Annotated in this window: 38 protein-coding genes and 2 pseudogenes (1 of these 40 running past the window's edge); 13 read left to right on the top strand and 27 right to left on the bottom strand. The window is 36.6% G+C overall.

Annotation, left to right across the window (positions count from 1 at the left end; all coding sequences use genetic code 11):
• The 9 genes from QNJ50_RS13890 to phnD all read right to left on the bottom strand — a co-directional run.
• A protein-coding gene (locus QNJ50_RS13890) for an ATP-binding cassette domain-containing protein (protein WP_300636105.1) crosses the window boundary here: on the bottom strand, window positions 1-101 show its 5' end (the start). The gene continues 730 nt to the left of window position 1, outside the view; only the first 101 of its 831 coding nucleotides appear in the window; the start codon lies at window positions 99-101; its stop codon lies beyond the left edge, outside the window.
• Window positions 102-253: 152 nt separating this feature from the next.
• Complete coding sequence (locus QNJ50_RS13885; RefSeq protein ID WP_300636103.1) at window positions 254-1177, bottom strand: alpha-D-ribose 1-methylphosphonate 5-phosphate C-P-lyase PhnJ; 924 nt, start codon at window positions 1175-1177, stop codon at window positions 254-256.
• Between the two features lie 96 nt (window positions 1178-1273).
• Window positions 1274-2365 (bottom strand): carbon-phosphorus lyase complex subunit PhnI, encoded by a 1092-nt coding sequence (locus QNJ50_RS13880; RefSeq protein ID WP_300636101.1) that lies wholly within the window; start codon window positions 2363-2365, stop codon window positions 1274-1276.
• A gap of 365 nt (window positions 2366-2730) precedes the next feature.
• Complete coding sequence (gene phnH / locus QNJ50_RS13875; RefSeq protein WP_300636099.1) at window positions 2731-3303, bottom strand: phosphonate C-P lyase system protein PhnH; 573 nt, start codon at window positions 3301-3303, stop codon at window positions 2731-2733.
• Window positions 3296-3751 (bottom strand): phosphonate C-P lyase system protein PhnG, encoded by a 456-nt coding sequence (gene phnG, locus QNJ50_RS13870; RefSeq protein ID WP_300636097.1) that lies wholly within the window; start codon window positions 3749-3751, stop codon window positions 3296-3298. The genes phnH and phnG overlap by 8 nt, the downstream gene beginning before the upstream one ends.
• Window positions 3748-4542, bottom strand: coding sequence for a phosphonate ABC transporter, permease protein PhnE (gene phnE / locus QNJ50_RS13865; protein ID WP_300636095.1), 795 nt, complete (start codon window positions 4540-4542; stop codon window positions 3748-3750). Before phnE (QNJ50_RS13865) ends, phnG begins: the two co-directional genes overlap by 4 nt.
• Window positions 4543-4596: 54 nt before the next feature.
• A complete protein-coding gene (gene phnE, locus QNJ50_RS13860) occupies window positions 4597-5394 on the bottom strand; it encodes a phosphonate ABC transporter, permease protein PhnE (protein ID WP_300636093.1) in 798 nt (265 codons plus the stop codon).
• On the bottom strand, window positions 5363-6139 hold the full coding sequence (phnC, locus tag QNJ50_RS13855) for a phosphonate ABC transporter ATP-binding protein (RefSeq protein WP_300636091.1): 777 nt from the start codon (window positions 6137-6139) through the stop codon (window positions 5363-5365). Before phnC ends, phnE (QNJ50_RS13860) begins: the two co-directional genes overlap by 32 nt.
• A 317-nt stretch (window positions 6140-6456) precedes the next feature.
• A complete protein-coding gene (gene phnD / locus QNJ50_RS13850; RefSeq protein ID WP_300636089.1) occupies window positions 6457-7377 on the bottom strand; it encodes a phosphonate ABC transporter substrate-binding protein in 921 nt (306 codons plus the stop codon).
• A gap of 1767 nt (window positions 7378-9144) precedes the next feature.
• Between phnD and QNJ50_RS13845 the strand changes: the two genes are divergently transcribed.
• Window positions 9145-9384: a hypothetical protein gene (locus QNJ50_RS13845; protein ID WP_300636087.1), complete on the top strand. Its 240-nt coding sequence runs from the start codon at window positions 9145-9147 to the stop codon at window positions 9382-9384.
• A gap of 324 nt (window positions 9385-9708) precedes the next feature.
• On the opposite strand, the gene QNJ50_RS13840 is transcribed toward QNJ50_RS13845, so the two are convergent.
• The gene (locus tag QNJ50_RS13840) at window positions 9709-10167 is read right to left on the bottom strand and encodes a cupin domain-containing protein (RefSeq protein WP_300636085.1); all 459 of its coding nucleotides are present in this window, start codon (window positions 10165-10167) and stop codon (window positions 9709-9711) included.
• A 405-nt stretch (window positions 10168-10572) separates the two neighbouring features.
• Complete coding sequence (trxA, locus tag QNJ50_RS13835; protein ID WP_300636083.1) at window positions 10573-10896, bottom strand: thioredoxin; 324 nt, start codon at window positions 10894-10896, stop codon at window positions 10573-10575.
• 81 nt (window positions 10897-10977) lie between these two features.
• Between trxA and QNJ50_RS13830 the strand changes: the two genes are divergently transcribed.
• Window positions 10978-11364, top strand: a complete 387-nt coding sequence (locus QNJ50_RS13830) for a helix-turn-helix transcriptional regulator (RefSeq protein ID WP_300636082.1) — start codon at window positions 10978-10980, stop codon at window positions 11362-11364.
• Between the two features lie 250 nt (window positions 11365-11614).
• Here QNJ50_RS13830 and QNJ50_RS13825 read toward each other — a convergent pair whose 3' ends face one another.
• On the bottom strand, window positions 11615-12073 hold the full coding sequence (locus tag QNJ50_RS13825; RefSeq protein ID WP_300636080.1) for a hypothetical protein: 459 nt from the start codon (window positions 12071-12073) through the stop codon (window positions 11615-11617).
• Window positions 12074-12316: 243 nt separating this feature from the next.
• On the opposite strand from QNJ50_RS13825, the gene cruF reads away from it, so the two are divergent.
• Together cruF and cruG are read left to right on the top strand one after the other, a co-directional pair.
• A complete protein-coding gene (gene cruF, locus QNJ50_RS13820; RefSeq protein WP_300636079.1) occupies window positions 12317-13225 on the top strand; it encodes a gamma-carotene 1'-hydroxylase CruF in 909 nt (302 codons plus the stop codon).
• Window positions 13226-13264: 39 nt separating this feature from the next.
• A complete protein-coding gene (gene cruG / locus QNJ50_RS13815) occupies window positions 13265-14470 on the top strand; it encodes a 2'-O-glycosyltransferase CruG (protein ID WP_366914266.1) in 1206 nt (401 codons plus the stop codon).
• A gap of 268 nt (window positions 14471-14738) precedes the next feature.
• Here cruG and rnhA read toward each other — a convergent pair whose 3' ends face one another.
• Complete coding sequence (gene rnhA, locus QNJ50_RS13810) at window positions 14739-15647, bottom strand: ribonuclease HI (RefSeq protein WP_300636078.1); 909 nt, start codon at window positions 15645-15647, stop codon at window positions 14739-14741.
• Between the two features lie 481 nt (window positions 15648-16128).
• Here rnhA and QNJ50_RS13805 point away from each other — a divergent pair, with 481 nt between their 5' ends.
• Window positions 16129-17646 carry a site-2 protease family protein gene (locus tag QNJ50_RS13805; RefSeq protein WP_300636077.1) on the top strand — a complete coding sequence of 506 codons (1518 nt, stop codon included), beginning with the start codon at window positions 16129-16131 and terminating at the stop codon, window positions 17644-17646.
• A gap of 516 nt (window positions 17647-18162) precedes the next feature.
• Here QNJ50_RS13805 and QNJ50_RS13800 read toward each other — a convergent pair.
• A complete protein-coding gene (locus QNJ50_RS13800; protein ID WP_300636076.1) occupies window positions 18163-19335 on the bottom strand; it encodes an MFS transporter in 1173 nt (390 codons plus the stop codon).
• Window positions 19336-20751: 1416 nt separating this feature from the next.
• Here QNJ50_RS13800 and QNJ50_RS13795 point away from each other — a divergent pair.
• From QNJ50_RS13795 to QNJ50_RS13785, 3 genes and pseudogenes are all read left to right on the top strand, one after another.
• Window positions 20752-20889, top strand: a pseudogene (locus QNJ50_RS13795) (pentapeptide repeat-containing protein); the annotation flags it as partial.
• Between the two features lie 182 nt (window positions 20890-21071).
• Window positions 21072-23165: an AAA-like domain-containing protein gene (locus tag QNJ50_RS13790; protein WP_300636075.1), complete on the top strand. Its 2094-nt coding sequence runs from the start codon at window positions 21072-21074 to the stop codon at window positions 23163-23165.
• Window positions 23158-26412: an AAA-like domain-containing protein gene (locus QNJ50_RS13785; RefSeq protein WP_300636074.1), complete on the top strand. Its 3255-nt coding sequence runs from the start codon at window positions 23158-23160 to the stop codon at window positions 26410-26412. Before QNJ50_RS13790 ends, QNJ50_RS13785 begins: the two co-directional genes overlap by 8 nt.
• 68 nt (window positions 26413-26480) lie before the next feature.
• Here QNJ50_RS13785 and QNJ50_RS13780 read toward each other — a convergent pair whose 3' ends face one another.
• The 5 genes from QNJ50_RS13780 to QNJ50_RS13760 all read right to left on the bottom strand — a co-directional run bounded on the left by QNJ50_RS13780 (window position 26481) and on the right by QNJ50_RS13760 (window position 31851).
• Window positions 26481-27701, bottom strand: coding sequence for an amidohydrolase family protein (locus tag QNJ50_RS13780; RefSeq protein ID WP_300636073.1), 1221 nt, complete (start codon window positions 27699-27701; stop codon window positions 26481-26483).
• Window positions 27702-27930: 229 nt separating this feature from the next.
• Window positions 27931-29289 carry a glutamine synthetase family protein gene (locus tag QNJ50_RS13775; RefSeq protein ID WP_300636072.1) on the bottom strand — a complete coding sequence of 453 codons (1359 nt, stop codon included), beginning with the start codon at window positions 29287-29289 and terminating at the stop codon, window positions 27931-27933.
• A 337-nt stretch (window positions 29290-29626) separates the two neighbouring features.
• On the bottom strand, window positions 29627-30799 hold the full coding sequence (gene moeB, locus QNJ50_RS13770; protein WP_300636071.1) for a molybdopterin-synthase adenylyltransferase MoeB: 1173 nt from the start codon (window positions 30797-30799) through the stop codon (window positions 29627-29629).
• A 221-nt stretch (window positions 30800-31020) separates the two neighbouring features.
• Window positions 31021-31503, bottom strand: a complete 483-nt coding sequence (locus QNJ50_RS13765) for a M67 family metallopeptidase (protein WP_300636070.1) — start codon at window positions 31501-31503, stop codon at window positions 31021-31023.
• A 114-nt stretch (window positions 31504-31617) separates the two neighbouring features.
• Window positions 31618-31851 (bottom strand): ferredoxin family protein, encoded by a 234-nt coding sequence (locus tag QNJ50_RS13760; RefSeq protein ID WP_058183668.1) that lies wholly within the window; start codon window positions 31849-31851, stop codon window positions 31618-31620.
• 478 nt (window positions 31852-32329) lie between these two features.
• Between QNJ50_RS13760 and QNJ50_RS13755 the strand changes: the two genes are divergently transcribed.
• Window positions 32330-33181 carry a pentapeptide repeat-containing protein gene (locus QNJ50_RS13755; RefSeq protein WP_300636069.1) on the top strand — a complete coding sequence of 284 codons (852 nt, stop codon included), beginning with the start codon at window positions 32330-32332 and terminating at the stop codon, window positions 33179-33181.
• 150 nt (window positions 33182-33331) lie between these two features.
• Here QNJ50_RS13755 and QNJ50_RS13750 read toward each other — a convergent pair whose 3' ends face one another.
• The 3 genes from QNJ50_RS13750 to QNJ50_RS13740 all read right to left on the bottom strand — a co-directional run bounded on the left by QNJ50_RS13750 (window position 33332) and on the right by QNJ50_RS13740 (window position 39723).
• Window positions 33332-37315, bottom strand: a complete 3984-nt coding sequence (locus tag QNJ50_RS13750) for an NB-ARC domain-containing protein (protein WP_300636068.1) — start codon at window positions 37313-37315, stop codon at window positions 33332-33334.
• Between the two features lie 883 nt (window positions 37316-38198).
• Window positions 38199-38834, bottom strand: coding sequence for a cobalt-precorrin-8X methylmutase (locus tag QNJ50_RS13745; RefSeq protein ID WP_300636067.1), 636 nt, complete (start codon window positions 38832-38834; stop codon window positions 38199-38201).
• 76 nt (window positions 38835-38910) lie between these two features.
• Window positions 38911-39723: a DUF1868 domain-containing protein gene (locus tag QNJ50_RS13740; protein WP_300636066.1), complete on the bottom strand. Its 813-nt coding sequence runs from the start codon at window positions 39721-39723 to the stop codon at window positions 38911-38913.
• Between the two features lie 915 nt (window positions 39724-40638).
• Here QNJ50_RS13740 and QNJ50_RS13735 point away from each other — a divergent pair.
• The 3 genes from QNJ50_RS13735 (at window position 40639) to QNJ50_RS13725 (ending at window position 45554) form a co-directional block, all read left to right on the top strand.
• Window positions 40639-41430, top strand: coding sequence for an ion transporter (locus tag QNJ50_RS13735; RefSeq protein WP_300636113.1), 792 nt, complete (start codon window positions 40639-40641; stop codon window positions 41428-41430).
• Between the two features lie 1137 nt (window positions 41431-42567).
• On the top strand, window positions 42568-43644 hold the full coding sequence (locus QNJ50_RS13730; RefSeq protein WP_300636065.1) for a tetratricopeptide repeat protein: 1077 nt from the start codon (window positions 42568-42570) through the stop codon (window positions 43642-43644).
• 287 nt (window positions 43645-43931) lie between these two features.
• Window positions 43932-45554 (top strand): DUF1565 domain-containing protein, encoded by a 1623-nt coding sequence (locus QNJ50_RS13725; protein WP_300636064.1) that lies wholly within the window; start codon window positions 43932-43934, stop codon window positions 45552-45554.
• Window positions 45555-45741: 187 nt separating this feature from the next.
• Here QNJ50_RS13725 and QNJ50_RS13720 read toward each other — a convergent pair whose 3' ends face one another.
• The 5 genes and pseudogenes from QNJ50_RS13720 to QNJ50_RS13700 all read right to left on the bottom strand — a co-directional run bounded on the left by QNJ50_RS13720 (window position 45742) and on the right by QNJ50_RS13700 (window position 55081).
• On the bottom strand, window positions 45742-48750 hold the full coding sequence (locus QNJ50_RS13720; RefSeq protein WP_300636063.1) for an ABC transporter substrate-binding protein: 3009 nt from the start codon (window positions 48748-48750) through the stop codon (window positions 45742-45744).
• Window positions 48751-48774: 24 nt separating this feature from the next.
• Window positions 48775-51732, bottom strand: a complete 2958-nt coding sequence (locus QNJ50_RS13715; RefSeq protein WP_300636062.1) for an ABC transporter substrate-binding protein — start codon at window positions 51730-51732, stop codon at window positions 48775-48777.
• 166 nt (window positions 51733-51898) lie between these two features.
• Window positions 51899-53182 (bottom strand): ATP-binding protein, encoded by a 1284-nt coding sequence (locus QNJ50_RS13710; protein WP_300636061.1) that lies wholly within the window; start codon window positions 53180-53182, stop codon window positions 51899-51901.
• 704 nt (window positions 53183-53886) lie between these two features.
• Window positions 53887-54054 (bottom strand): annotated as a pseudogene (locus QNJ50_RS13705) (VapC toxin family PIN domain ribonuclease); the annotation flags it as partial.
• A 160-nt stretch (window positions 54055-54214) separates the two neighbouring features.
• A complete protein-coding gene (locus QNJ50_RS13700; protein ID WP_300636060.1) occupies window positions 54215-55081 on the bottom strand; it encodes a phosphate ABC transporter substrate-binding protein in 867 nt (288 codons plus the stop codon).
• A 509-nt stretch (window positions 55082-55590) separates the two neighbouring features.
• On the opposite strand from QNJ50_RS13700, the gene QNJ50_RS13695 reads away from it, so the two are divergent.
• On the top strand, window positions 55591-57462 hold the full coding sequence (locus tag QNJ50_RS13695) for an ATP-binding protein (RefSeq protein ID WP_300636059.1): 1872 nt from the start codon (window positions 55591-55593) through the stop codon (window positions 57460-57462).
• The last annotated feature ends 209 nt before the right edge of the window (window positions 57463-57671 follow it).

Genomic DNA, 57671 nt, shown 5'->3' with positions numbered 1-57671 from the left:
CAGATATTAGTGTTTGCGGCTTCCCCCGTCATCTTCAAGCAATCCAAACATCCTTTACCGTAAATCTTAGTGATTTTGTTGACTTCTAAAACCTTAGCCATCTTTAGTCTTTGCGAATTTAGTTTTGAGGGACTAGTTCTTGATTTTTTATAATTTTGATTTTATGTATAAGAAACAAGTACTTCTATTCCCTATTTCCTTTAGACATCTCCGAAAAAGAATATAAAAGCCTTGTGTAGTCAGGGGTGATATCTCATTTCTGGAGATGTCTTTTGTCTTTTTCCCTGCTTCCTGCTCCCTGTTTCCTTTTCTCTAACAGAGACTTTAGCAATTGCATATTGCAATAATCACTATCGGAACACTGATAAACTTTTCGCCCAAAATCATCGATGAACTCATCTAAAAAGCTATTATTAGAACCACAACGATTACAAGTACGACGTTGTCCGGTTTGGTCTATAAAATCTTCAACGCGGAAGGGGACGTCACTAAATGAAAGAGGTTTAGTTTTAGTGTAAGGTGGCACAGCATAAATTTTCTTCTCTCTTCCCGCTCCAAATAAATAAAGTCCCTCTGACTGATGTAGTTTAGCAACATCAAACCTAGGGATAGGTGAAGGATCTATCACGTAAGCTCCATTAATCTGACAAGGATAGCGGTGGGAAATTGTAATTTCAGAAAATTGCACCATATCCTCATAAAGTTTGACCCAGAGTCTTGCATAATCTCCTTCACCGTGCATTTGTTTGCGTTTGGCTTCACTAGCTTCTACCATCACTAAAGGATCTGGATAGGGTACCTGTAAAACAAGAATTTGACCTAGTTTTAGAGGGAATTCTGGTATGCGATGACGAGTTTGAATTACTGTTGCAGTCAGGGTATGTTTTGTTAGAGATACCCCCGGACAAGTTTTGCTGATAAATTTACGGATATTAACCGCATTTACTGACTCATCACTCCCCTGATCAATAACTTTAAAAGTATCATCGGTACCTAATATTGAAAGGGTAATTTGTAATCCTCCCGTACCAAAACCTCTAGCAATCGGCATTTCTCTGGAAGAATAAGGTACCTGATAACCGGGAATAGCAATTGCTTTGAGTAGCGATCGCCGAATTTCCTTTTTTGCATCTTCATCCAAAAAACCAAAGTGGTATTTATGAGTTTGTTGTTTCATTGGGGACTTGGGGAAAGTGTGGGAAGTGTTGGAAGTGTGGGAAGTGTTGGAGGATGGGGAAGAGCAAATTACAAATTACTCATTACTTCTTACTCCTTACTTTCCTTCCCTTCCTTGAGTTTTTCGCAAGCGATCAAGGTCTGACTGAAATGTGACGTAGTGAGGCATTTTATAGTGAGAAGTAAAACCCATTGATTCAACACCGTCAATATGTAATAAGACATATTCAGGATCCTCTGAAGGGTTATCAGCTCCATTTTTTTGCCCTTTTTGTAGTGCTCTGTCGAGAATCGCCATGGAAATTGCTTTTACTTCGTTGTGTCCAAAGCAAGCACCATAACCCAAACCAAATTTCGATTTACCGTTTTCTTCGCTCTTGTCGTACATTGCAACTATCTCGCATTCGGTAATTAAAACTTCCCCAGCTTCAATTAATTCTTTGGTAATTGGGTGGGGTAACATCACCGGTAAATAACCAACTCGTAGTTCTGCTACTGTCGGATGAATATCCCCATAACCGCGCATATTAGAATATGCGATCGCTAATAAAGATCCAGTTTCAGCTCTTGTCATTTTTGCTAATGCAGCAGAACGAGAAATAGGAAATACTAAGGGTTGACGAGTAATATCGAAGGCTGACGCAGTATTTTGAGAAATTGGAGGAAGTAAACCTTCTTTACGTAAATACTCCAGGACTTTAGGAAAAGTTGTCGGAAGATTTTCCTTTGGTATGTCCTGGAGCCAGTTTTGAGTTATCTGGCGAAATTCTTCTGGAGACTCATCCAATAGTTCAAATCGAAATAGACGCTGGAGATAATCGGGAGTCGGACCAAGCATTTGTCCCCCAGGAATATCTTTGAAAGCGGCAGAAATACGGCGAATCAAACGCATATTTTTACCTTGATGAGGCGGAGTAAATCCCAAACGAGGACATGTAGAATTATATGCTCGTAAATAAAATGCTGCCTCTAATGTATCTCCAGCGCTTTGTTTAATAGCTAAAGATGCTAATTGTGGGTGGTAAAGTCCTCCTTCTGAAAGAACCCTACTATGGAGAGCATGAAGTTGATGGCGAATAGTATCTAACTTTAAAGGTTGTTGATTACTTTCCTGGGCACGTAAAAATTCTAATAATTCTGCAGCTGCGGTAATCGCTCCTTCTCCACCTTTAATCGCAACGTATCCCATATTTATTTGAGTAATGAGTAATAAGTAATGAGTAATGAGTAATGAGTAATGAGTAATTAGTAGATTGTTTTTACTTCTGTTTATTTATTCAGGATATTAATTATTCAATAATTATCTCATTGTTTTTGTCAAATTTTGTACCAATATTTGTTATCCTAACTAGGATTTAATTTAATCATTTCTTCGCCAATAATCTTTATAGGCAACAAATTTTTTTACCGATTTAAGTAATAATTAACAAGTGATGATTACATACAGAAAAGAAGAATTGAATAGGAAAATAAGATGAATAATTTATTTTAAATTATGATTAACGAGTAAATAAATCACACACTCATTACTCATTACTCATTACTTATTACTTATTACTTATTACTTATTACTATTTGAGTCGTTCGCGGTATGGCTATAACTTTTGTCCGAGCTAAAAGTAAAAAATCCACACCTAAAGGGAAATCAATTACCCATTCCCGTCGAGCCACCCACCAAGCAGAATCGAAACCAGAAATTTTGACCGAACGATACCCAGGAATACCGGGTCCTGTTAGCTTTAAATTTGTATTTCCCTCTCCCAAACTGCTTCCTTGAAGGAGGATGGTTGCTCCTTTTTCTGGACTCGGTAAAGTCCCTAAATTAGGTGTGAAATCAGTGGGAGGTGGATTGGTTGCATCAACCACCACAAAATTTGCTTCTGAAACCTCAACTTCTTTGGCTCTGAGTAAACGTCGTTCCCTATCTTGAAGTAGTTTGCCATTATCATTGAAAAGTACACTGGCATCTAATAAAACAGCTAAAACTCCCAACAATGCCGGACTATCATCTAAAAAATTACTCAAATCGGCAATAGTTCCAGGAAGTGCAAAGCAATCTAACAATTGGCGAAAAATTTTTTGTTGGATGTCACCGCGCCAAATCGGCTCTAATTCGATTTCAATCATCGACTTCTGGTGTAAGTAGGGATAAATTAATCCGAGTTTTTGCTAATATTGCTCCACGTAATGCTTCTTCCTTTTGTTTTTTGATAATCCCTTGTTGGACGGCTTGTAAAACTTGTTCCCATCCCAACAACTGATTTGCCAAAATTGCATCACAGATTGCTAATGCTACAGCTAAATCAGGAGTATCATTCATTACTGATGCTGCTCCCTGCCAACTTTCACCATTTGCGCTTAACTTCACCCAAGCTGTAGATAAAGGTATTTCGCCCAAATAATATGATTCTTCAAAAACACCATCCTGCATTTGAAGTAAAGAAAGTCCATTTTCAGGCAAAGCTTCATGTTTAATTTCCCAACCTTTCATGAGGCAATTCGCTAGTTCAATTACCATGGTCTCTGGATGGGCTGTTAATGCCCTTACCCATTGACTGCGGGGAATATCTTTCATATAAGTCTCCCGCGTAGCCAAACTGAGATGTAATCAATGGTAACAATAGTTAGCAATACGATTAAAATCAAAGCTGCCGAAGAGTCATATTGGAATAAACGTAGATTTTTTTGCAATTCTAAACCAATACCACCTGCTCCTACTAAACCTAAAACTGTAGCCATCCTAATATTACGATCAAAAAGATACAAGGTATAACCAGTTACCTCCGACAACATTGAAGGAAAAGCTGCAAACACGATGAGTTGGACGAAGTTTGCCCCGGTTGCAACTAGTCCTTGATAGATACCAGGATTAACTCGTTCCATGCTATCGGCGAAGAATTTTCCTAAAAAACCTGTAGTGTGAATTCCCAAGGCTAATACCCCAGGTAGGGGTCCGACCCGCAAGACACTAACCAAAAGCAATGCTAAGATTAAATCTGGCATAGCTCTTAAAAAATTTAATATTTCCCGCGCAAAGCGGTAAGCAATTGGATTAGGTGAAAGGTTTTTTGCTGCTAGTGGTGCAAGTAAAATACTCGCACTAAAAGCGATAAAAGTTCCCCAAAATGCGATCGCTAAAGTTTGTCCCATTAACATTAAGTATTGGGGAAAATTAGTAAAGTTTGGAGAAATATAACGACTGAGATATTCAAAAGTATTGGTTATACCTAAAGCAAGACTGCTAAAAGAGAGTTCTAAAGCGTTAATCATTAAAATTAGAACAATCAAGCAAATACCTGTATATAATGGTACCAAATTGCGGGGCTTTGGCGGCAGTGGAGGTAGAAAATTATTGTGGGAACGCATGTTTAAATTACTTTCTCAGATTAATTTTTTAAATTAAATTTCCAAATTACTTTTTCAGATAACTTTGCTGCGAATGGTGTTAGATAGGCGATCAAAAAAAGTAACAACTAAGTAGATTGAGAAGAGAATTAGTACCAAACGACTATAGTAAAACAAGCGAATACTTGAAACTAACTCGTATCCAATACCACCCGCTCCAACTAAACCTAGAATTGTGGCAGCACGAACATTGCGATCAATAACATAAAGTACAGCACCACAAAAATCTGGTAAAGCTTGGGGTAAAATCGCAAACATTAATATTTGTAACTTGCTTGCTCCGGTAGCCTTAACGCCAGATATTACTTTTTGATTAACTACCTCCATACTTTCAGCAAAAAATTTAGCGAGAAATCCAGTGGTGACAAAAGTAAGCGCCATTACTCCGGGTAAAGGACCCAAACCAACTGCAGATACAAATACTAACGCCCATACAAGTTCTGGTAGAGCGCGCATAAAACTAAGGATGTTGCGAGTAATATGATACACCAAAGGGTGAGGTGTAGTATTAATAGCAGCCAAAATACCCAAAGGGAAACTTAAGACTAGAGCCAAAGCAGTAGCAACAATAGCTATTTCAATTGTTTCCCAAAGCTTACTGGCCAACTTCGGCAAATATTCCCATTGGGGTTGAGTAAACCAATGACTGAGAAAGTCTAATAAATTATCCCCAGAATTGTAAATGTGCTGGGGGTTCATTTCCACAATTGGGGCTGTTAAGACTAACAGTACAGTAATAATAGTAATACCAATGATAATACCTATATGCGGTAGACCATTTTTAGTTGACCATTCCCAGTTGAATATGCTCATCAATATTTCCATCCTCCCGCAGGTAAATTTTCCGTATAGCATCGCTCCCTAATTCCTTTGGGGAACCATCAAAAACTACTTTTCCTGAGTTGAGACCAATAATTCGGTCGGCGAAATTCATGGCTAAATCGACTTGATGCAAGCTAGCAACAACAGCGATCCCATCTTCACGACAAATTTTTTGTAACAGTGTTAATATTTCTTCGCTGGTTACAGGGTCGAGGCTTGCTACTGGTTCGTCTGCGAGAATTATTTTTGGTTGCTGTGCAAGAGCTCGAGCAATACCTACCCGTTGTTGCTGTCCTCCTGAGAGACAATCGGCGCGCTCCCATGCTTTTGTAGTTAAATTTACTCTGGCTAAAGCCCAACGGGCAATAGTCTTATCTTGCTTTTTAAATAAGTACAGCAAACTCATCCACCAAGGGTTATGATGCAATCTCCCAATTAAAACATTGGTCATCACATTTAAGCGTCCAACCAAGTTAAATTGTTGGAATACCATTGCAGCTTTAGCACGCAAACGAGACATATTTTGAGGTGTTAATTTTTGACCTAAAACAATTACTTCTCCTGATGTGGTACTTTCCAAGCCATTAATTATTTGCAATAAAGTTGATTTCCCTGCACCACTCGGTCCTAAAATCACGGTAAAACTACCAGCAGAAATACTTAATTTTGTTGGTTTAAGTGCTTGTAAGCCGTTATTGTAAGTTTTAGTGACTTGCTTAAGTTCAATTACATACATTTTGGTTTGTGTTTATATTTATTTAATAATTCAAAAGTAAATAAAAAAGTAGTTTTACTGACAGGAGACAAGTTTTCTGTCTCTATTTTTCTGCAGCCAGATAATTTCTATATTCGAATCACTCTTATTTTTTGATATCAAGAAGCTTTTATCAGCTAAAGCTATTTTTCCTAGTAAAAAATCCTAAATTCTAATTTCTCTTCCCAACTTTCTATTTCCCGTTTCTTCTCAAAAAATAAAGACACTCTTAGTGAGTAAGTTTATACTCGCCAAAAATGTCTACTTTCTGAGATACAATAATATCAACCAATTTACTCTTATTTAAGAATTTCATCACGCCCCAAACCCAGTTCCTTAACCATGTCGCGAATCAATTGGTAATCTTGGGGATCGACTGGATCGTAACGCTCTAATTCTCCATACCCACTAACTTTGATGTCTTTATGAGCATTGAGAATTGAATCCCTTATTTTTGCTTTTAGAGACTCATCTAACTCACGGCGATAGGTCAAAGGTAAACCAGGAAGTGGTTCGGATTCAAGCAAAATACGGTTAGTTTCTTTGGATATTAAGCCTCTTTTTAACATCCTATTGTAAGTGATGTCATTATCAGCCGCTGCATCTACAGTTTTATTTTTTACAGCTAATTCAGCAGCATCATGACCTCCTGCATAACTTAAGTTACCAAAAAATTCCTGAGGCATTTTGCCAGTTGCTTTTTTTACTAAATAGGTAGGAACTAAACTACCGCTAGTGGAAGCAGGATCGACAAAAGCAACATTCTTACCTTTAAGATCTTGAATTGATTTAACCTCAGAATTTCCTGGAACAACAAAAATACTTTTATAAGTAGAAAGACCTGTACTTTTTCTCACCCCGACTGCAAATGCTTCTGCATCAGCTTCTTTCTCAGCTAATACGTAAGATAAAGGTCCAAACCAAGCGATATCAACTTTATCCCTTTTCATTGCTTCAATTACGCCAGCATAGTCAGTTGCAGTAAAGACTTTCACTGGACGTTCTAGTCTTTTCTCCAAGTAAACTCGCATGGGCTCAAATTTTTCAATAGTTTCTTCATTGTTCTCTATTGGGATTAGTCCCATTACAATCTCTTTTTTTGATTCACCGGAAAAAGATGGATTGTCAGAGTCTTTAGTATTTTTACTAGAAGTTTGATTACAAGCTCCCAAAACTGGTAAAAGAATCAATAAAGCTGTTAATAATTTACGGCGATACATAGCTGTAATTTATTTAGTAGGTTGGACGAGCAGCAAAAATTAATTGATTCATATGAAATATGACTAAAAATTATTATTACTGTCTCAACAGCAAAAATAGCAATACTTTCAGGACTTACGCACGGACAACACAATTACAGTAATTGCGACGCAGGTTAGCGTTAGTGTTTCCGCAAGGAAATAGCAATCTCAAACCAATGACCTTTCGGTCAAGCTAGAGCCTGAGACGCGCCTAAAGGCGTAAGCGCAGCCATACCGTAAGGTTTAACAGCGACGCCGGAGCCTCTAGCTATAGCTGCGCTACCTATGGAGCCGCTACCTTACGGATCCGCTAATGGAAATAAGTCCCTTCGGGACTCGCTATCCTAAAGTAACGAGTGCGTAAGTCTTAACTTTAAAAGTTAGTTATTAAATTATATACAAAAGTGACAAATAATATATGTATATATGCTACATCAATGATTTTTGTGCGCATATAATTTTTGCAATTAATAATTATAGATACATGGCAACAAAAAACACTTTAGATGTCACAGTATTTAAAATGACCAGATTTTTCTTGCGACATAATGAGCACAGAGTAATGACAAAAAACATATCAATTTTTCAATTTTTATCAGTATATTCAGGGATTAATAACAGCTTTTCTGTTGTTTGGACGCTAACAAATAACTCACAACATCAAGTATTGAGCAAAGCTTATATTAGGCACAGTAAGTAATTTGAACTATTTATTAATTTAATAATATATACATATATATTTTTTTTTAAATGTAAAAAATGTAAAAAGTGTAAACTAAAGTGATATATTATTTGTTTCAAGGAAAACGTAGTAGAAGACTATATCTATATCTATCCTAAGACATAGAAGCATATGATTACAAAATTTGTAAATTTATTCTTCGGACAATATCCCATAAGTTGAAGGATAGATAGAGTCTCAGACTGGCAAATAGGCAGTTAAAAGATAGAAATCAATACTTTGACTGTTGCGATTCGAAAGCAAAATCAATTATGTATGAAAGCAAAGCATATTTCTTTATTCTCCTAACTTGACCGCAATTCATAAATTCACAAATAGACCCCAATAAATACTGTTTTTCTTCCGATTTACCTCTAGTCTTAACAAGTAAAATATTGTATGTGTATTCATATTTTATGTTCCTCAAAGCCTTATATTTGTAGTAATTTTTGTCGCATTCCTTTTACTCATGCGGTAGATAACCTTATCCCAGTCTCTTCTAGGTTACTGGAAAGTACTACACCTAAATAACTAAAGAATCCAATTAATTCTGGCTTCGAGGAAGCATAGATTCTGTTAAGCTCCACTTAAGTTTTGTTCTCACTTGCAAATGTTGGGAAGTAAGCAAAAGTAATTACGGACTTCAATAAATATAGACTTAAACTGCTTGAAGTTAGTTCGCACTATATAGAACATCGAAATCAATAAAAAACCAGAGACTGCTTATTCCAGATAGCAGAAGTAAATAGTTCCTCCCTAAGGACTTTCCATCTTAATTACTTCGCAAAAAATAGCTAATTGAGATAATATTTCATTAAATCCCCATCGGAATAGAAGTATCCCGAGGATAAAATCATTGATGAATATCTAGAACAACCTCCAGCTTTAGATTCCTTAATAATATTTATTGTGCAATAAATTTCAATCAGATTGGCTAAGTTCGAGAATGAAAATACCAATATTGATTGCACCCAAAATATCTTTTTCAGTATTTCCCTAGTAGTAAAATCTCGGAGAAAAGTAAAATGCTTGGTACAAAAGGTGAAACTTTAAACATCAATGACTGGTTGGCGAGAGCAGGATTCAAACAAACAGATATTATCAAAATGCAACCCGATTTAATTCGCAACCTCAATAAACAGTGGCGAATTTATCGAGAAAATGTACAAACCTTTATGGAAGAAAATGGTTGTTGCGATCCATCTCAATTTCAAATTAATCATCCATATCGTACACCCCAGTTGCTTGAACTTGGGGAAAATTGATACTTTATCTTTTTTACTTTATCTATTGACTGTTTGTGATTGATTGGAAAAGATAAGTTATCAAAGAAGATAAAGTACAAAATTGTTGCGATTTTGCTTAAATATTCCCGGAGTTAAATATTTCCGTAAAATTATAGTCAATCTATCTAATTCGATTGATGCTACACGGCTTTTACTTAAAGCTGACCAAGCCTGGTTTAGAGACGTTCCACAGGGCGTCTCTAAGTTTTGATGTTATTAAATTAATATTACTGTAATAATTTTTAATTAATGCAAGATTTTTAAAATTATGATGGGTAGTATTTTCTTCTCGTATCTGAAAAATTAATTGTAAACAGTACCATCCTTGTGAGTGAAAATGATACCATGCTCATTAGATTTAGCTTTTAGATCCTCATCTGGATAATTAGCCTCATCGTTAGATTTACGAGCGCCAATTTCTAGGTACACTGCGACTTTTGAAGAGCGATTTACTAAATGGTGTCCATCTTCCTCTCCAGAAGGGAAACCAGCAGTCATACCCGCGCCTAAAATTTCCTCACCTGAATTGGTAATCAGCGTGAGTTTCCCCTCCAGGATGTAGATAAATTCGTCTTCTTGGGAATGCCAATGTCTTAATGCAGAACAGCTTCCTGGTTGCAGATGCACGAGGTTGACCCCAAAATCATTCAAACCAGCAGCATTACCTAACCTCTGTTTAATTCTTCCTGCAACTTTAGCTTTGAATTGCTCTGGGTAGTTAGTACCCGTTTCCTTGGGTACTTCAGAAGGGTTAATAATCATATACTTTTTTTACGAACTAATAATTTACAGATAACAATCAGTTGTTCAGTTAATGCGCTGTCGCGCACGCAATACCTACGGTACGCTTCCGCTAGGCGCTAACAGTTTATGGCTAGCCACGCCCTTACGGGCTACAGTCACCAGCGATCGGTGAAGCGAATACTTACAGCACGCTTACGCTAGGTCGCGCACGCTTTGCTAACGTCGTAAGGCGCAGACTTTTACCCATTACCTATTACCCATTACCCACTACCAAAATGACACAGGGGGAGCAAGCAAAATATAGTGTTTGCCAAAACAAAAAGCAGGAGAAGCAAAGATAAACAAAGGAATAAACCCGAAAAGTTATACTAATATACCTTGCTTTCTCCCTAACTTGTTTAACTTTTTTTGCCCCTTTATCTGCTAGAGATACTGTGATAAAGTCTTAGCAATGGTTGTTTTTGGTACTGCACCCACAACCGTATCCACTTGTCTACCACCCTTAAACACCATGAGTGTAGGTATACTGCGAATTCCATAGTGACTTGCAACGGTGGGATTTTGATCTGTATTCAGCTTAACCACTTTTACCTGTCCCATATATTCCGCAGCAACCTCATCAACTACGGGGGTCACCATTCGACAAGGACCACACCAAGGTGCCCAAAAATCTACCAGAACAGGCATTTCACTTTCAAGTACTTCTTGCTTGAAGGTGGCTTCTGTCACATCTGTAACGGATGACATACTTGCCCTCTCTACATTTTTTCAAGTATTCGATAAAATCGAACAAATAAAATATAGTTCTTTTTGCGAGATAATGCAACTATGAGATTTTTGTATCACCCAGACCAAAGAGACATCACATTACCGGGAGTATTGTATGCATTGGGTGACCCAGTCCGCTTGGAGATAGTGCGGTTGCTGGCTGAGAAAGGGGAGCAATGTTGTGCTGATTTTGATTTTGTCATCTCCCGTGAGGGAGCAGCACCCCGCACCATAGCAAAATCAACGATGTCAAACCATTTCAAAATTTTGAGAGAGTCTGGAGTGGTGTTTACACGTAAGGAGGGGACACAGCATATAAATAAGTTACGGCGACAAGATTTGGAAGAATTGTTTCCCGGTTTGTTAGAAGCTGTGCTTTCTTCTGCAAAGCCATTAGCAACTTCTCAAGGTGAACTGACAAAACAAGCAGCTTCATCGTTTGGTTAATACTTCAAGGATATTATTAAAAGTTTTGCTATGAAGGTTTTCGGTCGTCTGAAAGCTATTATTGTCCGCCTGGCAATTAAAAATGAAATACATAAAAATTAAATAAATAAATAAAAAAGTAATTTATTTATTAGTTTTACCCTGGGATGGCTTTACAATTATTCAGGGCATATACTGTATTGAAAATACAGACTAAGAGTACTCGATAGAGTTTTTTACGCATTACCAAATGCTAGTTACAAGCTACCAATCACCCATTACCAATTATCAGTGATAATTTATCAGTTACCAACATATGAATTAGTATTCCTGTCACTAAACCGATCAAGGAAAGAATAAATGTAAACCAAAAAAAATGCTTCGACTTAAATCCAGCCATTTGAAAATCTACTCGGACTAAAGTTGTAGCGCAAAAAATTAATAATCCAAATAAAAACGAGCGGAACCAAGCAAGGATAGCAAAGAGAAATAGCGAGCTTAATATTACACCACTAAAAGCTCGCCAACCCGATTTAAAAAATGTATTCAAAAAATTGACAATCCTGGAAGATGGGTTTGTTAAAACACTATTTACAAATAAAGCAATTACTGCGATCGCAATCCATATATACCAAGGCGAGTTAATTTGAGATATTTTCCACCCCAAGCAGCCATAGGTAAAAAATAGAAGCATTAAGGATAATTTGGGAAGCTTGAGCAAAGTTAACATGGGCTGTCACTAGCAATGCTATTCTAAGTGATTTAGCAAATATTTATTACAAGTTTTGCTACATTTTAATGTGATTTTATTTACTTAAGTATTTGGCTTTGCGGGAATTATAATCAAGCATAAATATAAATTTTCCCGTAAATACAGGCAATTATCTGGTAAATTTATTTAAAATATTTCGTAAATATTTGTAAACTGTTAATTGTTAAATAAGCGTAATTCGCCTCATATTAAGGGATATTCATGAGAAAATCTGCGATTGCCGAGCGTATTTGCCTGGGAGGGCATATCTTGTCCCTGGTTTTTGGGCTATTGGGCATACTACTAGTAATACCTCATCCTGAAATGCTTGTACATTTTGGCTCATATGGGCAAAATGCAATGCAGCTAAGCATGGCTGGTGGGGGTGTTTTATATATGATTTTGGGTGCAACTGCTGTATTTTTGTACCTTAGAAGAAACTTGGGTTTGATTTGCGCTTTAGGATTTGTCTTACCTTCTGTATTCATATCTTTAGGAGCCGAGCTTCTTGGTACTAGTACCGGATTTCCTTTCGGTAATTACAGTTATTTAAGTGGTTTGGGTTATAAGGTTGCAGGTTTAGTACCTTTTACTATTCCCTTGTCTTGGTTTTATGTGGGATGTGTTTCTTATTTACTCGCACGTATTGGCTTGCAGGTAGATAGAAAACCTAGTTTTTTGCGTCATGCAGCTGCGGTGATTTTAGGTGCTTTTTTACTAACCTCTTGGGATTTTGTGCTCGACCCTGCAATGAGTCAAACATCTTTACCATTTTGGTACTGGGAAAAACCCGGAGCCTTTTTTGGCATGCCTTACCAAAACTTTGCTGGCTGGATGGGGACAGGTGCTCTGTTCATGGCTGTAGCCGCTTTTTTATGGCGAAATCAAACTGTTAATTTAGACCGTTCCCAACTGCATTTTCCTTTGATTGTCTATCTCAGTAATTTTGCTTTTGCTATTGGATTAAGTGCTGGTGCAGGTTTTACTATTCCAGTAATTTTGGGTTTTTCAGTTGGGATTTTACCGGCTTTTGCCTTGTGGATTAAAGCAACCCCCACAACTACAACATCAATCATAGAAGCTGTCACCAACCAAGTAACAACAGGTTCTATAGATTCTGTCGTTAAATAAGCAAAAAAACATTGTCAAGAAATATCTTAAAAGAAGATTGTGGTCAAAGATTGGACTATTTTGAATGGTATCTGTCTATCACTATTAATGATTCAGGTACCTGCGGCTCTGGTTATGCTGTCGCGAATCTTTAAAGGGGCGATTCGTCACTCTCCAATCGAACCGCAAAATCCAACGCCAGATCTTTTAGGTAAGGTGAGTGTGGTCGTTCCTACCCTGAATGAGGCACAACGTATTAGCCCACTACTGGCTGGCTTAACTCGACAAACTTACGAAGTCAAAGAAATTATTGTTGTTGACAGCAACTCTAAGGACGGTACGCCAGATTTAGTAAAAGCAGCAGCAGCAGACGATCCTCGTTTTAAACTAATAAATGACGATCCATTACCCAATGATTGGGTTGGTCGCCCCTGGGCTTTACATAATGGTTTTTTGCACAGTTCTGAAACAAGTGAATGGTTCCTCGGAATGGATGCCGATATCCAACCATCAGCAAAGCTAGTTAGTAGTTTAGTGCAAACTGCAATAAGCCACGGCTATGACTTAGTTTCTTTATCTCCAAAATTTATTCTTAAGTATCCAGGAGAGTGTTGGTTACAACCAGCATTATTAATGACTTTGCTTTATCGTTTTGAATCTGCTGGCGTGGATACTCAAGCAGCACAGAGAGTAATGGCTAATGGACAGTGCTATTTGTGTCGTCGTTCAGTATTAGTATCAGTTGCTGGTTATACCAGTGCCAAAAGTTCTTTTTGTGATGATGTAACTTTGGCGCGAAATATTGCCAGTGCAGGTTTTAAAGTTGGTTTTTTAGATGGAGCAAAGGTACTTAAAGTTCGCATGTATGAAGGGGCGTTGCAAACTTGGCAAGAATGGGGGCGTAGTTTAGATCTAAAAGATGCCTCCAGTCGCGCTCAAACCTGGGGCGACCTGTGGTTACTGGCTTCAGTTCAGGGTTTACCTTTATTAATCGTCCTAAGTTATTTTATTTTTAAAGTACCTTTTGATACTTCGTTTTCTTTCGTACTGCTATTGCTAATACTAAATATATTTCTCCTACTCGTGCGGTTTGGAATGTTATTTGCAATTGCACCTTCTTATGAATTGAGTCAAGCAAGAGGGGCTGGGCTATTTTGGCTTTCACCTTTAGCCGATCCCCTAGCAGTAGTAAGAATTTTACTCTCAGCAGTCAACACGCCACGGGAATGGCGCGGACGGAAATATACAGTAAACAAGTCAAGATAAACCATAAAAGTTAATCTTTGACGGTTTATTTTGACGTTGAATGGTAAACAGTTGACGGTTGACAGTTGGGTAGTCAGTGGCTATCACCAGTCCTGAACTACCTACACTTAACCGTCAATCAACAACTAAATCTATTGCTAGCCGGTCACTAATGATGAATGACACATCACACATTCAAAGTGACAAAAAATTCAAAGTGACAACAAATTCAAATTAACAAGTGAAAAATGACAAGTGAAAAATGACAAGTGAAAAATGACAATTTCGATCAATCTTCATCATTCACTAAGTCAGCACGTTCGAGTTCCCAGAGAATTTGATTGCCTTCCCTTCGTACTCGTGAAACTACCCAGTTTCGCCAACGCCATTGGTCACCTCGACTGGTTACAGCGCTAGCATGAACATCCATTAAGTCTGCTAGTTCTGAGCTAGTTATTAAGTAGCCTTTTTCTGCAATCTCGTCCGCAATCCGAAGGGTTTCTACCAAGTTGTGTAAGTGTGCGATTCTTATTTCGCCTGATTTATCCTCGCTTACAGCAACAGCAGAGGCATTAGATGAATCCATATTGGTTGTATCCGATGCAAAAGTACTGGTTTGATGTGTATCTTTGTTAATTATCGTAGATTTGCTGCCAGAATCCGAGACCTTTACTGCTTCTATTTGATTTGTTTGCAGCGAATCGGGGTTTTTGGCATTAGAATCTAACGATTGTTTGAGTTGGGGATATTTACCACTAGCAAAAGTCGTCGCTATCTGGTCACAACGTTCGTTACCCGTGTTACCAGAATGACCTCGGACATGTTGCCATTTAATTTGTTGGGTATTTAGTTGGTCGAGAGTTACCAACAAATCTTGATTGAGAACTGGTTTCCCATTTGATTTTTTCCAACCCTTTTTTTTCCAACCACCTACCCACTTGGTAACGCAGTTGATGAGATATTCGCTATCGGTGTAAAGAGTAATAGAATCTCTTTGCTCCGTTGTTTTGAGAAATTGTAACGCGGATATCGCAGCTTGCATTTCCATGCGGTTATTTGTTGTTTGAGGTGAAGAATCACCCATTTCATGGATTGAACCATCATTAAAATAAACAACCACTCCCCAGCCACCTGGACCCGGGTTTCCCGTGCAAGCTCCATCAGTATATATACTTTCGATCGTGGGTACTGAAGACATAGTAAGAATATATAAGACTCAAAAGCAAATTATTGCAATTCTTCAGGGTAGTTAATGTAACATCTTTTGGTATTAAATCTCTAAAAAATCCCAAAATAAAAATACTCGGGCAATTGAGGATAGATCTTCATAGTACTCGATTCCGGACATTTCAACTGATTTTGGATTAGATTAATTGCTGGGTAATAGGTAACGGGTAATGGGTAATAGGTAATAGGTAACATACATCTCCGACAAAAAATGTAGAGACGTACCAGAGGCTTTGCCGACGCCGCAGGCTCTGGTACGTCTCTACAAGGATTTTGGGTTACACATATTTAATTTCCGGAGAGGTCTAATGGGTGATGGACAATAAAGCAATAGAAAAAATGTCGTTATTACTACCTTTATAGAAGCTGTCGGCGATAAACGTTATAGATTATTAATATCCTCAAAGACCTGGTAAATTCAGGTTTGATTATCAAAAGTGAGTTATTTGGAGATGGTTACAGCACAGACTCCTGTAGTTGCGGCTATTGTGTTAGTCAGTTTTGGGATATTAGGTTGGGGCTTCTTTCGCGCCAAAGGCTTTGGCAAACTAGGAATTTTAGCCTGGTTACAGTCGGTAGTGTTAATGGTACCTTGGTTATTATTTTTTGGCCTGTTTGCTGCCGGAATTTATGTTAATCTCGCAGGAATACTACTTTTAATTGTTGTTTCTACTACGGTTTATATTGCCATAGGAAGAAAATTGCGGGAACTTGGACAAGATGCCATACTGCGACAAAAAGCAAACCAGAGAATAGCTTCAGAAACGTCATCAGAATCTTCTAGTTCCGATCTAGAATCTTCTAGCAGTGAAAGTAGCACCTCAGAGCAAAAAATTCCTGAATTACAACCGGAAATAATTCCCATTCCGGAAGAAGACTTGAATGTCATCAAAGGAATTTTTGGTATTGATACGTTTTTTTCTACCCAAACTATTGCTTACCAAGAAGGTGCAATTTTCAGAGGAAATATTCGGGGAGAACCGGAAGTTGTTCACGAACGCCTCAGTGCTAATTTAAAAAAATCTTTGGGCGATAAATATCGCTTATTTTTAGTAGAAAACACTGATGGTAAACCTGTAGTAATTATTTTGCCTAGTCGTAATGAACCCCGTTCTATGACACTAGCGCAAAAAATATTTGGTGTAATTCTATTTTTTGCGACTATCGCAACAAGTATGGAAGCTGCAGGGATTCTGCTCAGTTTCGATTTCTTTGCTAGCCCAGAACGTTACCAAGAAACTTTAGTTATTGCTGGTGGAATTATTGCAATTTTAATTTCCCACGAAATCGGTCATTGGTTCTTTGCTCGACGCTATGATGTTCGTCTGAGTTTGCCTTATTTTATTCCAGCAGTACAAATTGGTTCTTTTGGTAGTATTACACGCTTTGAGTCAATATTACCTAGTCGGAAGGTACTATTTGATATTGCTTTGGCTGGCCCCGCAACTAGTGGAATTGTATCTTTAGTTTTATTAATTGTCGGATTTTTACTATCCCAGCAAGGGAGTTATTTCGAATTACCCAATCAATTTTTCCAAGGTTCGATTTTGGTTGGAACTTTAGCAAAAGTCATTTTAGGTTCTGCTTTGGAATCACCCTTGGTGGGGGTACATCCATTGGTGATTATTGGTTGGCTGGGTTTGGTCATAACTGCTTTAAACTTAATGCCAGCAGGACAACTTGATGGAGGACGTATTGTCCAAGCGATTTACGGGCGTAAAACTGCACAAAGAACTACTATTGTGACTTTAATTGTGTTGGGATTGGTTTCTCTGGGAAATCCTTTAGCAATATATTGGGCAATTGTAATTTTGTTTTTACAAAGAGATTTGGAGCGCCCCAGTTTAAACGAAATTACTGAACCAGATGACGCCCGTGCTGCTTTGGGTTTATTGGCATTGTTTTTGATGATTACAACTTTAATACCTTTAGCTCCTGCTTTGGCTGGCAGTTTGGGTATTGGTAATTAAATGTAAAAATGTACTACTGAGATTTGATTGAGGAATAACTAGCTCTGTACAGCAATAAACCTAATCAACCAGAATTCTGCTAGTCCCAGATATGGAAGTAGCACTCTTAAGTCCAAAATCAAAATAGAGACGTAGCAATACTGCGTCTCTAGAAATACTTTTTTACAAAAATAATTGGTGGTGAAGTTATATATTGACGGATTATTAGAAATAATCACAGAAATTTCTAAAATTTACCCGTATCACATCAAATAAAGGCAAAGAAATCATATTTGTCCTTTATTTGTCCCCAGTTTGTCACCATACCTGGGGAATAATAGCCTCAGACATAGATAACTATCGATTTGTTCCTCTTTTCGCCCAGGTAAAAGCAAGCTTTGCCTGGGGATTTTCGTTTCTTTAATTATTCAAATTAACATAATTCAAACGTTCAAGCAATTTGTGTTGTGAAATGTAACAGATTGGCGATTGGCGTTAGCGTAGCGTGACGCGACAGCGTCATATGGGAGTTGGGGATTAGCGACTCGCAGCAATACATAATCCTGATAACAAAAATGCGATCGCACCGCCAATAGCTTCAGCGACGGGTTCCCTCAACAATCGTTCTGGAACTAGTATATTTGTTACTGCTAAGGATAAGGATATACCCGCAAAAAACATTCCTACTCCTAAGCCTGACCATTTGGGAGGAACGACTGATAGGGCGAAGGGTATTCCACCGTTGATAATTAAGCTAAAAGCTGCAATTAGTAAAATAAATGTGGCGATCGTGGCGTTGGTAAATACTATGGACACCATCAGAACGATGCTAGCCCCAATACCATATAACATCGCTTTACTGTTACCTATTTTACTAGCAATTATGCCTGCGGGAACTGCAGCTAAAGCAATTACGATGCCAATACCAACCATTTCCCAATTAATATTAATGTTGAGTTGGGCTTGCAATACTTTGGCTAAAGTATCCATTAATAGTCGTGCACCCAAGCCAATTCCTGCACCGGTTCCCAAAATTAAACCTAATTCCCGAATAATTCCCCTTGGATCGGCGTCAGAACTATCTATGGGAGAGTTGGGTTGGTTGAAAAAACGTAATACTGCTGCTGAAGTGAATAGAGCAATAGAACCAATGGCAAAAATTGCTAATGGAGAAAATTCCAATACTACCCGATCCGCGACTGGTCGAAAAGCATTAACTGTTCCTCCAACTAGGGTTAGTATACTCGCTGCGATTGGTAAATCTTCTGGGGGAGTATAACGCCGCAATAATGCAACCGCTGGAGCGCGAAATAGCATCATTGAAACAACCCAAGCGATAGACAATACCGGTAGTAACCAACTAGTTATCTCTGACCTGTCAAAAACAGTCAGAATAAATGGAATTGTCATGAACAATATTGAAGAAACGATCGCACTTTTCCAAATAAAGGGAAAGCGGTTTCCTTTTTGCTGTGTTAACCGGTCGGAAAATCCACCTACAAGTGGTTCGAGTATCACAGCTATAGCGTTTTCTAAAATTACTAATCCGGTTACTAATTGGGTGGAAAAACCAAATGAAGTCAATAACTGGGTCAAATAAAAATTATAAATCAACCAAGTGAGGAATATAGCCCCTATAAAAGCAGCTAAACCCCAAACCTGCGACCACAAGATAAAAGGTTTTGATGAGTCTGATGAGGGGGTACTCATATTTTTTTCAAAAGTCAAAAGTCAAAAGTCAAAAGTTCACCACACATGATTTTTTCCAAACATCCTCTAATGGCTATTAATTTCTGGATGAAGAGATTCAATTAAGAATTTGAAAAAAGTAGTGTTTGCTATATGCCCCAATTTATCTTAATCGTCAATACTTTTACCATTAAGATTTTATTTTTTATTTATTTCAGTTTTTATCGGATTTTTAGTTACGTAGTAACAAAACAAAAATTATTCAGAAGATTGATATTACCGTATATTCTTGGAGCTAAATCTAGATAAATTTAAATCATATTAAAATACTTATGAAATATTTTTTGTAACTATGAATTTTTAGAATTAATATTTCTATAGTTCTCGATATCGGTTATGTTAGTAGGTATGAATAGGCAAACAGAAATGAACAATAGTAGAATTAACTAAGTACATAAAAATATTGTTAATATTACTTGTAGCAATCCTAAATAATTAGTGAACATCAAAAATGATTGCTATATACTACTTACATAATCTGTAAACTTTTGTTGTAGGGTGCGTGATACTTGAAGTGAACTAAACGCATGAATAAAATTTTAGTGTCACCCACCACCAGTATATTGTGACAATTACGTAAGTCTTTACTTACGCAGCATAATTTTAATTTACGAAATTTTAAAGTATTTAGATACTTTGATTACTTAAAAATATTTATTTCACAAAATAATTGATTCAATATTTTATAGATTAATAGGGGTGAGTATGTACTTTAAACTCCAAAATTCTGATCAGAGTATTTCTTTTTGGAGTCGGAGAAAAATTATATTTGCGACTGTATTTTTGATGTTATTAATTTCTTCCGGGTCTTGCTTTATATATTTTGTAGTATCTTTATTTTCAAAACCTCTTTCAATTTTTCCCACATCAATTCCGTGGATTAATGGCGAATCTGAGTGTAAGCATACTAATCGAACGTGGCGCGATGGGGAATGTTGGGATTATAAACATGATGTGAGGTTTTAATATGGGGATTGGTAATTGGTAATTTTTAATGATACTCAATGTCATACCTCAAGCAATTGCTTATGGGTCAAAAATCATGATCCCCCTAAATCCCCCTTGGGAAGGGGGACTTTGAGATGATGTGAATATTTATTAAGTAAGAATACTTTTGTTGTTTATATGATGCTCCGCTTTTAAAGCGACTGCGTAAGTTTGATTGCAAATTATATATTAAGAATTACAGAATTACGCCTTATGTGAATTAGAAGCTTAAATAACCTAAATTCGTAGGAATAATCACAAGCGTGATTTAAGCCGGTTCTTGAAACCCTTGATATTAGAAAGCTGAATTTAATTCACATCAGCCATGAATTATTGGGTTTCTGATTTCAATGATTAAATCGGAATCAGTAAGGAGCACTCACAGATGCTAACCTTAGTCGTATTGATTTCAGAAATGCGGATCTTAGAGGTGCGAATTTGACAGAATCAAATTTGCAAGAAGCTGATTTGAGTAACACTGATGTTGAGGAAGCGTGGTTTGGAGCTAATCTCGGAATTTCGGAATAAATGAAGCGCGATCTGATTTATCGCAAAGTAAATTTTATATATTTAGCATTAAAGCATAAGATAAACATATGTTGATACTGTTAATTGCAGCATTTCATGGCATTATCAAATGAAAATAATTTAGAATATTAGGTAACTGATTAACAATATAGTCTTTCATTTTTAATTTTAGATTTGGCGGCATGGTGAAAAAAATCCTGCTTTTATCAGCCAATCCCACAGATACTTCTAAGCTAAGCTTAGATCTAGAGGTGCGGGAAATTGAAGCAGGTTTAGAACGTGCTAAACATCGACAGGAATTTGAAATTATCCCTAAATTAGCGGTGCGAATAGAGGATTTACGCCGTGCTTTGTTGGATTATGACCCACAAATAGTACATTTTTCTGGACATAGTGTAGGAGATGGAGGTTTAGTACTAGAGAATAATTCCGGACAAATGCAATTGGTAAGTGTACAATCTCTGGCAAGGTTATTTAAGTTATTTCAAGACACAATCGAATGTGTTGTACTTAATGCTTGTTATTCAGAAGTGCAAGCAGAAGCAATTCATCAACATATCGATTATGTTATCGGGATGAGCCAAGCTGTAGGAGATAAAACTGCAATTAATTTTGCAGTAGGGTTTTATGATGCTTTGGGAGCAGGTAGAAGTATTGAAGATGGGTTTGAGTTTGGTTGTACATCAATTGATTTGAAGGGTATTCCAGAAGGCTCAACCCCAGTGTTGAAAAGCAAAAAATCCAAAACTCGAGATAGTAAACGTATATTTATTAGTTATAAAAGATATGCACAGCCAGATCAACAGGTGGCTTTAGAAATTTTCCAAACAATGTCACCTTACCATGAAGTTTTTATCGACCAAAAAATTCTGGTTGGTACACGTTGGGCTGAAATGATTGAGATACAAATTTGCCAAGCTGATTTTTTGATTGTCTTGCTTAGTGAGCATTCAGTTCACAGTGAAATGATAGAGACAGAAATTCGCATGGCACATGAGTTTGGACAAGTTCAGAAGGGAAGCCCCACAATTTTACCGGTGCGGCTCAATTATCGCGAGCCATTTCAGTATCCTTTAAGTGCTTATTTAAACAACATTAACTGGGCATTTTGGCAAGATCTTTCAGATACACCTCGTTTAATTAAAGAATTAAAGCAAGCTGTTGCTGGTAATCAATTAACCATCGATAAACCGCCAAGGAAGATTGAACTAATTCAGGAAAGCAAACCTTCACCTTTACCCCGACCTTTCCCATCAGCACAGCCATCACCATTAGAAATGCCGTCAGGTACAATGGATAGTTCTTCAGTGTTTTATGTGGAACGTCCAAGTGATGCGATCGCACTACGAATAATTCAACGACGGGGAGTAACAATTACGATTAAGGGGCCAAGACAAGTAGGTAAAAGTTCGCTATTAAATCGTATTATTGATGCAGCAGTTAAGGCAGGCAAACGAGTTGCTTTTTTAGATTTTCAACTTTTTAACAAAGCAGCTTTGAACGATCCTGAAATTTTCTTTCGTCGATTTTGCTTTTGGCTGGCTGATGTACTGGAAATCGACGATAAAGTAGATGAGTATTGGAATCCAGCATTAGGTAACAGCAGATGTTGTACTCGCTACATAGGTCGCTACATTTTGAAAGAGTTGAGTCAACCACTAGTTTTAGCAATGGATGAGGTAGACAAAGTCTTTGATAGCGACTTTCGGAGCGATTTCTTCGGGATGTTGCGTAGCTGGCATAACAGTCGTGCTACTAAACAGATCTGGAAAAATCTTGATTTAGTACTTGTTACTTCTACGGAACCTTATCAGTTAATTGACGATCTGAATCAGTCTCCTTTTAATGTGGGGGAAGTGATGGAATTAGCAGATTTTACCCCGGAACAACTAGCTGACCTGAACCAACGCCATAATTCACCCTTTAACGTCAATGAAGAGAAACAATTAATGATGTTGCTTGCTGGGCATCCTTATTTGGTGCGGAAGTCTTTATACTCGGTTGCGAGTGGACAAATTTCTCCTGCTGAATTGTTTGCTAATGCTAGTGCCGAGCATGGTTTGTTTGGCGATCACCTACGTCATCTCTTATCGCTATTACGTAATAAAACAGAATTAATTCAAGGTCTGTCAGAAGTTATTAATCATAACAGCTGCAAAGATAAACTTGTTTTCTGGCGACTCAGAGGCGCAGGTTTAGTGCGGGAGTCGGGGAGAAGAGTATTGCCCCGTTGTCAACTTTACGCCGGTTATTTCCAGGATAATCTTCATGTCTGAAGGAAATAAAACAAACATTTACACTTTGGGTGGGACAGTACAGGCTGGTGATGGTATTTACATTCCCCGCAAAGCTGATCAAGAATTATTGGCTTTATGTCAACAGAGTATTTTTGCTTATGTCCTTACATCTCGCCAAATGGGTAAATCCAGTTTGATGGTACAGACTGCAGAACAACTAGCGGTGGAGAAGATTGAGTCGGTTGTAATTGATTTAACTCAGTTGGGGGTCGGTTTAACAGCCGAACAATGGTATCTGGGTTTACTCAGTACTATTGAAGATACTTTGATGTTAGATACAGATGTAGTGGAATGGTGGCAGCAATACTCCCATCTTGGTTTAACTCAGCGACTAACTCGGTTCTTTGGGAAAGTTTTGTTGGTTGAGGTGAGATCGCCTATAGTTATTTTTGTTGATGAAATTGATACTACTCTCAGTCTAAATTTTACGGATGATTTTTTTGCGGCAATTCGTTACTTATATTTAGCTCGCGCTCAAAATCCAGAATTTAAAAGACTTTCCTTTGTGTTGATTGGAGTCGCAACACCGGGGGATTTAATCCGCGATCCGAAGCGAACACCTTTTAATATTGGACAGCGAGTAGATTTAACTGATTTTACTTTTGAGGAAGCACTACCCTTAGCAAAAGGGTTAGGAGAGAAAACCGAGTCAGCACAGCATTTGCTTAGATTTGTTTTGGAATGGACTAGGGGACATCCATATTTAACCCAACGTCTGTGCAGCATTATTGGTAAACAGCATAAAGACGATTGGTCGCGAAAAGAAGTGAAGCAGGCGGTCAGTAGTACATTTTTTGGAATAATGAGTGAGCAAGATAATAACTTGCAGTTTGTGCGGGATATGCTCACCAAACGTGCTCCAAATCAAGATGAGGTATTGACGTTTTATCGGCAGATTCGCTTGGGTAAGGAAACTATTTTGGACGAAGAACAATCGATCATTAAATCGCACCTGAAACTGTCGGGAGTGGTGCGACGCGAGAATAATGTTTTACGGTTGCGTAATCGGATTTATGGACAAGTATTTGACCGTAGATGGATTAATGAACATTTATCATTTAGTTTGCGAGATCGATGGAACAAATTAAAGCCTGCTCTTCCTTCTTTTATAGCCTTGTCGACTATTGCAGCTTCTATAGGATTGGTGGCATTGTATTCCACTATAGCGTGGCGGAATGCTGAAATCAGTGAAATTAAGACTTTAGTTGTAAGCTCTTATGGCTTTTTGCCCTCAGATGGACGGAAAGCTCTTGAATCAAGCTTAAAGGCTGCGACAAAAATGCAAGATAAACCCTGGATAGATGGGAATACCCGCACCCAGGTAGAAATAGCATTATTAAATACAGTTCACAATGTTGCTGTACCCAACAACTTAGGAGGACATGCAAAATCAGTTTGGGGTATCACATTTAGCCCTGATAGAAAACTCCTTGCTTCTGCAAGTGCTGACAATACAGTGAAATTGTGGAATATAACCACTGGCAAAGTAATCAAAACCCTTAAAGGGCACACAAATGAAGTTTATAGTGTCATTTTCAGCCCTGATGGGAAGCTTCTTGCTTCTGCGAGTGGTGATAAAACGGTAAGACTGTGGGATACCACTACCCACAAAGAAATCAAAACCCTCAAAGGTCATACAAATGAAGTTTATGGGGTTAGCTTCAGTTTTGATGGGAGGCTACTTGCTTCCACAAGTCGTGACCATACCGTAAAACTTTGGGATACTATTACCCATAAAGAAATTACATACCTTAAAGGGCATAAAGGTTCGGTGATTGCTGTCAGCTTTAGCCCTGATGGCAAGTTCCTTGCTTCTGCGAGTGGTGACAAAACGGTGAAACTTTGGGACACCACCACTCACAAAGAAATCAAAACCCTCAAAGGTCATAAAAATGCAGTTTATAGTGTGAGCTTCAGTGCTGATGGAAAGCTTCTTGCTTCTGCAAGTGCTGATAAAACAGTAAAGTTGTGGGATACCACTACCCACAAAGAAATCAAAACCCTCAAAGGTCATACAAATTGGGTTTACAATATCAGCTTTAGCCCTAATGAAAAGCTTCTTGCTTCTGCAAGTACTGACAAAACAGTGAAACTATGGGATACCACCACCTACAAAGAAATCAAAACCCTCAAAGGTCATAAAAACGAAGTTTATAGGGTCAGCTTCAGCCCTGATAGCAAGCTTCTTGCTTCTGCCAGTTTCGACAAAACAGTGAAACTTTGGGACACCACCACTCACAAAAACATCAAAACTCTCATCGGGTATACAAACCACGTTCATAGTGTCAGCTTCAGTCCTGATAGCAAGCTCCTTGCAACTGGAGATGCTAACAAAATGGTAAAACTGTGGGATACAGCAACCCGCCAAGAAATTAAAACTTTCAAAGGTCATACAAATCAGATTTGGGGCGTCAGCTTTAGTCCTAATAGCAGGCTCCTTGCTTCTGCTAGTTCAGACAACACGGTGAAACTTTGGGACACCACCACCCACAAAAGAATCAAAACCCTCAAAGGTCATACAAATCAGGTTTGGGGCGTCAGCTTCAGTCCTGATAGTAAGCTCCTTGCTTCTGCTAGTTCAGACAACACGGTGAAACTTTGGGACACCACTACCTACAAAGAAATCGCAACCCTCAAAGGTCATACAAATCAGGTTCGGGGCGTCAGCTTCAGTCCTAATAGCAGGCTCCTTGCTTCTGCTAGTTCAGACAACACGGTGAAACTTTGGGACACCACTACCTACAAAGAAATCGCAACCCTCAAAGGTCATACAAATCAGGTTTGGGGTGTCAGCTTCAGTCCCGATGGTAAGCTTCTTGCTTCTGGGAGTCGTGACAATATAGTGAAATTTTGGGATACTACCACCCAAAAAGAAATCGCAACCCTCAAAGGTCATACAAAATCCGTTGTTGGCGTCAGCTTTAGTCCAGATGGTAAGTTCCTTGCTTCTGTAGGTAGTGACAACACTGTGAGATTGTGGGACACCACTACCCACAAAGAAATAAACAGCCTTACAGGACATACATACTGGGTTTATGGTGTCAGCTTTAGTCCAGATGGTAAGCTCCTTGCTTCTGCAAGTCTTGACAACACTGTTAGGCTATGGAAATTGGATTTTGATTATTTACTTGAAGAAGCATGTGATTTTATGCGCGAGTACTACAAAATCAATCCTATTGATGATCAACAAGAAAACAAGTATATGTGTGATGCTTTTAATAAGTAGTAGTAAATAAAATTTTTTTGTAAATCAATTTGTATTTCAAATCCGATTTAAATATCGCTATTCATAGATTACACATTCAACCCATAAACCCGATCGCTATTTCCCCGCAAAACAGCCACAGCCATTTCCTCAGCTTCCTTAACAGTTAAATCCGCATCTTTAACAGCATCATCCAACACTTCACCCAAAACTTTCCGCCCCCATTTTGCACCTAAATAATATAAATCGGGAATCAAATGAGCATCGGAAGAATACATCAATTTACTAACAGGTGCTAACTCCATTAGTTGACTGATAATATTTCTCATTCCCGCCATACTTAAGGAAGGTATAGCCAAACCTAAACCGATATAAACATTGGGATAAACCGATGCTAAATAACCAGCTTCACGGGTGTAAGGATAGGAAGTATGCAACAAAACAATCGGAACATCACGAAAGCGATTATCTTCTAATAAAAATCTTAAGTGCAAAGGATTTGCTTGGCGTAAATCTAAATCTGGATCGCCAAATCCCGTGTGAAATTGGATTGGTATTTTATGTTTTGCTGCGACTTCTAAAGTTTGGATAATTAAAAAGTCAATTAAAGATTTATCACTTAAACGGGGTACTTGTTCTCTAGGACTTACGCACTCGTTACCAGTTTCTAATGATTTGAGATTGCTTCCTTGCGTCGCAATGACTGTAATTGTGTTGTCCGTGGGTAAGTCCTGTTCTCCCGTAGTTTGTTTGATTTGATTAAATTTATCTTTAACCATTGCTAATTCCACAGGCTTAATTTCTAAACCCGTACGATAAGCAGCAATACTTTTAAAACCTACTACTTCAGGCGGTGGGGGGTCAATTTCTGCTCTAAACCTTTCCCGAAATTCCTCAAAACTATTCACTTGCGAGATCAAATTTTGAGCAACATCTTCTATCCTTAATAATCGTCTGACAGACACAAATTGTTGATGCCATTGCCAAGGTAAAATTTCTTGAGGAAGAAAACCATCATCCAACAAAATAGCATCTAAATTAGCAGCATTAAAACAAACTTTTGTTAACTCTTCTAACCCTAAATTATTTCTTGAGGCGATAATTTCTGACTCTTGAGGTTTGCATTTTAATAAGTCTGCCATATCCCGCAAACTGCGACGATAAAACAAAGTATGACAGACATGATTATCAATAATATCGGGATGATGAGCTTCAGTAAAAGCAGCAGCATAAGGACGACTTGCGATCGCTTCTGGCTTTAACAAATTATGAGCATGTTGGTCGATCGCAGGAATATCCCAAAGTTCCATAGTTCAAATTCCTCCCTCGGGGGAGGTTAGGAGGGGGTTAGATCTCTCGGGGGAGGTTAGAAGCTTTAGATAAGCCTAAATTTCTTCGTAGAGACGCGACAGAGGCTAACGCCGACGCCGCAGGCTCTGTCGCGTCTCTACATTAAAAAAAGTCTTAACTGAACTGTATTGGCTTAGATCTCTCAGGTGAGAAAGCTACCCAGTACAATCAAAAACCAGAAATTTTGAATCAATATCTTGACAGTAGTATCTTCACTTCCTCTTCTATTCTCATATTCTTCATTCCTTCCCACTCAGCCTGACGCACAGCAATAAGTGCTTGAAATAGATCCGGCCCCAAAGCATTTTTTAGCATATTATTATTAATCAGATTAACATTGGCATTTCCCAAAGAAATTGGTAAAGAATCTATTCCCAATTTTTCTCGTTCTGTTTCGGAGAGATGTCCAGGGTCAACGCTCACCTGTTTTCCAAGTTTTAGACCGCGCTTAATTCCATCCAAACCTGCTGAAATTACACTTCCCAAAGCTAGATAGGGATTAGCAGCACCATCAACGGTTTTTAGTTCAAAATGACTGGGAGAAAAATTACTAGAAGAAGGTGAAGCAAAACTAGTAGGTACCCTGATCGCAGCTTCCCGATTATCAAATCCCCAACAACGAAACGCACCACTCCAGGAATGGGGAGAAATCCGACGATAAGAATTAACGCTAGGTGTTGTCAGCGTCATTAAAGCAGGTAAATGCTCAAGAATTCCAGCCATGAAACTGCGAGCAGTTTTAGAAATTCCATCAATCCCATCTGGGTCAGAAATAATATTTTCCTCACCCTTCCACAAACTCAAATGCAAATGACAACCATTACCAGCTTTATTCTCAAAAACTTTTGGCATAAAAGAAGCCGTAAGTCCATGTTTGAGCGCTACTCCTCGCACCGTTTCCCGAAAAGCAATTTGTCTGTCAGCAGTTTGTAAAGCATCACTATAACGAATCGAAATTTCATGTTGACCTGGACCTGATTCAGGATGATACCGTTCAACTTGAATTGATTGAGCAGCCAAAGCATCAGTAATATCATTAATTACAGCACAGTTAATATCCATCCCCAAAGTAGAAGCAAAAACTGTGTCATCGGTGGGTACTATCCCATCAGAATTAGATTTCAACAAATAAAATTCGTTTTCAAAAGCCGCTTTGACCTGCAAACCAAAATCTTGAGCTTTAGCGATCGCATTTTTGAGAAATCCACGGGGACACAAAGACCAGGGATCTCCATCCTTGAATATATTTCCAATGACCCTAGCATGGGTAGGAGCGTAGGGTAAAACATTGAGGGTAGACCAATCAGGAACAATCCAAGCTTCACCAACCGGAGCAATACCTGTTTCCGGAACCACCACATCATACATTACAGGAAATGCTTGTTGTGCAACTGTAATGCTGACTCCTTTATCAAAATGTTCTGTTAATACGTCAACATGAAAAGCTTTAGAACGGATGATGTTGGCGTTGTCACAGAAGAGAACCCGGACAAATTTAATATTGTTTTTTTGAAGATGTTTAGAAATATTAGAAATATCTGTTTGCATATTCAATTACTAAAGTTCGTATATATAGCGCTAAGCGCAAGTCAGAAGTCAGAATTCAGGAGTCAGGAGTTGTAGAGACGTAGCATGCTACGTCTCTACAGAAGTCAGAAGAATTAATCCCTTACTCATTACTTATTACTTATTACTTATTACTCATTACTCATGATTTGTTTTTTCCATAACGGAAGTGTAGCAATATTATATGAAATTGGTATTATTACGGTACTGCTATAAATTATGGATTTATGAAACGATTAAGGACGCACCAATGTGCGTCCCTAAAGACAAAAAATTAAAACACAAATAATGGTATTAATTGTTTCACCCAACTTTCCAATTAATATTCTGGAACAGATGGATCGATTTCTCGACTCCAAGCAGTAATACCACCCTTAACATTAATACCCTCAATTCCATTTTCTTTGAGAATACCCAAAGCTTTAGCCGAACGTCCGCCCATCTTACAATGAGCAATTAGACGATGACCATTAAGTATTTCCTTAACCTTGTCAACACCCGCACCATTTTCTATATCTGGAAGGGGAACGAGTACAGAGCCAGGAATTTGAGCAATTTCATACTCATGGGGGTTGCGAACATCTAGCAGAACAAAATCTTGTTTCCCGCTATCTAGTAACTCTTTCAAGTCTTTGACAGACATTTCTTGGATATCCATTTGCCTTTTCGCCTCCTCGGCTTTTGCTTGGGGAATACCACAAAACTGTTCGTAGTCTATCAGTTTTTCAATTACAGGACGTTCTGGGTTTGGACGAAGCTTTAATTCCCGGAATTTCATTTCCAAGGCATTATAGAGCAATAATCTACCACTGAGTGTATTACCTTGTCCGATAATAACTTTGATAGTTTCCGTTGCTTGGATACCGCCAATCATGCAGCATAATACCCCTAAAACCCCACCTTCCGCACAAGAAGGAACCATTCCTGGTGGTGGTGGTTCGGGATAAAGATCGCGGTAATTTGGTCCACCTTCGTAATTAAAGACCGTTGCTTGTCCTTCAAAACGGAAAATAGAACCGTAAACATTAGGTTTGTTTAACAGTACACAAGCATCATTAACCAAATATCGTGTCGGGAAATTATCAGTCCCATCTACAACTACATCATAAGATTCAAGTATAGAAAGGGCATTTTCCGAACTGAGGCGAGTTTCGTATAAATCAACCTGACAGAAAGGATTAATTTCTAGAATACGACTTTTAGCGGATTCAATCTTAGGTTTACCGACCCAAGAAGTTCCGTGAATTACTTGACGTTGTAGGTTAGAACTATCAACTACATCGAAATCTACAATACCGATGCGTCCGATACCAGCAGCTGCAAGATATAACAGTAATGGCGAACCTAGTCCACCAGTACCGACACATAAAACACTAGCTGCTTTTAAGCGTTTTTGCCCATCTAAGCCGACTTCCGGCAAAATTAAATGACGGGAATAACGTTCGTAATCGTCTTTCGTAAGTTGGATATCATCCAAATTCGGATTAAGCATAACTGTGGAATGAGGAAGCCCAGAATTTTTATCGTACCCAAAAAAGATACCTTTTTGATATTTGTGATTTTTAACTTAACTTTTTGTATGGGTAATTGGTGATGGGTAATTGGTAATGGGTAATGAGTAATGAGTAATGAGTAAGGGATTAATTCTTCTGACTTCTGACTTCTGTAGAGACGCGACATGTCGCGTCTCTACGATTTCTGACTCCTGACTCCTTACTTCATTTCCCAAATTTCTTCTGCTTGAAACTTATCTTTGCTATCCAAAACCCAGCTATTAATTTCAGCAGCTTTACCATCCTGCACTGAAACAATCATGTAAGAATATTCTTGCCAAGCACAATTGCGATCAAATTCTGAAGGTTCCGCAGGGTAATCGGGGTGGGAATGAAAAATACCAATGATATTTATTCCTGAGTCACGCGCTGACTTTTGTGCTTTTAACATCACCTCGGGTGCGATCGCATATCGCCGTCTTTTAGAAAAACTAATACTTTTATCGATATCATCACTCAGCTTGTCATCGGAAAAATCTAATGCTGTATCTGGATTCCAAGCATTTTCAGTCAATATTATCTCCGTCACAGTTTTTTGAGTTTCAGTCAAAGAACCTAGCAAAATACCACAGCATTCCTCTGGATAAGTACTTTCAGCATGCTGAAAAATATCTTGTAAATGTGTAGCGAGCAGTTGAATCACGATTTTTACCAAATATTCCCAAACCTAAATATTCCCAAACCCAAATATTTGTAGAGACGCGCCAGAGGCTAACGCCGACGCCGCAGGCTCTGGCGCGTCTCTACAATAAAAAATTTATAATGGCAGTGGTGTTTTTTGTAAATCTGGTCTTTCTTCAGGAACAATAGCCCCTTCAACCGGACAAACTTGGATACAAATACCACAATCGATACAGGTGTTGAAATCAATCCAGTACCAATCAGTTCCCTTCATATTTTTACCGGGACCATCATGAATACAAGCTACTGGACATGCATCAACGCAATCCGCGATGCCTTCACAGACATCAGTAACTATTGTATGTGACATAGCGTTCTCTCTGCTTGGATCTTCTGAATTTAAGTTAGCAGTTAATAGGGTAGCAAGAATAGCTTGAAGATTCAGAATTGAGTATTTTTAGCTTCGTATATTTTTGCTATCGAAGAAAATTCGTCTTATTGTTCTTATTGTTTTGTTAAATATTGTTTTATTAAATAAAGTGGCAAGTTAGAAAATGGCAAGTTAGAAAGTGCCAAATTAGGAAAATGCAAAATTAGGGTGCTGTTAGCATAAGCGTAGCGCACCATTCCAAGTTTCAGAATTACAGCTTATTAAATTATCGTTCCTTAGCTTTTTATTTTATTTTTTCCCTCGCACTGGCTAATATCATATAATTATTTTATTTATTCGTATATTGAAACACTTTTTGTTAAAATCTGTCTAAAGAAATATGGAAATCACAGGCATAACTCAAAGTATGTTTGGATTTTCATAAGAAAATAAGTAAATAAATTACGTAGATAAATTCGTGGATACTCTTTCTCAATGGCTTAAATCAGATGAGGTTACTTCACCATCAGGTATCCCAGCTGAAGATGTTATTTGTGTAGATAGTGAGACTTCCAAGAACGAACAAAAAGATTTAGCGTTTACTATGGCTGAGCATGATGCTGTTGATGAATCAGAAAACATACAATCAGCATTAACAGTTACATATGTTGTGGATTTAGAACCAACTGCAGAAATTGATAATGTATCTCATTTAGAAAATAATATTCTCGAAAACATCTCTGATGGGAAAGACCTCAGTGGTTTAGACCTGAGTGGCGCTAATCTGAAAAATACCAATTTGAGTGGCGCTAATCTCAGTGGTGTTGATCTTAGTGATGCTAATTTGAGTGGTGCGAATCTAAGCAATGTAAATCTCAGTGGTGCTAAACTTAGTGGTGCTATCCTCATAAATGCTGATCTAACTGGTGCCGATCTCTGGGGGGCTGACCTTAGTAATGCAGATATGATAAATGTTGTTCTCAAAAGAGCTAATATTAGTGGTGCAATACTAAGTAGTGCCGATCTAAGTAATGCGAATCTCAGTGGTGCAGATTTAAGTAGTGCCGATCTAAGTAGTGCCGATCTGTGGAGTGCTGACCTCAGCAGTGCTGACTTTTGGGACGCCGATCTGAGTGGTGCTATTCTCAACCGCGCTGACCTTATAAATGCTAACCTTACTCTAACTAATCTTAATGATGCTGACCTTACCCTAGCTGATTTTACTCTTGCTAAAAACATCACAATTAAAAATATTAAAGAAGCTTTCAACTGGGAACAAGCAAAATATAATCCAATATTTCGCAAAAGACTTGGCTTATTGGCAGCATAGTTCTAAATAGTTCTAACTTAACAGTTAACAAAATACGCCTTATATGATTTTGTTTAGTTCCCTAAACTGTTAATTAACCCTTGATAATATTCAGAACCAAATAAACCTGATAACTGTTAACTGATAACTGTAGCCCATCAGGGCGTTGTGTTAGCTATAAACTGAAATACTTCCTAATTCCTGTAGGGTAGTTTTTTGTGCTTCTGTTAAACCTGTAGTTTTATAAAGATTCATGTTTTCGTAAAGACGAGGAATCTTTAGGGTTTGCAAGCACTGAAAAGTTTCTACATCCCAAACTTTAATTGCTGAATCTCCATCACTGCTAATTAAAGTCTTTCCATCAGAACTGAAAACAACTGACATTACCCATGTTTCACAAGCATCAATGGAAACAATGTATTCGCCTTTTACCACATCCCAAAGTTTAATAGTGCGATCGCTACTGCAACTTGCGAGTAAATTACCATCAGGGCTGAAAGTAAGACCTAAAATCCAATTTGTGTGACCTGAGAATATATTCATACATTTACCTGTAGTAATATCCCACAGTCTGACAGTCATATCTGCACTATTTGCTGTTGCTAATATATTTCCTTGGGGATGAAAAGCTACTCGCCACGTTAATATACTATCCCCTTTAAAACTTTGACGACATTCTTTAGTTTCTAAATCCCAAATTCTCACCGTATCGTCAAAACTTCCCACTGCAATACTTTTACCGTCTGGGCTAAAATCTACAGACATTGCATAATATTCTGGCAATGTATGTAACAGTTCTCCCGTTAATGGATCCCATAAACGGACAGTGCGATCGTAACTACTACTTGCTAAAAGGTACCCAGATTTTGGTTGCAACCCAATGAAATTTGCAGGAACTGGACTAAAAGCAAGCCCTGTAACCAAACTTTTGTGTCCTCGCAAGACTTTGATGCATTCACCTGTTTCTACATTCCACAACCTAATTGTTAGGTCTGCACTACCACTGGCAACAATTTTACCATCGGGGCTGAATTCTACAGCAAATATGTATTCAGTATGTCCCCGTAGAGATTTTGCATCTAATGTCTGCAAATTCCACAACCTGACGATGGAGTCTTCGCTCCCACTAGCAATTAAACCTATTTGTTTTTCCCCAGTTTGGTCAGATTTAGTAGGTTTAGAGGAATCAAGCTTTAAGGAATCAAGCCTTGAGGAATTAAACTTTGAGGGATTAAACTTTGAGGGATTAAACTTGGAAAAGTAAGCTACAGAACCAACCCAACTATGTCTTGCTTTCAAGGTTCTGATACATTCTCCATTTGCAATATCCCACAACTTGATAGAAAAATCCTGACTGCAACTTAACAGTAAAGTTCCTTGGGCATTGGAGACAATGTTATCAACAGAATTTTTATGACCTTGGAAGATTTTAATACATTTTTTGGTCATAATATCCCAGAGGCGAACTTTTCCATCGACACTACAACTAGCCAATAAATTAGGTTTGTCCCCAACAAAGGTGATACTCATAACTCCATGTCCGTAACCATCCAAAACACCAATACAAGATTTACTTTGGATGTCCCACAACCTAATAGTTTGGTCTAAACTACAACTAGCTAAAACACCTTGAGAATTAATAACTACTCGTTTCACCCATTCTCGATGCTCGATGAAAGTGTGAATGCATTCCCCGGTTACTAAATCCCATAATTTCACATTTCCATCGTCACTAGCACTGGCGATCGCTCCGTCCATGGAAGAGTTTATGGTTATTAAATTCTCTGTGTCTGTAGTTCCTGTATCAGTAAATTTTTGATCTGTAGAGTCTTCTTCTAAAAATTCTTCTTCTAAAACTTCTTTTTCTAGAAACACATTTGGAATGAGAGCTATACCCCAAATCCCCTTAGTATGACCTCGTAAAACTTTAGTACATTCTTTTGTTACAATATTCCAAATTCTGATAGTACAGTCCGCACCACTACTGATTAAAGTTTTCCCATCAGTTGTAAGTACAGCATTGTAAACACTACCTTGGTGACCTTGCAAAGTTTTTATACATTGTCCGGTCGAGGTCTCCCAAAATTTAATGGTTCCATCGTGGGATGTACTGACAAAAGTACTATCATTTATGTAAATAAGACTCCATACAGGTCCTTTATGTGCTTGGTAATTCGTCAGGAGTTCGCTGGTTGCAAGATTCCACAGAAAAATTAAACCCTCTGAATGACCTGTAACTAATGTTTTACCATCTGGACTAAATACTGCAGACATTGCAACACCAAAAGTCTTAGCAAATACGGAATTAGATAGGTCACTATGACTAAAATTAACCTGTTGCAGGGGTGTTTCTTGGAAATATGCTTGCCAAATACTCAAATAGGACAAATTATACCCCCGCAAATCCGCTTGGAGGTGAGATAACAAGTTAAGGATATTACCTGCAGCATATCCAGGTTCTAATACTGGGTTAGGGGAAGAAACAATGTTCTCAAAGTTAATTTGCTGTAACTCATATAAGATATTGGTAAGAGTAGTTTTAATTCCTTGTTTGTGGTGGAGTTTCAGTAACAGTTGTTCGATAACGGGCTGAAGAATTAATTTGGTTTGGGTAATGCGGATATAATCCTTAGCTGTAGCTTGAATTAGAGTGTGAGTATTAAAAGTTTTGTGCGCAAAGCTAGGAGCAAAAGCAGGTACATTTAAATTATGAGTTTTATCTTCTATTTCCTTCGTCACCTTTTGAATTAGCCTTCTGGTGACATATTCCATAACTACAGGTTGCAAAGTAAATTTTATCGAAGTACCCGTACTCTTACCTGTACTCTTGGTTTTATGTAACGAATTTTTACTTTTTTCAATTAAACTACGGCGACTTAGAAACTCCAATGCTTCTAACATTTTCATTGGAGATACCGGTAAAACAAAATCAGCACGTAATTTTTTCAGGGTTACGGGTTCGCGGTTAATTGCTAACCAATAAAGTAAATCTTTTTCCAAATCTGATAGGCGATGGAATTGCTGACTTAATAAGTCATAGATACTACCAAAAACCATTGTTCCTTGGCTGCAAAATTCTTGAACATCGCCATCAAATAGTTCCCGAATTGTAGTTGCAACAATTTTGAGAGCTAAAGGGTTACCGCCATAATGATTAATTAAATATTCCCACTCAGCCTTGTAGTCGGAGGAAAAACCTTTCGTTTGTAACAATTCCAAAGCCGCATCTTCCCCTAGTCCTTCTAAATTTAGCGATCGCACGGGTAAAGTTTCCCCTTCCAATGCAGCGACTTCCCGAGGTTTTTCCCGACTAGTTAATAACAAACAACTTTGGTGAGGTGTTTCTGCTATTCGTTGCCAAAATTGTCCGTAATTTTCATATCCAGTTTGATAATATCCGCTATTATCCCCACTTGCTAAAATTGATTCAACATTATCGAGAATTATAAGATAGCGACGCGATCGCAAATAGCTAAGAAATTGAGAAATCAACTCGCCGATATTCTCCGATATGTTAACGTCTTCACCTTGAGCGCAAAATAGCAAAAGACTCTTTAATAATTCTTCTAAGGTTTGTGAATTACGCAAACTACGCCAAACTACAAACTCAAACTTTTCTTCTAATTGTTGTGCTAACTTTACCGATACCGAAGTTTTACCAACACCCCCGATCCCCAATAAAGCAACCAAGCGACAATTGCTATTAACTATCCATTTCTCCAACTGCGTCAATTCTTCAAAACGCCCAAAAAATATTGAAACATCAACTGCTTCACCCCAATCTGTCTTTTGTCTGAGATATTGGTGATCGGGTTTCAGGTCTGAAATTTGGGACTTTAAGCCTTGATTTAGAAATTTTTTTTCTATTTTTGTATGCTTTATATTTCCAGGTTTTGTATAATCATCTTGGGTTAAGTGTAAATTGAATGCGTAAAAAAAATATTCCAAAGTCTGTTTGTCTACCGCTTCTTCACCAGCTAGTACTTTAGAAATGGTGAAAGGTGCTAGCTGGGTACGAAAACTAAGCTCTTCTAGAGTAAATTTCGCACCATCATTTTCTAAACATTCAGCTTGGTGTTTTGCATTGGTTAGTTTTTGTAACCCAACATCTGTCAGAATTACGCCGCGTTTGCGTCTTCGCTTTTGCCGTTCCATTGGCAGATTTAAGAAAAGGTTTTGGGGAATAAATTATATATGTCCTAATTTTTATACAACTTCATGGACATTATTTTCTGTATTATGAGTTTTTTTTAAGCTTGGGTGAGGAGATAAAACTGCAAATTGAGCGTAAGGTAGGTTAAAGTTGAATCTATAGGCTTTAAATCAAGCTTTTAACATCCAAAGTGCAACCTACCCTAAGGATGATTTTGACTGGAAATAACATTTGTATTTGGAGAGATAATTCATTGATTTTGATATGGGAGCACAACACCAGCGCTTAATAGTCCGCTAAAAATATGCGTAAAAACAATGAATACACGCCTAATCGGTCAAAAGTGTTCCTCAAGATCGAATGCAATATTGACAATCGAAGACTAAAATGGAGTAATTCTTAACCGATTGTTAATTCGTTAGATAAGAAAAGCCACCCTTTAATTTTTAAGTGTGGCTATAGTTCGTGTTGTATATATGGTAAATAACACCCTAGTACCTGTAAGTTAACATCGTACGTGTTAAAAAGTATTAGAATGTCAAGATTTCAAGACATTCGCAAGGGTGCCCAAAAACTTTATCTAGTAGCGAAAAATACTGGATAAAGTTTTTCAAAATACACCGACTAAGGCGCAATATTACTGAATAAACAAATATTTTTCGCTGAGGGAAACAAAATAATGTTTGCGTACACAGTTTTATTGGTGACATAGTGTATTGTGAATACACTTAGATAAAAACAAGTTTCATTTTATTCGAGAGTGAATGAATGTAGATCGATTTTCTAAATACAGGATGAACTTGAAGGATCTATCGCACCTCGCAAAAACACTATTCTTATTTCGTTTTTGTCAATTGTTTGATACATTCATTTATTATTCTGCTCTCAGTTTTGAATTTGACTTGAATTTGACTTTGCTTTCCAAGCAAGTGTAATTAAAGCATTGATAATTGCTGCTGCAACGGAGGAACCACCCTTGCGTCCTTCAACGCAAATTTGATGTACCGATGTTTGTACAAGCACAGTTTTGGATTCAACTACAGAAATAAAACCAACAGGAGCACCAATAATTAAAGCTGGTTTAACATCAGCATTTCTTACTTCCTGACAAAGTGCTAATAAAGCGGTGGGTGCATTACCAATAACAAAAATTGCATGGGGAAATTCTCGATAGCATTTTAATAAACCGGTTTCTGTGCGAGTTCTTCCTGGAAGTGGTTCCTCAACTTGAGATACTGCACTAATTAATTGATTATTAAAAGTACGGGACAGTAAACCTGCAATTCCTTGTTTTACCATCCCAACATCAGTCACAATTGGTACCCCTTCAAGTAGAGCAGAAATTCCACTTGCGATTGCGTTGGGAGAAAACTTTACTAAATCCTTGAATTCAAAATCAGCAGTAGAGTGAATAACCCGGCGGACAATAGCATACTCATCTCGTTCAAATTCATGTCCGCCAATTTCACGGTCAATAACCGCGAAACTTTGTTCCATAATTGGGTGTATGGGTAAATTCATTAAAATCAAACAATCAAGATTCTAGCAATCAAAAGTCTAAAAAAAAGTCCAGAAGTTCAAAATCTAGAAGTTAGATCTAGAATTCGACAACCCGGGAATCAAAATCCAATATTGGCCAATTGTGCTCGCGATAGAATCGATTCATATCATCAAATTTTCGTAATTGAGCGCAGCTTACTACCATTTCAGGTGAATTAGATGACCATTTTTGGTTTAAATCGGAAAACATCAGCCCTAAACGCTCTCTGTCTAAATCGGAAGGAACTTTGCCAAAGTATCCCAAAGTAACATGGGCTGTAAAATGATAATGTTGCTCAATGCCTAAACCGACAAGCTTGGGATTTTGATAAATGGCTCTACGAAGATTAATGATATTGGCATAGCAAACTTCATTTTGAGGTACCAAACAGACACCTACAGCCCTCGGCATGACTAATAATCCTAACATTTGCCAGCGAATCGAACTATTGCCAAAATCGAATAATCGATCATGACTCTGAAAAATTTCTGTAAAGCAACTGTGTAAATCTTCTTCAAAGTTGGGATTACTTTCACAAGCATCGCGATAAGCACTATCCCAAATCAAGTCTGCTAAGGTGAAATGTAAGCTATCGGTAGGTACTGGTACGATAAAATCTTCATTGAATGGTGGCTCCAATAATTGTTGTTGGTATTGAATTAAAGTTCTGTAAAAAGCAGAATTTGCAGTATCTTCTTCACAGGGTGGAGTAATGACTGTATAACCAGGAAAAGGAGAAGCTTGTCTTACCCCTTCGCTGTTGAGCTTAAACTTGAAAGATTCTTGAATATGCTGTACTTGGGATTTGTAAGCTTCCGGTAGGGTCATTCGTGCTACCCGATTTAGATAAGCCTGATAGTTGTTGTCCAACTTTGATTTCCTTTTACTCTCCTTTGATAGATTGTAAGTAAATTGAATGAAGTTGACTAAGGGATTAGTCCTCAAATTTTGCGAACCTAGTACCGCTGCGCGGAAGTCAACCTACTTATTGCGTGTCTGTCGTACGTAGGACGTAACAGACCGCGCCGCCGCGCCCGCCGCGCCCATAGGGTGAGCAAAACAGACTGCGTCCTACGGACGTTAGTGTTCGAACGCCGCAGGTGCGGTCTAGCGGAGTAAAAGTGTAGTTTTTACTAGCTTTGACCTTTTATAAATGGGTGCTTTATTGCTGCCGTGATGGTCTGTTCAATTGAATTTAAATTTATTTAATCCACATTTCTAAAAAGCCGTTAATTAACTTCAGAATAATTACAGTAATATATATTAAGTACTAGCATTATTCATTACTAATTATTTAATATAAAACAAGTATTGTACACACTTTATCTACATAAATCATCTTGCACTATAAATACTACTTATTAAAATCAAAATAATCATTGATATCAAATACTTTTAACTAATAAAATCACAAATAAATATTACAAATATTTAAAAATAACTATGTATTGATATGTAAGGTGTAACCCATTGAACAAGGATTATAAAGCTTAAGGGTTAAACTACAAATAATATTGTTTTGACTTAAGAATTCTTTAGCAATGTCGCAATATATTTAGTTACGAAACTATATATATTGGCAATTTAACCAGCCTTTATAGTTATCTTTTGTAAAAAAAATTATCAATTGTTATTCTTCGGTTATGTTTCTGATGGATATATATGGATATATAAATATATAGCAAAAATAGTTTTTATGATTAGATTATGATCACAAACTAAATAGTTGTCAGAGTATCAGAGATTAAAAATAATATTACAAATAACCTTATGGTGAATTTAGCTATGTCACTAAATAAAGATAGATTTACATTTTTAATCGAAAACTTAGACATACAGAAAAATCAGGCAGTTAATTTATCAATAGTTTTTCTAGTTATTATATCTTCAGGAATTTTTGTCATCCAAACTTACTCAATTCCCGCCAATATAGAATTTATACTCGGCATAATAAATACAAATATTTTAATTTGCTTTGCTATTGAGTACTTATTACGTTTATGGAATCAGGAAAATAAATTTAAATACATATTCAGTTTTTATGCAATCATTGATTTAATAGCTATCTTGCCTGGTTTTATTGGAATTATTGATACTAGTTTTATCCGTATCTTACGATGGTTTAGAATTTTACGTTTGATTCGATTTATAGAGAAAAAGTCTTTGTTTGGAATTATTAATAATGAGGATTTATTAATTTTTGTCAGAATACTATTTACTTTATTTGCAATTATTTTTGTTTATTCTGGTTTGATTTATCAAGTAGAACATTCAGTAAACCCTGAAGATTTTCGTAATTTTTTAGATGCATTTTATTTTTCTATTGTCACTATGACGACCGTAGGTTTTGGTGATGTCACTCCAATTTCAAGTAGTGGTCGTTTGTTAACAGTTTTGATGATTTTAACAGGAATTACTTTAATCCCTTGGCAAATTGGCGACCTTGTAAAACGACTAATCGAAATATCTAATAAAGTAAAAATACTTTGCTACAACTGTGGTTTAGCTTTCCACGAACCAGATGCAGATTTCTGTAAAAAATGTGGTGAAAAGTTACAGAAAGTCCCAAATAAATAACAAAACTTTGTAAATAATAAAAATAAACAATAAAATAAACAATATTAAATAATAAGAAAAATACCATACCATAGATATAAATTTATGAATATTGCATGGAAATGGCTAAAATATGGTTATATGCGCAAATAAAGTTTTTTTGAAGAGATAAAAATTAGAGTGTAAGAGAAAAAACACTAACTTTGTAGTATTTATATATACTTGTTACTTGTGATTTACGTAATCGCAAATCCAACTAAATGTAAAAATTCTAGCTATGATGAACGTCTTCTACAGAGTAGTTTGGAAATTCAGGTTATTGCATAAATTTTGTGTTATCAAAATTCAATAGAGGCTCGTTATTTTTCTCAAATACTTAAAGAAGAGAAGAATAAGTCTTTATTGTTTAAAGAATCGGCTTACTCTAGATTATTTAATGTCTTATCTTAGGTTTGTCTGCGATCGCGGTCACATCTCAGAATCTTTTAAATCACTAGTTTCTATTTTGTCGAAGTATAAAAAAGTGTGCGTCAAATCACAAAAGAACCTATAATTAAAGAGTAATATATAACCCGAATCGTTCCATAGTAGTTCCCTAGACAATATAGTTTAGTGTTGAACCCTGTTATTTAAACTTTTTAGGTAAGGGTTATCTTTATTTAAGACTTAACTGAATAGTTTTAGCCGACTGCATTATCTTTACGTACCAGTAAAACAGCTTAAATAGTAATTTCCAATAAACTGTTTCAGGAAATGCTTATTAGGCTTTGGTATTTATTTACTGTCAGTTGTAAATTTTGAATACCAGATAATTAAAACCAGGGATAGCCATTTGTTTTACATGGAGAATAATAAAAGTTGCTAAACTTTACGATCTCCTAAATCCAAGGGAAAAAGTAAGACCTAAGCTCTTCTAATCAAATAAATAGAGTTGACATAACCCTAAGAAGAACTGAGTGCTTTTATTTCATCAAAAATAAAATATCTCATACGTCAATCAATTGACATGATGCATGAATTCAATCGTAAAGGTTACGTATACAGCTAGTAAATATGGCTAGTTAATTACGAATAGTTGACCTGACAACGATTGATTACATGTGAAAACTAAATCGATTTTCAATTACGGACAGTAAGGTAGAGCCCGGAGAAGTCAAGATGAAAGGATCTAGAATTGCTTCAATGCTGTTGGTATTAGGTGCTTTTGCTGCGGTAGATGCATTTGCACCCGATTATATGCAAGCTAAAGCTAAAAAAAGCGCAGAGCGCGAATTGATAACAGCGACAGCAAATTTATCAACAAAAACTCTTCGGGGTTCTGGGATCGAACCATCAGTTGATGGTAGTACAAAAGTATCATACTACATAAGTAGAGGAAATCAGCATTACCTAAGAGGAAATCTCAAAGAAGCAATAGCTAATTTCGACCGAGCATTGCTAATGAATCCTGCAAATTCTGATGCTTATTACAAAAGAGGACTTGTACGTTATCAGTTGAGAGATTATCGCGGTGCAATTTCTGATTACAGCGAAGCTTTAAAAATAAGTCCGAACCATGTGGATATCTATATTAGTAGGGGTAATGCTCGTGATGATTCAGGAGATGGAGTAGGAGCAATACAAGATTATACTCGGGCTTTAAAAATTGATCCCAATCATTCCTATGCTTATTTAAATCGTGGGATCGCTCATTATCGTCTACGAGAGTATAAAGCTGCGATCGCAGATTACAATCGGGTATTACGCAACAATTCTAACGATGCATCTGTTTATTTAAATCGCGCTCTTGCTTATCATGGTTTAAAAAATTATGGCGCAGCAGTTGCAGATTATACAAAAGTTTTACAGCTTAAACCTAATGATATTGAAACTTATAACCGCAGGGGAAACATCCGCGTTCAGATGCAAGACTATCGGGGAGGGATTGCAGATTACACTAGAGCTTTAGAAATAGATCCCAATAGTGCTCATACATATTACAACCGGGGAAATCTCCGTACTGAGTTGCAAGAATTCGAAGAAGCTATAAAAGATTATACAAAGGCTTTAGAAATTAATCCGAATTATGCTCAAGCATATGGGAATAGAGCAATTGCTCGTTATAGTTTAGACGATGTTGATGGAGCCATCGCCGATCTACAAAAAGCTGTAAATATCTTTAAAAAACAAGGACAAACTGCGGAAGTTCAAAAAGGGATCGATTTGATTGAGGAAATCAAAAGCGACCAAGCTTAGTTGAGTTGGGGTGTGTTGTCCCAACTAGCGAAAAGTAACGGATCTGCAGGTAGCGCAGCTATAGGCTATCCGAGCCACCGACGCCACAGGCTCTAGATATTGTGGTGCAATACACCATTACAATAACCGATATTTTTATTACTATTACTCATTCAAATAGAAGGTAGCAGAGACGGTAGCGGGTTACATACTAACCTATTATTTACTTTTTTGTATTATTTATTGCCAATAATATTAGACATCTATAATGTGTGCGTTAAGATGTCGTGGTGTCTAAGAATATCAGTATGGCTGAAATTATTTACGTAAATTCAACTATTGGCAGCGATAGTGCAAATGGTAGCCAACAAACACCATTAAAAACTATAACTCAAGCCCTTAAGATCGCGAAATCCGGAACTAAAATCCAACTGGCAGATAGTGAATATAACAGTGACACTGGTGAAGAATTTCCCTTAAATATTCCTAGTGGAGTCAGTGTTATTGGTAATGAAGGTAATAAAGGTGCAGGTATTATAATCGAAGGTAGTGGAGAGTATCTCAGTCGTACTTTTGCCCGTCAAAATATTACGATTGTTCTTGATGATAATACTGAATTAAGAGGAGTAACAGTCACTAGTCCCGCTAGTCGTGGTACTGCTGTTTGGATTGAGTCAACTGCACCGACAGTAGCTAATTGTACTTTTACTAAATCCAAACGTGAGGGAGTTTTTGCTAGCGGGAATGCAAATCCGAAAATCTTCGATAGCATATTTGTTGAAAATGATGCTAATGGTATTTCCATTGCTCGGGATAGTACTGGTGAAATTCGCGGTAATTCCTGTGTAAGAACTGGTTATGGAATTGCTGTTAGCGATCGCGCTGCGCCAAAAATAATTAATAACAAAATTTCTGAGAACCGGAATGGAATTGTTATTTCCGGTAGCGCTCGTCCCATATTGCGTCAAAACATCTGTGAAAGAAATACAGATGATGGTTTGACAATGATTCGTGACTCCCTACCGGATATGGGTAATAGCAATGACCCTGGTGGTAACATCCTACGCAACAACGGTAAATTTGACCTACAAAATGCAACTTCTAACAAACTCATTGCGATCGGGAATCAAATCGATCCGAGCAAAGTAAAAGGTAATGTGGAACTGGTAGATAATCAATCTCCAACACCGGAACCGAATCCCACACCTGCACCGAACCCAACACCACAACCAAATCCCACACCGGAACCAGAACCAGCACCTGTACCTATTCCCGTACCAAACCCGACACCAGAACCAGATCCCGCACCTGTACCTATTCCCGTACCAGACCCTACTCCTTTACCAAACCCTACTAAATTAAGAGATATTTCTGGTCATTGGGCGGAAATATTTATCCAAGAATTAGTCAAACTAGATATAGTCAAAGGTTATCCCGACCTTACTTTTAAACCCGATGTGACGATGACACGGGCGCAATATGCTGCTTTACTTGTCAAAGCTTTTAACCCACCTGCGAAACGGGAAGCGATTAAATTCAAAGATGTTAAGGAAAATTTTTGGGCTAATGGAGTAATTCAACAAGCTTATGAAGGTGGTTTCCTTTCAGGTTTTCCAGACCGAACCTTCCACCCCAATCAAAATATCCAACGGGTTCAAGTAATTGTTTCTTTAGTTAATGGACTCAAACTCCTTGGTGGAGTAGAGAATAATTTAAATTACTTCAACGACAGAGGGAATATTCCCCAATATGCTAAAGAAGAAGTAGCTACAGCAGTTGAAAAACAACTGATCGTGAATTATCCCAATTTGCAACAGCTTAATCCCACCCGTGATGCGACAAGGGCTGAGGTTGCGGTGATGGTTTATCAGGCTTTAGTTAATGATGCTAGGGTTGGAGCGATCGACTTTCCTTATATTGTGAGTATTTAATTGTGGTTTTTTGAATTTGTGGTTCTTTGAAGTTGCGGTTTTTTGAAGTTCAAACCTCTCTCCATTTACAAAGAGAAATTTGGGGAGGGGTTTTTGGTAGTTTTTAAAGTTTGCGATCGGGCTAATTTGATAATATTTCTTATTACCAATTTTCTTTATCTTCCTTCCACTGCTGCATCAAAAACTTCTATTTGCTACGGCTTTTTAATAACTGAAATCTACCATTTTTAACTTCAACTAGGATTGGTGGACTTTTACGTTCTCCATCTTTAAACTGAAGTGGATATCCAGAAGTTTCCTTAGATCCAAGTTCTACTGTCGGTAATTCTTGCAGAACAGTTTTTCTGGAGGGATTGGGGAAGGATTTTGCAATTGCTTTTAAAATAGCCTGAGTTGCATCATAACTAGTAGCTGTGAACCAATTAACAGCTCCTCCCCATTGTTGTTCCCCTTTATTGAAAAAATCTTGTGCTTCTCGTTTTTCCCCAAACCAAGGTATTGTCAAAACTAAGCCTTCAAAATTTACATCACTTACTGTTTCTTTGTCGTACAGGGCACTTCCTGTTATCAACTTTAGTCCTAAATTATTCTTTGCATTAACTTTAGCAATCTCACGTGCTGTTGAAGTCAGTTCTAAATTTGGAAATAACATAATTGCTTGCACCTGTTGAGATGCAATATTTTTTAATTCTTGTTCGATATTCAGTTTTGCATCTGTCAAATTTATCTCACGAATAATCTGACCTTTAAATTTTTCTTTATCTTTAAAGTTTTTTGCAAATTTTTCTTTCAAACTTTTACTATAGACACTGTTTGGATTATAAAAAACTGCAACTTTATTAAATTTTGAATTTGTAGTATATTCAGCTAGTTCTTTACTAGATGCAGCGTTTGAGGGAACCGTTCTAAAGAAAACTTTATCTTTCAATTCATTGCTAGCACTGGTAGGAGAAATAACAGATATATTTGATTGTTTATATACATCAAGAGCAGCTTCAGTTGCATCGCTAGTATTGTGCCCAATTACTCCCAATATAGATTTATCTTTAAGCAGTTGTTTTGCAACTTGTTCAGCCTTCTCTTTTTCGTTACTATCATTAGCAATAACGATTTCTAATAATCGACCACTTAAGCCATTGTTATCATTGAATTGATTTTGGGCTTGTGCAACTCCACGTAAAACTCCTTGAGCTACATCTTTTGCATTATCTGTAGATAAAACCACAGCAATAGTCAAAGGATTGCCCTTTTCACGAGCTTTGGCATTATTATAGTAAATTAGTACTTCTGGGTTGTTACGATTATCCTTTACACCCTTTTCAAATAATCTAACAGCTTGAGAATAATTACCTTTTTTAAATGCTTCTATACCTTGGTCGCGGGACGGATTGCGGGTAGTGGGAAAGAAAGTATGATCGCCACGACTAATATTATTACTAATATCACTTGTATCAGGACTAATATCATTTGTATCGGGTGAGCAAAAAATACCATTTACTTTCTGTTGACCTTGAGGACAAGGTGTTGAAAATTGATAAACTCCAATACCACCAACAAGAGCTATAAATCCTGCTGCAATTGTACCTAATATAATTCCTTGACGATTAGGAGCTGCTGTAGCTCGTTTTGACACAACTTCTAACTTTTCTAACTGTTTTTGTTGATTAAATTCTGCTTCAATTTCTCGTAATTTATATTTTGCTGATTCTCGATCGGGTTCAATTTCTAAAACTTTTTTAAACTGAGATTTTGCTTTAGTATATTCTCGTTGTTTTATTAGATTTTCCCCATATTTTTCTCGCGCTAATAAAAATGCTTCTCTATTACGTACAGGTTCAACTTGATAAGCTCGCTGGTACAGTTCCAAAGCTTTGTCAAAATTTTCAATTTCTAAGTATCTTTCAGCTACAATAGGTAAAGTACTAAAGTGATTGGGATTGATTTCCAGAATTTGCTCGTAGCAGTACATTACATCTTGAATTTTTCCTTCTTGATGTAATTGTTTTACTTCTTCTGATAATCGCTTAATTTCTTTTTCTCCAAATTCTTCCAGTTTCAATATTGTTTCCGTTACTGGGCGAGATTGTACTAACCAACAGCGAACTAATTCAATTCTTACTCTACGTTCTGTATTATCTAAAAATTTATTTTCTGTTAGTGTTTTAACAGCTTGGATTATTTCTTCTGTATGAATAACTCCAAATTGTTCTAGCAGCGTTAACGGATGTTCTGGAAATGATTGCTTTTGCTCAAGAGCTATTTTTTGAGCTTCTGCTACCGCCGAAAATACTACTTGTTCAGAGATAGAAAGTCCATCCCAAAACCATGCAAGTCCACCTGCTGCACTCTCAATAGCTCTATCTACTATATTTAAGACATGTTCGCGAGTAACTGTCCATTCTTTTTCAACTTCTGCTTGTACGAAAAGATTAAAGCAAATTGTTTGAGTAAAATAAGGATGTCCTGATGAGAGTTCCCAAATTGCTTGAATTGCATCCTCCTCGTACTTCAGCACGTGTTTTGCAGGATTTATAATCAGTCGTTTAGTACTTGTCCGATCCAGTAAACCGACTTCTTGAAATGGCGCATCTTTGAATAATTGACGTAGGTTATGCAAATCATCTAAAGCTCTTCCTAATACTGGAATGATAAATAATCTATTCTGCTTCTTTAAAAGTGATTTTAAATATTTAAAAAATCCAGCACCCTGATTTTCTATATGGTTTTCTATTTGATTCTCAAAACTATTGACAACATCAAATTCGTCTAGCAGCAAAACAAGATTTTTATCGTCCAGTTCCTGAAAAACTTTCATAAGAAAATCATCAGAAAATATATCCGAATCATTGTTTAATTCTTGTTCGGAAGGAGGTATGACGATATCTGAATCTAATTCCAGTTGAGATGTTATTTCCTCTGCAAGTTCGTATAATATTTCGCTCAGAGAAGATTCACTATAACCTTGCAAATCAAAAAGAACAAAAATAAAATTATCTTGAGCTACTTTTTCAGGAATCTGTTGAAGTATGGACGACATCCCTATACGTCGTTGACCCTGCAATAAGATAAATTGTATATTTTGCTTTAAATTATCTTCAATAAAACCGAATAGACTTTCCCGTCCGAAAAACTTTTCTGGTTCATGGGTTGGACGACCGATAATATAAGGATTTATCCGAGCAGTAGAATTATTCATAATTAAAAAGCTACCCGTTATTTCCTATTGAGAACAATTTTTTTGTAAGCACTTAAATTGATTTTGCTCGACCTTAACAAGAATAGCTTTACTCTGACGTTCTCCATTAGTGAATTTAAGTACATCTCCTGATGTTTGTTTTTCGGAAAGACTTATCCCCCGCAGTTCTTGCAAAATACTGTTTCTCGTAGAGTTTAATGCTAGAGATTTAATAAAAGCTTGAGTCGCATCATAACTGGTAGCTGTAACCCAACTAACACCTCCACCCCATTGTTTATTTGCAGTTTGAGAAAAATCTTTTGCTAGTGGTGCTTCTCTAAACCAAGGTACAGCAATAACTAAACCTTCAATAGCATTTCCTCCGTCTTTCAAAACATCTGAACTGTATAAAGTGTCACCACCTAAGAGGTTTAATCCTAAGTTATTCTCTGCATTGACTTTAGCAATATTGAGCGCGATGTGAGCATGTTTTTGTTTTACATCTGGGAACAACATAACTGCTTGCACTTGTTGAGATGCACTATCTTGAAGTTTTTGCTTAATATTTAGCGTTGGATCTGTAAAGTTTATTTCGCTAAGAATCTGACCCTGAAAATTGAGAAAATTTCTTTTAAATTCTTCTCTCAAACTATTACTATAGGGGCTATGACGATTATAAAAAATCACAACTTTATTAAAAAGAGAGTTTTTAGCGTATTTAGCTAATGTTTCACCAGATACAGCATCAGAAGGAACTGTTCTAAAGAATACATCACCGCTCAAATAGGTAGCAGTACTACTAGGAGAAATAACAGGCATACTTGCTATTTTGTATACATTAAGAGCTGCCTCAGTACTTTCACTAGAATAGTGTCCAATTACTCCCAGGATGGATTTATCTCTAACCAGTTGTTGAGCTATCTGTCCCGCTTTATCTGGTTTGTTACTATCATCAGCAATCGCAATCTCTAATAATCTTGAACCACGATTAGCATTAAATTCTTCCTGTGCTTGTGCAACTCCGCGCAAAATTTCTTTAGACTCATCTTTTTTATGATTTACGGGTACAGCGACCGCTAAAGTGAAGGGATTACCCTCTTGGCGAGCTTTGGCATTATTGTAATAAATTAGCACTTCTGGATCGTTGCGATTATTCTTTACACCCTGTCCAAATAAATTAACGGCTTGGGAATAATTACCTTTTTTAAATGCTTCTATACCTAGATTGCGGAATCTGTTGTGGGTAGTGGGAAAGAAAGTGCGATCGCCACGACTAATATTACTAAGACAACTACCATTAAATTTCTGTTGACCTTCGGGACAGGGAGCTAAAAATCGATGAACACTAATACCACCCACTAGAGCAATAATTCCTGCAGCAATTGCACTTAATACAGTTCGCTGCCGATTTGGGGCTTTTGAGTTTTCGGAAACTTTACCTGCGTTTTTTTCAACCATATCCGGACTTGTTGACTTATGTTTCACAGTTTCATCTTTAATTTTGGCAAGTTGTTTTTTTGCTGATTCTCTATTAGGTTCAATTTCTAAAACCCTGTTAAACTGAATTTCTGCTTTGATATATTCTTGTTGCTTGATTAGACTTTTACCATAATTTTCTAAAGCTATTAAAAATCCTTCTTTATGATGTACAGGGTCAACTTGGTAAGCTCGCTGATACAGTTCCAAAGCTTTATCAAAATTTCCAATTTCTAAGTATCTCTCAGCTAAAACATCTAGAGTACTGAAGTGATTAGGATTGATTCTCAAAATTTGCTCATAGCAATTTATTATTTCTTGAGTGTTACCCTCTTGGTGTAGTTTTTTTGCTTCTTCTAATAATTGGTTAATCTTTTCTGCCTCAATCTTTTCTAATCTCCATATTGTTTCTTTTACTGGACGTTCTTCCACTAACCAACGGCGAACTAATTCAATTCTTACCCTGCATCCTGCCTTATCTAAAAATTTATTTTCTGTTAGTCTTTTCACTGCTTGAATTAGTTCTTCTGTCTGAATAACTCCAAATTTTTTTAGCAATTTCAACGGGTGTTCTATATATAAATTATTTTGCTCAAGAGCTATTTGTTGAGCCTCTGCTACGGCTGAAAATACTACTTGCTCAGGAATATAAAGTCCATCCCAAAACCATGCAAGTCCACCTGCTGCACTTTCAATAGTTCTATCTACTATATTTGAGACATGTTCGCGAGTAACTGTCCATTCTCTTTCAAATTCTGCTTGCACGAAAAGATTAAAGCAAATTGTTTGAGTAAAATAGGGATGTCCTGATGAGAGTTCACAAATTGCTTCGATTGCATTTTTCTCGTACTCAAGTACACCTTTCGCTGGATTTATAATCAATCGTTTAGTACTTGTGATATCAAGTAAACTAACTTCTTGAAATGGCGCGTCTTTGAATAATTGATGTAAGTTATGCAAATCATCTAATTTTCTCCCTATTACTGGAATAATAAATAATTTATTCTGCTTGTTTAGAAGTGATTTCAAATATTTAAAAAATCCAGTACCATGATTTTCTATTTTATTTATAGTATTCCCAGCAACATCAAATTCATCTAGTAGCAATACAAGATTTCTATCGTCCAATTCCTGAAAAATTTTGATGAGAAAATCATCAGAAAATATATCTAGATTATTTGTTAATTCCTCACAGGAAGGAGGTATGACAATATCTGAATCTAATTCTAATTGAGATGCTATTTCCTCTGCAAGTTCATATAATATTTCGCTCAGAGAAGATTTACTGTAACCTTGCAAATCAAAAAGAACAAAAACAAAGTTATCTGGAGCAATTCTACTATTTGATTGTTGTAATACAGAAGACTTACCAATACGTCGTTGACCATGCAATAAAATAAATTGTATATTTTGGTTCAAATTATCTTCAATAAAACCGAATAGACTTTCTCGTCCGAAAAATTTTTCCGAATAGCGGATTGGATTACCTATAGTATAAGGATTGATATGATAATTTTGATTTGTCATTTTATTTTTATCGACATAGTTACAATATTTGGAAAATAATACGAAAAATATATTTTCTTGAAGCAAGACATTTGTGTTAGAGACGTAGAAAATTTATAGTTTATACGCCTCTACAGCATATTCATATGTCCCAAAAATTTGCTTATGATTTGTATTTCGATTAACTTTAAATTAATCCTTTGGGAAAAGCAGCGAATAATTTACCAAACCATTCGACAGTGGATAGCAGGTCATCTTTATGTTGTAAGATCGAGTTAATTTGACTGAGCTGTTTATGGCTTATTAACTTAATAAATACTCTTTCCCGTTCTCTAACTAATTGATTATCTGTATTCCATACTTCTTGCATTACCCATCGCTGCATAATTAAGGAAGCAAAGGAATATTCTCTTTGATGTGCTCCTTGTTTGTGAATAATTATCCCTTGTTCTTCTAGGCTTTTCAATTCCCGCTCTCTTTGAGTAAATATCAGGTCAAGATTACTTAAATCAAAGTGTTTCTTCTGATGTAAACGACCTTTTAAATCAGACAAAGTCACCAGCATCAAAATAGCTTTTTCTACTTCACTACACCTATTCCAAGTATTTTGAAAAATATGTTTAGTCTCTATTTCGAAATTTTTGATAAATACTTGAACATCAGGGATTTTGTTAGCTTTTCTATCAGTTTCTAACCGTGCATATAATCTAAAACCAGCAATTTGTAATAGACGTGGGTCCCTACCTGCTATTTCTCCGATAGCTTCTTGTAACGTCGGTGTCATTGGTATTACTCTTAGTAATTGCTCAATTTCCCAATTGTTCAATGGTTTGAGTGACTGAAACAGATAGTGGTTGTACCACGGAGAAGCATTGGGATTGAGTTTTGGACCGAGTTCATTAGGACGCCTAAGGGTAGTAATAACTGTCGAGAGATATTTACCCCCAGTAGAAGCAACAGCCAAACTACGACACTCACTCAAGAATCTTTGCATATTGGCTTCGGTGTATTTCTCGTTTTCCTGCAAGGCTACATCAAAGTCGTCGACTAGCAGCACCAAGAATTTGCCTTTTTTACCAAGTCTTTGTAATATTCTGTTAACGTCATTTCTCCTTATTTGTTCTCGTTCCAAAAGTCTCTCAATTTCAGCTTGCAATTGAGTTTCGTTCTCCAACTTATCTTTCACAACACTCAATACTTCCCTCCAGAAAGCAGAAGGAGTAAAGGGATAGATATTCTTACAACTCATCAGAGCAATTACAGCATTAGATGGATCTAATCCACGTTCTTTCCAAATAGTGGGTGAAGCAAGTAAATCCAAGAAAGAGGATCTACCCATTCCTGGACCACCCCAAATAGCTAAATGACCGCGTTGGGAAATTTGGGAAAATGAAACTGCTATTTCATATTCGCGTCCCACAAAACATTCTGGGGGAACTGGCTTTCCAACAACAAAAGGATTGTTTGACATAGCGATTCTCTATTTATTACTCTGTTTTCCCTGCGCATCTGTGGTTTTTTTGCCGTCAAATTTGATAATTCTGAAGATTGAATCGGCGTTCCAGAACTAAAAAAAAGTCTATTCCAACTAAGTGGAGTACAGACGCTCGTAAGAGTGCACGACTGTGCGTCCCTACCGATAAAAGCACTGTCAATACATATGTAAATAAGTTGTCAATAATACTAAATAAATATTTTTACTGTAAACATAGTGCTATTAGTTGCTGTATTGTTACACTACACTGAGCTTGTATGATTTCCGTAAATTCTCTATAAAATTTCTATTAATTTTAAGTATTTTAAGTATTTTAAATCACACACGGCGGCTATTCCCTCTCCCACCTCTTATAGCTTTATTGTTGAAGCTCTATTTAGCACAGCTTCATAAACAAGTCGAGTAGGGGAAATCATAAAGGCTGATCCTGTAGGTTTATACCGATGTGTCTTACTAACATGAAAATTATTGTAAACGCATGTGCAACTTAGTTGCAAAAAACACTAAACAAGTATTATTACTGTAAAAATAGTGCAACTAGTTGCCATATATTTACAGTATGCTAATCCTATAATACTCGTGTAAAATTTATATTATTTTTATAAATATCAAGTATTTTCACTTAGAGAATTCACGTTCAATAGCTATTTCTTCGTAAGCACCAGAACATTCTACAAAACTCACGATTCTACTTCCAACCAATTCTCCAACTCAATCCGATCAACTCTCAACATATCAGAATCATTAGAAACCAAAATTAACCCGCGTGTAATACCCATTGCAGCAATCAAAACATCAGCATCTTGTATCGGCTTACCTGCTTTCTTTAGAACCGCATGAATTTCACAAAAAACACCCTTAAAGCTTTTAAAGAAGAATGGAGAATAAATATTCTCAACACCCTAACTAATAAGGTGTAACTCACTAGGTAGGAAAACGCTATATGACTTATTAAATATTAAGTATTAAATTATTTTAATATGATGGGTTATTAAAATTTAGATTCCCTTAAAGCGTAGATTCTGATTTTGTTGGAACAAAGGATTGCTCCCTTACTAAGTCATATACTTTTTCAGAACGAGCAAAGTCAATAAAGTCTTTTTTTAATCCAATTGGTGTAGAATTCGTCACTAAATTTAGAGGACGGGAAAGGGGAAAGGTACCATTTTTGACATTTGCGATCGTAGCAGCTACTCCCTCAATCGGTAAGAGTTTTAAAGGTGCACCGTGAACTATATCATATTCAGCCGCACCAATAGATACGTAAGCAATAGTGTTAGGATTTTCGTTAACTGCTGCAATCGCTTCTGGATTATCACCAATAATTTTATCCGCACTAATATCTTTGATCGGCATTTGAAAAAATTTAGCAAACAGCTTACCAGTAGAATGATTTTCTGCTTTGCTGACAACAAAAATTGGTGCATTTTTACCACCAACTTGTCGCCAATTGTTGATTTTATTAGTATATATGTCAACGATTTGTTTATTCGTAAGACTTTTAATTGGGTTGTTTTTATGTATTAGTACTGATATACCATCTTTAGCAATGGTAAATGGTAATAAATGTTTTTCCTTTGCTTTTAAAGAACGCGACACCATACCAATATCAACATTTCCTTCGCTAGCATCCTTAATTCCTTGAGAAGAACCACCGGTTTTAACGTTAATTCGCACGTTGGGATATTTAGCTTGATAACGCTTAGCGATCGCTACAACTAAAGGTTTGATGGTACTGGATCCAGTTAACGTCAAATTCCTATTATTTTGAGCATAGGAAATAGTATTTATTGATGGATATTGACTACAAGCTTGCAAAAATGAAGCAGTAAATAAAGTTAGTGATATTAATACAGATTGCTTGAAATATATCATTTTATTTTTAGTAATTTATGTTCACAAAAATTATGTTCAAAATATTATATTTATCTATTTATTTATATTTTTCCCATTTACACTAGCAAAATAACTGAAATCAACTACGCTTTGTATTTAATTAGCCTATTTTGAATCACCAAAAATATTTTTATGTTAGAAATACTGATTTCAAACAATTAGCGTAACGATAAAAATATAATTATTTATAATATGCCATACTTTTAACTAAAAATAGCTTTTATATTTTGTGCTCAATATTTATATCATAAGTTATATGTCAAAGTAATTATTTAATTTTAATTTCCCAAAAAACATAAACAAAGACAAAAATCATTTATGCTCTACAGTTTTTTATTGACTCAATACAGCAATAAAAGACTTGTTAATAATTAATGGAATCTTAAATATTCATTTCTTAAATATTAATTCTAATGTTACAAGAATTTTTATTAAATGGATTGATAACCAAGTCTATAAATATATTTACATACTTTTAAATCTTGATTATGAAATCTATAAAATCAAGTTTACTCTCGGGAAATAGACTGAAAATTTCTTGGATTAATTCCCAAGCAGAAAATATATTCCAAAAAAATAGTTACAGCTGGTTCCAAAGAATAATAGATAAGACCAAGATTGGTCATAAAATTGCCATAGGTTATGGAATTACCATTGGAATTGCTGCTATGGGAATAACTGTTGGTTTATTCGTAGGAGATGTTTATTGGAAACAACCTGCTTTAAAGCAACAAGAAATTAGTCACAGAGAATCAGCTTTGCTGATGCAATTGAAAGATTCTTTATTGGAGACAAAATCTCGGTTTATCCCTTATATCACAAATCCTCATTTATTAGAAAACTACAGTAGCTATTTATTGATTCACTCTGATAAGATAATTGCTGCTTTATCTGAATTACAAAATGAGATAAGTCATGAAATTCAAGGATTAGAACGGCAAAATTTAGCAGATTTGCAAGATTTTATTCAAAAACATAAAGACACAACACAAACATATAGAAAAAAATTAGTCACTACCATTAATAAATTCAACATTATTAATTCCGACAACCAAACAATAGATACCGGAAATTCTAGAAATCTTTTGGTAAACTTCCTCGAGTCCCCAGAAGCATTACAGCTAGAAAAAGATATTCAAGAACTAAATAAATTAATTGCCTTTGCGGAAGATAAAAAACGAGCAGCAAATACTAACTTGAATCTGGCTATACAATTACAGGCAGATATAACCAAATATAGTATTTTGCTGTCAGTAGCTATCGCTATTTTCTTAGCATTTTTTACAACTTGGCTCATAACTTATCCGTTAACAGCAGTTACAAAAGTCGCTCAAAAAGTTGCTAATGAGTCTAATTTTGACCTTGTAGTCCCAGTTACTACCAAAGATGAAGTAGGATTATTAGCGAGTTCCTTTAACCAGATGATTCAGACAGTTTCCAAGTATATCCATGAGTTAGAACTTGCTCGACAAACATTAGAGCAAAGAGTGGAAGAACGAACACAGGAACTTTCCCAAGCTTTGCAAAATCTCCAGCAAACACAATCCCAATTAATTCAAACTGAAAAGATGTCTAGTTTGGGTCAAATGGTAGCTGGGGTAGCTCATGAAATAAATAATCCAGTAAACTTTATATACGGCAATATTCGGCATGTTAATAGCTATGTTGACGATTTGTTAGCTTTGTTAAAGCTTTATCAAGAAGAACACATTGATGTCAGTCCAAAAATTTTAGAGGAAATTGAAAACATTGATTTAGAGTTTGTTACCGATGATTTACCCAAAACTCTTTCTTCAATGAAAATAGGTGCTCAACGTATCCGTGATATTGTCCTCTCATTACGTAATTTTTCTCGCTTGGATGAAGCTGAAGCTAAAGCTATTGATATTCATGAAGGTATTGAGAATACTTTATTACTACTCAATCACCAAATCAAAAAAGGAATTGAGGTGGTAAGACAATATGGAGATTTGATGCTGGTTGAGTGTTATCCAGCACAACTAAACCAGGTTTTTATGAATATCCTTAACAATGGAATGGATGCTTTACAAGAACAGTCGGAGGAATTTAGTAAGCAGATTATAATTCAGACAGAGGTTTTTGAAACTAAAGTAAGTAAATCTGTACGTATAAGAATTAAAGATAATGGTCCAGGGATACCTTTAAATATTCAAGAAAAGTTATTTGATCCCTTTTTTACCACTAAGCCCATAGGTAAAGGTACCGGTTTAGGTTTATCGATTTCCTACAGTATTGTTAAAAAACATAAGGGCGAAATAGAAGTAATATCTGAACCTGGTAAAGGTACAGAATTTATTATTACTTTACCAACTTTAATGAATCAAGAAAATTACTTATAAATACGAGTATATAGAGTAGTTTGACTGAAGTATATTTTCATACAAAATTTTAAAAATAATGAGATAAATAAATTTTTGTAGAGACGTACCACGGTACGTCTCCTAAGAAACTTGTGCTCGAAAGCTTATAAAACCGTACTTTTTGATTTTGTGAGCGTCAGTTTCTTTTATGTTTTGTGGAGGGGAAAACCCAACCCCTCCTCACCCGC

The organism is Mastigocoleus sp. MO_188.B34, from assembly GCF_030065675.1.
In the GTDB taxonomy this organism is placed as follows: Bacteria; Cyanobacteriota; Cyanobacteriia; order Cyanobacteriales; family Nostocaceae; genus Mastigocoleus.
This window is presented reverse-complemented; position numbering and strand designations above follow the sequence as displayed.

Bases quoted from the DNA above. Each gene is read 5' to 3' on its own strand.
- QNJ50_RS13885 (WP_300636103.1), bottom strand. From the start codon at position 1,177: ATGAAACAACAAACTCATAAATACCACTTTGGTTTTTTGGATGAAGAT.
- QNJ50_RS13880 (WP_300636101.1), bottom strand. From the start codon at position 2,365: ATGGGATACGTTGCGATTAAAGGTGGAGAAGGAGCGATTACCGCAGCT.
- phnH (WP_300636099.1), bottom strand. From the start codon at position 3,303: ATGATTGAAATCGAATTAGAGCCGATTTGGCGCGGTGACATCCAACAA.
- phnG (WP_300636097.1), bottom strand. From the start codon at position 3,751: ATGAAAGATATTCCCCGCAGTCAATGGGTAAGGGCATTAACAGCCCAT.
- phnE (WP_300636095.1), bottom strand. From the start codon at position 4,542: ATGCGTTCCCACAATAATTTTCTACCTCCACTGCCGCCAAAGCCCCGC.
- phnE (WP_300636093.1), bottom strand. From the start codon at position 5,394: ATGAGCATATTCAACTGGGAATGGTCAACTAAAAATGGTCTACCGCAT.
- phnC (WP_300636091.1), bottom strand. From the start codon at position 6,139: ATGTATGTAATTGAACTTAAGCAAGTCACTAAAACTTACAATAACGGC.
- phnD (WP_300636089.1), bottom strand. From the start codon at position 7,377: ATGTATCGCCGTAAATTATTAACAGCTTTATTGATTCTTTTACCAGTT.
- QNJ50_RS13845 (WP_300636087.1), top strand. From the start codon at position 9,145: ATGCTTGGTACAAAAGGTGAAACTTTAAACATCAATGACTGGTTGGCG.
- QNJ50_RS13840 (WP_300636085.1), bottom strand. From the start codon at position 10,167: ATGATTATTAACCCTTCTGAAGTACCCAAGGAAACGGGTACTAACTAC.
- trxA (WP_300636083.1), bottom strand. From the start codon at position 10,896: ATGTCATCCGTTACAGATGTGACAGAAGCCACCTTCAAGCAAGAAGTA.
- QNJ50_RS13830 (WP_300636082.1), top strand. From the start codon at position 10,978: ATGAGATTTTTGTATCACCCAGACCAAAGAGACATCACATTACCGGGA.
- QNJ50_RS13825 (WP_300636080.1), bottom strand. From the start codon at position 12,073: ATGTTAACTTTGCTCAAGCTTCCCAAATTATCCTTAATGCTTCTATTT.
- cruF (WP_300636079.1), top strand. From the start codon at position 12,317: ATGAGAAAATCTGCGATTGCCGAGCGTATTTGCCTGGGAGGGCATATC.
- rnhA (WP_300636078.1), bottom strand. From the start codon at position 15,647: ATGTCTTCAGTACCCACGATCGAAAGTATATATACTGATGGAGCTTGC.
- QNJ50_RS13805 (WP_300636077.1), top strand. From the start codon at position 16,129: ATGGTTACAGCACAGACTCCTGTAGTTGCGGCTATTGTGTTAGTCAGT.
- QNJ50_RS13800 (WP_300636076.1), bottom strand. From the start codon at position 19,335: ATGAGTACCCCCTCATCAGACTCATCAAAACCTTTTATCTTGTGGTCG.
- QNJ50_RS13790 (WP_300636075.1), top strand. From the start codon at position 21,072: ATGGTGAAAAAAATCCTGCTTTTATCAGCCAATCCCACAGATACTTCT.
- QNJ50_RS13785 (WP_300636074.1), top strand. From the start codon at position 23,158: ATGTCTGAAGGAAATAAAACAAACATTTACACTTTGGGTGGGACAGTA.
- QNJ50_RS13780 (WP_300636073.1), bottom strand. From the start codon at position 27,701: ATGGAACTTTGGGATATTCCTGCGATCGACCAACATGCTCATAATTTG.
- QNJ50_RS13775 (WP_300636072.1), bottom strand. From the start codon at position 29,289: ATGCAAACAGATATTTCTAATATTTCTAAACATCTTCAAAAAAACAAT.
- moeB (WP_300636071.1), bottom strand. From the start codon at position 30,799: ATGCTTAATCCGAATTTGGATGATATCCAACTTACGAAAGACGATTAC.
- QNJ50_RS13760 (WP_058183668.1), bottom strand. From the start codon at position 31,851: ATGTCACATACAATAGTTACTGATGTCTGTGAAGGCATCGCGGATTGC.
- QNJ50_RS13750 (WP_300636068.1), bottom strand. From the start codon at position 37,315: ATGGAACGGCAAAAGCGAAGACGCAAACGCGGCGTAATTCTGACAGAT.
- QNJ50_RS13745 (WP_300636067.1), bottom strand. From the start codon at position 38,834: ATGAATTTACCCATACACCCAATTATGGAACAAAGTTTCGCGGTTATT.
- QNJ50_RS13735 (WP_300636113.1), top strand. From the start codon at position 40,639: ATGTCACTAAATAAAGATAGATTTACATTTTTAATCGAAAACTTAGAC.
- QNJ50_RS13730 (WP_300636065.1), top strand. From the start codon at position 42,568: ATGAAAGGATCTAGAATTGCTTCAATGCTGTTGGTATTAGGTGCTTTT.
- QNJ50_RS13725 (WP_300636064.1), top strand. From the start codon at position 43,932: ATGGCTGAAATTATTTACGTAAATTCAACTATTGGCAGCGATAGTGCA.
- QNJ50_RS13720 (WP_300636063.1), bottom strand. From the start codon at position 48,750: ATGAATAATTCTACTGCTCGGATAAATCCTTATATTATCGGTCGTCCA.
- QNJ50_RS13715 (WP_300636062.1), bottom strand. From the start codon at position 51,732: ATGACAAATCAAAATTATCATATCAATCCTTATACTATAGGTAATCCA.
- QNJ50_RS13710 (WP_300636061.1), bottom strand. From the start codon at position 53,182: ATGTCAAACAATCCTTTTGTTGTTGGAAAGCCAGTTCCCCCAGAATGT.
- QNJ50_RS13700 (WP_300636060.1), bottom strand. From the start codon at position 55,081: ATGATATATTTCAAGCAATCTGTATTAATATCACTAACTTTATTTACT.
- QNJ50_RS13695 (WP_300636059.1), top strand. From the start codon at position 55,591: ATGAAATCTATAAAATCAAGTTTACTCTCGGGAAATAGACTGAAAATT.